The 57,671-nt window shown below is 58.8% G+C and carries 45 protein-coding genes and 1 pseudogene; 11 read left to right on the top strand and 35 right to left on the bottom strand.

Translation table 11 applies throughout. The features are described 5' to 3' along the window. Positions 1-63: 63 nt before the first annotated feature. The 21 genes from cadB to rpsB all read right to left on the bottom strand — a co-directional run bounded on the left by cadB (position 64) and on the right by rpsB (position 25,889). Entirely contained in the window at positions 64-1,407 is a 1,344-nt protein-coding gene (cadB, locus tag ACRAWE_RS23895; RefSeq protein WP_019455769.1) for a cadaverine/lysine antiporter, read from the bottom strand. Positions 1,408-1,776: 369 nt separating this feature from the next. Then, positions 1,777-3,333: a lysine decarboxylation/transport transcriptional activator CadC gene (gene cadC, locus ACRAWE_RS23890; protein WP_432525975.1), complete on the bottom strand. Its 1,557-nt coding sequence runs from the start codon at positions 3,331-3,333 to the stop codon at positions 1,777-1,779. Between the two features lie 89 nt (positions 3,334-3,422). After that, positions 3,423-3,812 (bottom strand): VOC family protein, encoded by a 390-nt coding sequence (locus tag ACRAWE_RS23885; protein WP_019455767.1) that lies wholly within the window; start codon positions 3,810-3,812, stop codon positions 3,423-3,425. Positions 3,813-3,919: 107 nt separating this feature from the next. Then, entirely contained in the window at positions 3,920-6,064 is a 2,145-nt protein-coding gene (locus tag ACRAWE_RS23880; RefSeq protein ID WP_019455766.1) for a lysine decarboxylase LdcC, read from the bottom strand. Positions 6,065-6,175: 111 nt separating this feature from the next. Continuing rightward, positions 6,176-7,135, bottom strand: coding sequence for an acetyl-CoA carboxylase carboxyl transferase subunit alpha (gene accA, locus ACRAWE_RS23875; RefSeq protein WP_019455765.1), 960 nt, complete (start codon positions 7,133-7,135; stop codon positions 6,176-6,178). A gap of 12 nt (positions 7,136-7,147) precedes the next feature. Beyond that, positions 7,148-10,636 carry a DNA polymerase III subunit alpha gene (dnaE, locus tag ACRAWE_RS23870; RefSeq protein WP_019455764.1) on the bottom strand — a complete coding sequence of 1,163 codons (3,489 nt, stop codon included), beginning with the start codon at positions 10,634-10,636 and terminating at the stop codon, positions 7,148-7,150. A 78-nt stretch (positions 10,637-10,714) separates the two neighbouring features. Next, positions 10,715-11,308, bottom strand: a complete 594-nt coding sequence (gene rnhB, locus ACRAWE_RS23865) for a ribonuclease HII (RefSeq protein WP_019455763.1) — start codon at positions 11,306-11,308, stop codon at positions 10,715-10,717. Beyond that, positions 11,305-12,453 (bottom strand): lipid-A-disaccharide synthase, encoded by a 1,149-nt coding sequence (lpxB, locus tag ACRAWE_RS23860; protein WP_432525973.1) that lies wholly within the window; start codon positions 12,451-12,453, stop codon positions 11,305-11,307. Before lpxB ends, rnhB begins: the two co-directional genes overlap by 4 nt. 3 nt (positions 12,454-12,456) lie before the next feature. Continuing rightward, positions 12,457-13,245 carry an acyl-ACP--UDP-N-acetylglucosamine O-acyltransferase gene (lpxA, locus tag ACRAWE_RS23855; RefSeq protein ID WP_063917930.1) on the bottom strand — a complete coding sequence of 263 codons (789 nt, stop codon included), beginning with the start codon at positions 13,243-13,245 and terminating at the stop codon, positions 12,457-12,459. A gap of 3 nt (positions 13,246-13,248) precedes the next feature. Beyond that, complete coding sequence (gene fabZ, locus ACRAWE_RS23850; RefSeq protein ID WP_004931962.1) at positions 13,249-13,704, bottom strand: 3-hydroxyacyl-ACP dehydratase FabZ; 456 nt, start codon at positions 13,702-13,704, stop codon at positions 13,249-13,251. 160 nt (positions 13,705-13,864) lie between these two features. Continuing rightward, entirely contained in the window at positions 13,865-14,887 is a 1,023-nt protein-coding gene (gene lpxD / locus ACRAWE_RS23845) for a UDP-3-O-(3-hydroxymyristoyl)glucosamine N-acyltransferase (protein ID WP_025160243.1), read from the bottom strand. 3 nt (positions 14,888-14,890) lie between these two features. Beyond that, positions 14,891-15,388: a molecular chaperone Skp gene (skp, locus tag ACRAWE_RS23840; RefSeq protein ID WP_004931958.1), complete on the bottom strand. Its 498-nt coding sequence runs from the start codon at positions 15,386-15,388 to the stop codon at positions 14,891-14,893. Positions 15,389-15,544: 156 nt separating this feature from the next. Further along, positions 15,545-17,971 (bottom strand): outer membrane protein assembly factor BamA, encoded by a 2,427-nt coding sequence (gene bamA / locus ACRAWE_RS23835; RefSeq protein ID WP_019455759.1) that lies wholly within the window; start codon positions 17,969-17,971, stop codon positions 15,545-15,547. 35 nt (positions 17,972-18,006) lie between these two features. Beyond that, positions 18,007-19,362, bottom strand: coding sequence for a sigma E protease regulator RseP (rseP, locus tag ACRAWE_RS23830; protein WP_025160242.1), 1,356 nt, complete (start codon positions 19,360-19,362; stop codon positions 18,007-18,009). Between the two features lie 27 nt (positions 19,363-19,389). Beyond that, entirely contained in the window at positions 19,390-20,232 is an 843-nt protein-coding gene (gene cdsA, locus ACRAWE_RS23825; protein ID WP_019455757.1) for a phosphatidate cytidylyltransferase, read from the bottom strand. A gap of 9 nt (positions 20,233-20,241) precedes the next feature. Next, positions 20,242-21,000 (bottom strand): (2E,6E)-farnesyl-diphosphate-specific ditrans,polycis-undecaprenyl-diphosphate synthase, encoded by a 759-nt coding sequence (gene ispU / locus ACRAWE_RS23820; protein WP_063917931.1) that lies wholly within the window; start codon positions 20,998-21,000, stop codon positions 20,242-20,244. Positions 21,001-21,277: 277 nt separating this feature from the next. Beyond that, positions 21,278-22,474 (bottom strand): 1-deoxy-D-xylulose-5-phosphate reductoisomerase, encoded by a 1,197-nt coding sequence (gene ispC / locus ACRAWE_RS23815; protein WP_063917932.1) that lies wholly within the window; start codon positions 22,472-22,474, stop codon positions 21,278-21,280. Between the two features lie 157 nt (positions 22,475-22,631). Then, positions 22,632-23,189, bottom strand: coding sequence for a ribosome recycling factor (frr, locus tag ACRAWE_RS23810; RefSeq protein ID WP_025160240.1), 558 nt, complete (start codon positions 23,187-23,189; stop codon positions 22,632-22,634). A 119-nt stretch (positions 23,190-23,308) separates the two neighbouring features. Beyond that, entirely contained in the window at positions 23,309-24,034 is a 726-nt protein-coding gene (gene pyrH / locus ACRAWE_RS23805) for a UMP kinase (RefSeq protein WP_004931940.1), read from the bottom strand. Between the two features lie 148 nt (positions 24,035-24,182). Continuing rightward, complete coding sequence (tsf, locus tag ACRAWE_RS23800) at positions 24,183-25,034, bottom strand: translation elongation factor Ts (RefSeq protein WP_004931939.1); 852 nt, start codon at positions 25,032-25,034, stop codon at positions 24,183-24,185. 129 nt (positions 25,035-25,163) lie between these two features. Next, positions 25,164-25,889 carry a 30S ribosomal protein S2 gene (rpsB, locus tag ACRAWE_RS23795; protein ID WP_004931937.1) on the bottom strand — a complete coding sequence of 242 codons (726 nt, stop codon included), beginning with the start codon at positions 25,887-25,889 and terminating at the stop codon, positions 25,164-25,166. A gap of 345 nt (positions 25,890-26,234) precedes the next feature. Between rpsB and map the strand changes: the two genes are divergently transcribed. The 4 genes from map (at position 26,235) to ACRAWE_RS23775 (ending at position 31,143) form a co-directional block, all read left to right on the top strand. Then, positions 26,235-27,029 carry a type I methionyl aminopeptidase gene (gene map / locus ACRAWE_RS23790; protein ID WP_004931936.1) on the top strand — a complete coding sequence of 265 codons (795 nt, stop codon included), beginning with the start codon at positions 26,235-26,237 and terminating at the stop codon, positions 27,027-27,029. Positions 27,030-27,102: 73 nt separating this feature from the next. After that, on the top strand, positions 27,103-29,757 hold the full coding sequence (glnD, locus tag ACRAWE_RS23785) for a bifunctional uridylyltransferase/uridylyl-removing protein GlnD (protein WP_063917933.1): 2,655 nt from the start codon (positions 27,103-27,105) through the stop codon (positions 29,755-29,757). A gap of 42 nt (positions 29,758-29,799) precedes the next feature. Beyond that, positions 29,800-30,624, top strand: coding sequence for a 2,3,4,5-tetrahydropyridine-2,6-dicarboxylate N-succinyltransferase (gene dapD / locus ACRAWE_RS23780; RefSeq protein WP_004931932.1), 825 nt, complete (start codon positions 29,800-29,802; stop codon positions 30,622-30,624). Positions 30,625-30,753: 129 nt separating this feature from the next. After that, entirely contained in the window at positions 30,754-31,143 is a 390-nt protein-coding gene (locus tag ACRAWE_RS23775) for a DUF3461 family protein (RefSeq protein WP_004931929.1), read from the top strand. Positions 31,144-31,200: 57 nt separating this feature from the next. Here ACRAWE_RS23775 and ACRAWE_RS23770 read toward each other — a convergent pair whose 3' ends face one another. From ACRAWE_RS23770 to ACRAWE_RS23755, 4 genes are all read right to left on the bottom strand, one after another. Then, complete coding sequence (locus ACRAWE_RS23770) at positions 31,201-31,653, bottom strand: flavodoxin (protein ID WP_004931927.1); 453 nt, start codon at positions 31,651-31,653, stop codon at positions 31,201-31,203. Positions 31,654-31,686: 33 nt separating this feature from the next. Further along, positions 31,687-32,457: a tRNA pseudouridine(65) synthase TruC gene (gene truC / locus ACRAWE_RS23765; RefSeq protein ID WP_019455750.1), complete on the bottom strand. Its 771-nt coding sequence runs from the start codon at positions 32,455-32,457 to the stop codon at positions 31,687-31,689. 297 nt (positions 32,458-32,754) lie between these two features. Continuing rightward, the gene (locus ACRAWE_RS23760; protein ID WP_248004831.1) at positions 32,755-34,290 is read right to left on the bottom strand and encodes a carboxylesterase/lipase family protein; all 1,536 of its coding nucleotides are present in this window, start codon (positions 34,288-34,290) and stop codon (positions 32,755-32,757) included. Between the two features lie 164 nt (positions 34,291-34,454). Further along, positions 34,455-35,528, bottom strand: a complete 1,074-nt coding sequence (locus ACRAWE_RS23755) for a nitrilase-related carbon-nitrogen hydrolase (RefSeq protein ID WP_154747485.1) — start codon at positions 35,526-35,528, stop codon at positions 34,455-34,457. Between the two features lie 146 nt (positions 35,529-35,674). Between ACRAWE_RS23755 and ACRAWE_RS23750 the strand changes: the two genes are divergently transcribed. Next, positions 35,675-36,124 carry a MarR family winged helix-turn-helix transcriptional regulator gene (locus ACRAWE_RS23750; protein WP_019455746.1) on the top strand — a complete coding sequence of 150 codons (450 nt, stop codon included), beginning with the start codon at positions 35,675-35,677 and terminating at the stop codon, positions 36,122-36,124. 202 nt (positions 36,125-36,326) lie between these two features. Here the strand turns inward: ACRAWE_RS23750 and pbpC are convergent, their stop codons facing one another. The 3 genes from pbpC to ACRAWE_RS23735 form a co-directional block, all read right to left on the bottom strand. Further along, complete coding sequence (pbpC, locus tag ACRAWE_RS23745; protein ID WP_063917936.1) at positions 36,327-38,675, bottom strand: penicillin-binding protein 1C; 2,349 nt, start codon at positions 38,673-38,675, stop codon at positions 36,327-36,329. Positions 38,676-38,724: 49 nt separating this feature from the next. Continuing rightward, a complete protein-coding gene (locus ACRAWE_RS23740) occupies positions 38,725-44,700 on the bottom strand; it encodes an alpha-2-macroglobulin (RefSeq protein ID WP_432525969.1) in 5,976 nt (1,991 codons plus the stop codon). A gap of 146 nt (positions 44,701-44,846) precedes the next feature. Continuing rightward, positions 44,847-45,173, bottom strand: coding sequence for a YqcC family protein (locus ACRAWE_RS23735; protein WP_025160237.1), 327 nt, complete (start codon positions 45,171-45,173; stop codon positions 44,847-44,849). Positions 45,174-45,351: 178 nt separating this feature from the next. Here ACRAWE_RS23735 and ACRAWE_RS23730 point away from each other — a divergent pair, with 178 nt between their 5' ends. After that, entirely contained in the window at positions 45,352-46,590 is a 1,239-nt protein-coding gene (locus tag ACRAWE_RS23730; RefSeq protein ID WP_025160236.1) for an MFS transporter, read from the top strand. A gap of 609 nt (positions 46,591-47,199) precedes the next feature. Here ACRAWE_RS23730 and syd read toward each other — a convergent pair. Further along, positions 47,200-47,748: a SecY-interacting protein gene (syd, locus tag ACRAWE_RS23725; protein ID WP_063917938.1), complete on the bottom strand. Its 549-nt coding sequence runs from the start codon at positions 47,746-47,748 to the stop codon at positions 47,200-47,202. A 67-nt stretch (positions 47,749-47,815) separates the two neighbouring features. Between syd and queF the strand changes: the two are divergent. From queF to xni, 3 genes and pseudogenes are all read left to right on the top strand, one after another. Then, positions 47,816-48,028, top strand: a pseudogene (gene queF, locus ACRAWE_RS23720) (NADPH-dependent 7-cyano-7-deazaguanine reductase QueF); the annotation flags it as partial. Positions 48,029-48,220: 192 nt separating this feature from the next. After that, positions 48,221-49,585, top strand: coding sequence for a nucleotide 5'-monophosphate nucleosidase PpnN (gene ppnN, locus ACRAWE_RS23715; protein ID WP_019455737.1), 1,365 nt, complete (start codon positions 48,221-48,223; stop codon positions 49,583-49,585). A 55-nt stretch (positions 49,586-49,640) separates the two neighbouring features. After that, the gene (gene xni / locus ACRAWE_RS23710) at positions 49,641-50,399 is read left to right on the top strand and encodes a flap endonuclease Xni (RefSeq protein ID WP_063917940.1); all 759 of its coding nucleotides are present in this window, start codon (positions 49,641-49,643) and stop codon (positions 50,397-50,399) included. 39 nt (positions 50,400-50,438) lie between these two features. On the opposite strand, the gene rlmM is transcribed toward xni, so the two are convergent. The 4 genes from rlmM to ACRAWE_RS23690 all read right to left on the bottom strand — a co-directional run bounded on the left by rlmM (position 50,439) and on the right by ACRAWE_RS23690 (position 53,509). Then, a complete protein-coding gene (gene rlmM / locus ACRAWE_RS23705) occupies positions 50,439-51,542 on the bottom strand; it encodes a 23S rRNA (cytidine(2498)-2'-O)-methyltransferase RlmM (RefSeq protein ID WP_019455735.1) in 1,104 nt (367 codons plus the stop codon). After that, positions 51,535-51,930 carry a DUF423 domain-containing protein gene (locus ACRAWE_RS23700; RefSeq protein ID WP_025160235.1) on the bottom strand — a complete coding sequence of 132 codons (396 nt, stop codon included), beginning with the start codon at positions 51,928-51,930 and terminating at the stop codon, positions 51,535-51,537. Before ACRAWE_RS23700 ends, rlmM begins: the two co-directional genes overlap by 8 nt. A 51-nt stretch (positions 51,931-51,981) precedes the next feature. Beyond that, positions 51,982-52,899 carry a transcriptional regulator GcvA gene (locus tag ACRAWE_RS23695; protein WP_004931894.1) on the bottom strand — a complete coding sequence of 306 codons (918 nt, stop codon included), beginning with the start codon at positions 52,897-52,899 and terminating at the stop codon, positions 51,982-51,984. Positions 52,900-53,284: 385 nt separating this feature from the next. Continuing rightward, entirely contained in the window at positions 53,285-53,509 is a 225-nt protein-coding gene (locus ACRAWE_RS23690) for a YgdI/YgdR family lipoprotein (RefSeq protein WP_004931891.1), read from the bottom strand. 196 nt (positions 53,510-53,705) lie between these two features. On the opposite strand from ACRAWE_RS23690, the gene csdA reads away from it, so the two are divergent. Then, the gene (csdA, locus tag ACRAWE_RS23685) at positions 53,706-54,911 is read left to right on the top strand and encodes a cysteine desulfurase CsdA (RefSeq protein WP_063917941.1); all 1,206 of its coding nucleotides are present in this window, start codon (positions 53,706-53,708) and stop codon (positions 54,909-54,911) included. Positions 54,912-54,930: 19 nt separating this feature from the next. Beyond that, the gene (gene csdE / locus ACRAWE_RS23680) at positions 54,931-55,365 is read left to right on the top strand and encodes a cysteine desulfurase sulfur acceptor subunit CsdE (protein WP_432525966.1); all 435 of its coding nucleotides are present in this window, start codon (positions 54,931-54,933) and stop codon (positions 55,363-55,365) included. On the opposite strand, the gene tcdA is transcribed toward csdE, so the two are convergent. Further along, entirely contained in the window at positions 55,356-56,162 is an 807-nt protein-coding gene (gene tcdA, locus ACRAWE_RS23675; RefSeq protein ID WP_019455731.1) for a tRNA cyclic N6-threonylcarbamoyladenosine(37) synthase TcdA, read from the bottom strand. The genes csdE and tcdA overlap by 10 nt on opposite strands. An 84-nt stretch (positions 56,163-56,246) precedes the next feature. After that, on the bottom strand, positions 56,247-57,383 hold the full coding sequence (gene mltA / locus ACRAWE_RS23670) for a murein transglycosylase A (protein ID WP_019455730.1): 1,137 nt from the start codon (positions 57,381-57,383) through the stop codon (positions 56,247-56,249). Between the last annotated feature and the right edge of the window lie 288 nt (positions 57,384-57,671).

The following is a 57,671-nucleotide window of genomic DNA, read 5'->3' as shown; positions in this document are numbered from 1 at the left end:
CGTCGCGGCTGACAGGTCGGAAAGAAAGGGGCTGGGTAAATTCAGTCGGTCAGCGGACGCGAATCAGTGCGCTTTGGCCGTGGTGTTTTCATCGACCGCCGCTGCGCTGGCAGCCTGGCGGGTATTCATTTTCCGGGCGTAGAACATCAGGATAATCAGGCTGATGATAAAGGTGCCGGACAGTTCGAAAGAGTTGGCGCCCATCAGCGCGATGAAGCAGAAGCCGCAGCCGCACACTGAAGCGATCAGGCTCAGCAGGTTGCGTACGTTGACCCCTTCAAAGCGGATCAGGTCTACGCAGGAGTAGAAGTAAGGCAGCATGGTCAGCAGCACCGCGATACCGGTCAGCTCGCCGAACAGGTCGGACGCTTTGCCGCCGGCGGAGCTCATCAGGGTGATCAGCACCATCAGCGCGGTCATTTTGCAACCGGCCAGCAGCAGGCCTTTCTTCGGAATGCCGTTTTTATCCAGCTCGCCGTACACTTTCGGGAAATTGCCGTCGTTGGCGGCGCGTACCCCGGCCTGGCCGACCAGCATCATCCACGAACCGAGCGAGGTCAGGCAGGCGAAGGCGGTGAAGGCAGAAACCATCGGCGCCGCCCAGTTACCCATAATCGCCGAGGCGCTGATGGCGAACGGCGCGCCGCTGGCGGCCATTTCAGACGCCGGGAACATGCCGCTGATCACCTGGGTGGCGGCGATATAGATGATGCCCGCCAGACCGGTGCCGAGCATGGTCGCCAGCGGTACGGTGCGTTTCGGGTTTTTCACCATGCCGGTGCTGACCGCCGCGGATTCCACGCCGATGAACGCCCACAGGCACAGCAGGATACTTTTGATGACCGCATGGCTGTCGGTGGTGCCGGAGGTGTTCCAGTTAGCCTGGTAGGTAGCGGCGTCAAACCAGTGCCAGCCGATGGTGGCGGTCACGATCACCGGGATCAGCACCAACACCAGGCCCAGGGTGGTCAAACGGCTGACCCAGGTCCCGCCCAGCATGTTCACGAAGGTGAAGATCCACACGATGGCGATACAGGCAATACCGGCGGGCACCGGGTTGTTCAGCGCCGGGAAGAAGGTGGAGAGATAAGAAACGGCGGTAATGCCGATGGCCAGGTTACCGATCCAGTTGGCATGGTAATAAAGCACGCCGGTCTGGAAACCGAAGGCCGGAGAAATTTCACCGGCATAGGCGATAGGGCCGCCCTGCTGCGGGTTTTTGGTGGCGAGGCGGGCATACACATAGGCCAACGACATCGCCCCGATAATCGAGATCACCCATCCCCAGATGGCGATGGATCCGAGACTCGCCAGGTTGGCGGGCAATAAGGCAATCCCGCTCCCCATCATATTACCGGCGACGACGCCGGTGCAGGCAATAAGCCCTATTTTCTTGGGTGAAGCCATGGTCAGTTTCTCCTGATTTACGTTTCTTATAAGCCACACCCATAAATAAAATATTTTAATGAGCCGGCTTGATAGTCAGGATGCTAACCATCGACGGGAATAAAGTCCTAAAGATAAAGTGAGATTACGCTCATGATCATACAAATGATAATTTGAGGTTTTTCATTAACACATCAAGATAAAAAGGTAAGCTAAAGAAAAGATAAACATCATTTCAAAACAATAAGATGCAAAGGTTAAAAGCGAATAACAAACGGCAAAAAAGAGATAATATCGCGCAGCAAAATAATACATTCATGCAACATGCCTTCACCAATAAATAACGCCACCATGATCCCCAAAGAATAATGGCGGCGTGATATCGGTTAATTATTGGCGCTGATAGTTATTTAAATAAGGCACGACGTTGGTCAATGACGTCTGGAATACGCCGTTGGTGATCCAATGCAATGTATCTTCGCCGGGACGCAGGTTGAAGGCAGTGATATAAGAGTCCGCCGCCAAATGGTTCTGCCCCTGCATTTCATACACCTTGCCCAACAGCACATAGTTCAGCCACGACATTTGCAGCTCAATCCCCAGATCGATAGCCCGGTGCGCTTCGTCAATGCGCCCCTGCGTCAAGGCATCTACCGCCAGAACCTGCTGCATAATCGGCGTGTTCTTCAATTCGGGGAGCGTCGCCAGATGGCTGATATCGGCCCGCAATTGCGCCAATGCCTGGCTGTCGAACGGTTGATAAGAATTGCGCAGCACATCCACCAGCGCTTTTTCCGCCAGCAGGTAGTGGAAATTCGGCGCGCTTTTAATCAGATCGCTCAACTGAACGCTGGCGCGGGTCAACGAATCGGCGTCACCGTGGATCAACAATTGATGTGCCTGGTAGAAACGCTGCAGCAGCGGTCCGTTGTCGGGCAACAGCTGCGCCAGACGCTGCTCCAGCTGCGGCGGCCAGGGCTGTTTCAGCGCCGCGGACAGGCTGGAGAGGAAGTCGCTTTGGATCTTCAGCTGGTTATCGGCGGTGATGAAGTAACGCTTGTCCAACATGATCGAACTGTCGGCGTTATCCACCAGCCGCACGGACAGGAAACACTGCTGGGCGCGGTAGTGGCGCTGATTAACGAACTCGATATACAGCGACTTGCCCGAATTGCTGGGGCCGGAATAGTTGTAGTTGGTCTGGTCGTGCACCAGGAAGGTCGAGTAAGTGTTCAACGAATCGGTAATCAGCTCGCTGACGCCCACCACATAAGAGAGCTGCGGCATCCAGTTGCTGCAGCTCTCGCCGCCCTGAATGCGGATATCGATATCGCGCGGGTTGAGCAGCACCGGCATGCTGGAGACCGGCACGCGCTGCGACAGCGTGGCGATGCCGACAAACGCCACGCAGACGCTTAGCGCACTCAGAAACGCCAGCCACACCCAGAACGTCGAGCGGCGATAAAAACGCGGCTTCTTCTCGCCGGGCGCAGCAGCCGGCGCGCTCATCCGGCGCGGCGGCACATACGGCGTATCCTCTTCATCATCGCTGCCGTCTTCCGGCTCATGCATGATCACCGCGATCTGCGGCGCCTGAGCCAAAGCGGGCTGCGGCTCCTCTTCTTCACACCAGATCACCGAAGCCGCCAACTTATAACCGCGTTTGGGCACGGTAATAATGTATTCCTGACTGTCGCTGTCGCCGTCTTTCAGGTATTTGCGCAGTTCTGAAATGCATTGGGTCACCACGTGGTTGGTGACGATATTGCGCGTCCAGACATTGTCGATCAGCTCGTCGCGGCTCAGCACCACGTCAGGATGCCGGGCGAAATAGCACAGCATGTCGATCAGGCGCGGTTCCAGCGTTTTTTGGCGGCCGTCGCGGCTGATAGTGTTGTCGGCAGGGGTAACCAGCCACTCCCCGACGCGAAAAGCAGGCTCTTGCATGGCGGAAATAACTCTGTAGGCATGTAGGGCAAGGGCGCGATCATAGCATAACCGCCCCCGGCTGTGGCCGCCGGGAGGCGATTAAGCCGTTAACTCTCGTATAATTCTAACGGTAAACCATCGGGATCGCTGAAAAAGGTAAAGCGAGATTGGGTGTAAGGATCGACGCGCAGCGGTTCACAAGCGACGCCAGCCGCCTGCAGATGGGCGATAGCCTGCTCGATATCGTCAACGCTGAACGCCAGATGGCGCAGGCCGCAAGCCTCCGGGCGGCTGACCCGGGCCGGCGGCGAAGGGAAAGAAAACAGCTCGATGGTGTATTGCCCGTTGAGCGCCAGATCCGCTTTCCAGGAGTCGCGCTCCGCACGGTAGACTTCGCTCAGCAGGGTAAACCCGAGAATGTCGCAGTAAAAACGCTTGCTGGCAGCGTAGTCCGCGCCAATGATCGCGATGTGATGCACCTGACGTAACGCCAGCATAGAAACCCTCTTCTGTTCGTTTTGGTGGGGCACGGTATCCGGCGGCGGCAATGCCGTCAATGAGAAAGCCCGGCGCATCTTGCCAAACCGCCGGGCGCTTTATGCCATTATGGCTGCGGCGCTTTCAGCACCTTCACCAGATAACGCCCGTCTTCCGTCAGTTTGGCACCGTGGATGTCGGTTTCAAAGCCGGGGTAACGCTCGCCGATCGAACACAGCATCAGCAGGAAATCGAGTACCGCCCGGCTCTCTTCGGTGATCATTTCCCCCGGCATCACCAGCGGCACGCCCGGCGGATAAGGCAGGATCATATTGGCCGCCACCTTGCCCACCAACTGATCCAGCTCGCAAGTTTCCACATTGCCGCGCACCTGCTCCTGGAACATCTGGTGCGGCGTCAGCTTCATTTCCGGCAGCACGTCGAACGCCCGCTGCATCAGGCGCGGCAGATCGTGTTGGCAGATCAGGCGATGGATGCCGGCGGCCAGATCCTGAATGCGCATATGGCGATAAAAATCCGGATCTTCGGCATACAGATCCGGCAGCATGTTCTTCACCCGCAGGTTGAGATCGTAGGCGCGCTTGAAATCGGTCAGCCCGCGCAGCAGGCTCATCGCCTTGGTTTTATCGATGCCGATGCTGAACAGGAACAGCAGGTTGTAAGGCCCGGTCTTCTCCACCACGATGCCGCGCTCGTCGAGGTACTTCGCCACCAGCGCCGCCGGGATCCCCTCCTCCTCCAGCGCGCCCAGCTCGTTCATGCCCGGCGTGAGGATCGTCACCTTGATCGGATCAAGATACATATGATCGCGATCGGTCTGGCCGAAACCGTGCCAGTTGTCGTCGGGATCCAGCGGCCAGCACTGCGCCTCATCGATCTCTTCCGGCTGCCATATATCGAAGAACCAGCTGTCGCTCTCCTCGCGCAGCCGCTGTACTTCACGGCGGAAATGCAACGCGCGCTCCACCGAACGGTTGATCAAACGCCGCCCCGGGTTGCCGCGCAGCATGGCGGCAGCGGTCTCCATCGACGCCACGATGCCGTAGTGCGGCGAAGTGGTGGTGTGCATCATGTAGGCTTCGTTGAAGGTGCTTTCGTCGTAGTCGCCCTTGATATGAATCATCGAAGCCTGCGAGAAGGCCGCCAGCAGCTTGTGCGTCGACTGGGTTTCGTAAATCACCTTACCGGGCACCCGCTCGCCGCTCATGCCGCTTTTGCCGTCGTAAATCGGGTGGAAGTTGGTGTAAGGCACCCAGGCGGAATCGAAGTGGATCGACGGCACCTCCAGCGTCTGCTTGATGTAGTCGGTGTTGTACAGCAGGCCGTCATAGGTGGAATTGGTGATCACCGCGTGTACCGGCCAGGTGGCGTTCTGGGTCTCCTGCACCCGGGCGGCGATGCTGGCGCGGGTGAACTCGCGCTGCGGAATACCGCCGAGGATGCCGTAGGCGTTGCGCAGCGGGCGCAGGTAGATCGGCACGATATCGCTCATCATCAGCAGGTGGCACAGCGATTTGTGGCAGTTACGGTCGATCAGCACCGTGCTGCCCGCCGGCGCCGAATACATGCCGACGATCTTGTTGGCGGTGGAGGTGCCGTTGGTGACCAGATAGCTCTGCTCGGCGTTGAAGGTGCGCGCGATATACTCTTCGGCCTCGAGGTGCGGGCCGGTGTGATCCAGCAGCGAGCCGAGCTCGGTGACCGAAATCGAAATGTCGGCCTTCAGGGTATTGGCGCCGAAGAAGTCATAGAACAGGCAGCCCACCGGGCTTTTCTGGAACGCGGTGCCAGCCATGTGGCCCGGCGTGCAGAACGTGTACTTGCCTTCGCGCACGTAGTTGAACAGCGCCTTGGTCAGCGGCGGCGTAATGGTGTCGATGTATTCCGCCGTGTACTGCTGGATGCGCTGCGCGATATCGTCCGCCGCATTCAGACCGTACTCGAAGAAATAGAGCACCATGCGCATTTCATGCAGGCTGACGTCGAAGGTGGAGTGGGTATTGATAAAGGCGTACAGCGGCAGGTATTCGTTCAGCTCGTTGATCTCGCTGCACAGCTCCAGGCTGTAGTCGTCCCAGTCGAAGATCACCCCGCAGATGCGGGCGTTGGCTTCGATCAGCTTCAGCAGGTCACCGCTGTTTTTAGGATACACCAGCTGGAATCCCATGGCGGCCAGCGCAGCGTGGAGCTCGCGAATCGGCTCATCTTTGTAGTAGACGCCCGTCGGGCCCATGATGGCGATGATATTCATCGGCAGCTCCTGTCAGTTAACGGCCAAGTCTCTATAACACCACGAAAATCCGGCGGTGTGTAGCCAAAAAAAAACCGCCCGAAGGCGGTTTCTTGCAGCGAACAACAGAACTCAGCAATAGCCGTAGTTCATCAGACGCTGATAGCGACGGTTGAGCAACTCTTCGTCGTTCAGACCGTCCAGATCTTTCAGGTCGGCCAACAGCTGCGCTTTCAGCGCGGCCGCCATCGCCGGCACGTCGCGGTGCGCGGAACCCAGCGGCTCCGGGATCACCGAGTCGATCAACTTCAGTTCTTTCAGACGCGGCGCAGTGATGCCCATCGCTTCTGCGGCCAGCGGCGCCTTGTCGGCGCTCTTCCACAGGATGGAGGCGCAGCCTTCCGGCGAAATCACCGAATAGGTGCTGTACTGCAGCATGTTCACCTTGTCGCCCACGCCGATCGCCAGCGCGCCGCCGGAGCCGCCTTCGCCGATGACGGTGCAGATGACCGGGATGTTCAGGCGCGACATCTCGCGCAGGTTGCGCGCGATGGCTTCCGACTGGCCACGTTCTTCCGCACCCACGCCCGGATAAGCGCCCGGGGTATCGATAAAGGTAATGAGCGGCATCTTGAAGCGTGCGGCCATTTCCATCAGGCGCAGCGCCTTACGGTAGCCTTCCGGCGCCGGCATGCCGAAGTTGCGGCGGATCTTCTCTTTGGTTTCGCGGCCTTTCTGGTGCCCGATGATCATCACCGGACGACCATCCAGGCGCGCAATGCCGCCGACGATCGCTTTGTCGTCGGCGTAAGCGCGATCGCCCGCCAACTCTTCGAAGTCGGTAAAGATGTGTTTGATATAATCCAGGGTATAAGGACGGCGCGGGTGGCGTGCCAATTGGGCAATCTGCCAAGCCCCAAGATCGGCAAAAATCTTGCGCGTCAGCTCAACGCTCTTTTCACGCAGGCGCTGAACCTCTTCGTCCAGATTAATATCTAATTTTTCGTCTTGACGGCTGACTGCAGTCAGCGAGTCAATTTTCGCTTCCAGCTCTGCAATCGGCTGTTCAAAATCAAGAAAATTCAGACTCATAGCATTCCTATTTTAGTCAAATTCCAAGTCCACCTGCTCATTGCCTACCAACGTCCGCAAGTCTATCAACAAGCGGTCGGTGGGCGTCACGCGCCAGGTTGCGCCAAAACGCAGCTTGGCTCGCGCATCTTCCCGTTGATAGTAGAGATGCACTGGAATCGTCCCCGAGCGATGGGGTTCCAACGACTGACGGAGACGGTTCAAAAGCTGGTCATCAATTTGCCTGTCAGTCAGCGAGATAGCAAGCCCGCGAGCATATTTTTCCCGGGCTTCACTGATGTCCATTACCTCGCGGGCCATCATTTTAAGCCCGCCGCTAAAGTCATCAAAGCTGACCTGTCCACTGGCGATAAGGATACGGTCTTTTTCCAACAAATGCTGGTATTTTTCTAACGCTTCGGTGAATAGCATCACTTCCAGACGGCCCGAACGGTCATCCAGCGTGCAGATGCCGATACGGTTGCCGCGCTTGGTCACCATCACCCGCGCGGCGACCACCAGCCCGACGGCGGTAGTCATTTTGCCCCGGTCCGTCGGGTGCATGTCTTTCAAACGCTGGCCACCGGCGTAACGTTCGATCTCCTTCAGGTACTGGGTGATCGGGTGGCCGGTGAGGTACAGCCCCAGCGTCTCCCGTTCACCGTCCAGCACCACCTGCTCCGGCCAGGGCGCGATATTGGCGTAGGATTGCTCCACCTGCTCCGGCGCTTCCGCCAGCACGCCAAACATATCCACCTGGCCGATAGCTTCGGCTTTCGCATGCTGATCCGCCGCTTTCAACGCATCGCCAAGCGAATTCATCAGCGCGGCGCGGTGCGGCCCAAGGCGATCGAACGCCCCGGACATGATCAGTTTCTCCAGAATGCGGCGGTTCAGTTTCTTGATGTCGGAGCGCGCGCACAGGTCGAACAGGTCTTTGAAGTAACCTTGCTCGCCGCTGTTGCGCGCCTCGATAATCGCCTCGATCGGCCCTTCCCCCACGCCCTTGATGGCGCCGATGCCGTAAACGATCTCGCCGTCGTCGTTAACGTGGAAGTGATAAAGGCCGCTGTTGATGTCCGGCGGCAGGATCTTCAGCCCCATACGCCAACATTCGTCCACCAGCCCCACCACTTTGTCGGTGTTGTCCATATCGGCGGTCATTACCGCCGCCATAAACTCGGCCGGGTAGTGCGCCTTCAGCCACAGCGTCTGGTAAGAGACCAGCGCATAGGCGGCGGAGTGCGATTTGTTAAAGCCGTAACCGGCGAATTTTTCCACCAGATCGAAGATCTTCACCGACAGTTCGCCGTCGATGCCGCGCGATTTCGCGCCGTCTTCAAAGCCGCCACGCTGCTTGGCCATTTCGACTGGGTTCTTTTTACCCATCGCACGACGCAGCATGTCTGCGCCGCCCAGGGTATAGCCCGCCAGCACCTGGGCAATCTGCATCACCTGTTCCTGATACAGGATGATGCCGTAGGTCGGTTCCAGTACCGGCTTGAGCGACTCGTGCTGCCACTGGATATCCGGGTAGGAGATCTCTTCGCGGCCGTGCTTGCGGTCGATGAAGTTATCTACCATGCCCGACTGCAGCGGCCCCGGGCGGAACAGCGCTACCAGTGCGATCATGTCTTCGAAGCAGTCGGGCTTCAGACGTTTGATCAGGTCTTTCATGCCGCGCGATTCAAGCTGGAACACCGCCGTGGTTTCCGAGCGCTGCAGCATGTCGAAGCTTTTCTTGTCGTCGAGCGGAATGGCGGCGATGTCGATCGGTTCCAGCCCGGTCTTGGCGCGCCGGGCGTTGATCATCTCCAGCGCCCAGTCGATGATGGTCAGGGTACGCAGACCGAGGAAGTCGAACTTCACCAGCCCGGCGTATTCCACGTCGTTCTTGTCGAACTGGGTCACCGGGTGGTGCCCTTCGGCGTCGCAGTACAGCGGCGCGAAGTCGGTGATCTTGGTCGGCGCGATCACCACGCCACCGGCGTGTTTACCAGCGTTGCGCGTTACCCCTTCCAGCTTGCGCGCCATGTCGATCAGCGCCTTGACCTCTTCGTCGGCCTCGTAAATTTCAGGCAGCTGCGGTTCGGCGGCGAAGGCTTTTTCCAGCGTCATGCCCGGATCCGGCGGCACCAGCTTGGAGATGCGATCGACGAAACCGTACGGGTGCCCCAGCACCCGGCCCACGTCGCGGATAACCGCTTTCGCCGCCATGGTACCGAAGGTGATGATCTGCGATACCGCTTCGCGGCCGTACATCTCCGCCACGTGCTCTATCACCTGATCGCGCTTCTCCATGCAGAAGTCGACGTCGAAGTCGGGCATCGAAACACGTTCCGGGTTCAGAAAGCGTTCAAACAGCAGGTCGAACTCCAGCGGATCGAGGTCGGTGATTTTCAACGCATAGGCCACCAGCGAACCGGCGCCGGAGCCGCGCCCCGGGCCAACCGGCACATTGTTGTCCTTCGACCACTGGATAAACTCCATAACGATCAGGAAGTAGCCGGGGAACCCCATCTGGTTGATCACCTTCAGCTCGACGTCCAGACGCTCGTCGTATTCCGGGCGGCGCTGCGCGCGCACTTCAGGATCGGGGAACAGGAACTCCAGACGCTCTTCCAGCCCCTCTTTCGATTTGAGCACCAGGAAGTCCTCGGTGCTCATATCGCCGGTCGGGAACTGCGGCAGGAAGTATTCGCCAAGGCGAATGGTGACGTTGCAGCGCTTGGCGATTTCGACGCTGTTCAGCAGCGCTTCCGGGATGTCGGCGAACAGTTCGCACATCTCGTCTTCGCTGCGCATGTATTGCTGCGGGCTGTAGTTGCGCGGCCGCTTGGGATCGTCCAGCGTGAAGCCGTCGTGGATGGCGACGCGAATCTCATGGGCGTCGAAGTCATCTTCCACCAGGAAGCGCACGTCGTTGGTGGCCACCACCGGCAAACCGCGCTCGGTGGCCAGCGCCACTGCCGCATGCAGGTAGTTCTCTTCGTCCGGGCGGCCGGTACGGATCAGTTCCAGGTAGTAACAGTCAGGGAAGTGCTGCTGGTAGAAGTCCAGGCACTGATCCACCTGCGCCTGGTTGCCGCGCAGCAGAAACTTGCCGACGTCGCCCTGGCGCGCACCGGAGAGCAGGATCAGCCCTTCGCGGTGTTCGATCAGCCAGTCGCGATCGATGGTCGGGCCGGCGGCGCCATAGCCACGTTGATAGGCGCGGGAAATCAGCAGCGTCAGGTTCTGGTAGCCTTCATTGTTGCTGGCCAGCACCGTCAACTGAGCCAGTTCATCGCCCAGCTCTTCGCTTTGCACATGGAAATCCGCGCCGATGATCGGTTTGATCCCGGCGCCGTGCGCGCTGCCGTAAAATTTCACCAGCCCGCACAGGTTGGTGAAATCGGTGATTGCCAGAGCAGGCATGGCTAACGCGGCGGCTCTTTTCACCAGCGGCGCCGTCTTGGCCAATCCATCAATCATGGAGTAGTCGCTGTGGACGCGCAGGTGAATAAAACGAGGTTCGGCCATCTCCAGATACCTGATTGAAGGGGTTCAGCAGGCTGAACCCGGGTTAATGCTATCGTCGAGCCCAGTCAGGCCCGCAGACTACAGCGCCAGCGCCCTTTTCACCGGCGCGAAGCTGCGGCGGTGATGCTCGGTGGCGCCCAGCGCGGCCAGCCGCTCCAGGTGGAAGGCGGTCGGGTAGCCTTTATGTTGCGCGAAACCGTAATCCGGGAACTCGCTGTCCAGCTCGGCCATTTCGCGATCGCGCGTGACCTTCGCCAGAATGGACGCCGCGCTGATCTCCGCCACCCGGCTGTCGCCCTTCACCACCGCCTGCGAACGCATCGGCAGACTCGGGCAACGGTTACCGTCGATTAAAACCATGTCCGGCGCGATATGCAACCCTGCCACCGCGCGCTGCATCGCCAGCATCGTCGCATGCAAAATATTCAACTGGTCGATTTCCGCCGGCTCGGCGCGGCCCAGGCTCCAGGAGAGCGCTTTGGCGACGATTTCGTCATACAGCGCCAAACGGCGTTTTTCACTGAGTTTCTTGGAGTCCGCCAGACCGACGATCGGCTGCGCCGGATCGAGGATCACGGCGGCGGTGACCACCGCGCCGACCAACGGGCCGCGGCCCACTTCGTCCACACCGGCAATCAGCGTGGCAGCGGGATAGATAAAGGGTTCAATCATGCTTTCGCCAGCTCCAACACAGCCTGAGCGGCCTGTTCGTCCGCACCGCAACGGATGCTTTGGTGCAAGGTAAGGAAAGTCTGTTTCAGCGCTTCGGTTTGCGGGCTCTCTTCCAGCAGCGGCATCACGGCGGCGGCCAGTTTGTCCGGCACGCACTCATGCTGCAGCAGCTCGGTGACGATCTCGCGCCCCGCCAACAGATTCGGCAGCGAAACGTAAGGCGTTTTCACCAGCTTCTGCGCCAGCCAGAAAGTGAACGGTTTCATGCGATACCCCACCACCATCGGACACTTGGCCAGCATGCACTCCAGCGCCGCGGTGCCGGACGCCAGCAGCGCCGCGTCGCTGGCGATCATCGCTTCACGTCCCTGGCCGTTCAGCAGGTGTACGGTCAGATCCGGCGCCACTTCGGCCTTAATGCGCTCAAACTGCTCGCGCCGTTTGGCATTGACCAGCGGCACCACCACTTCCAGCTCGGGATAACGCGTGCGCAGCAGCTGCGCGGTTTTGAGGAAGTCGGCGCTCAGCATCTCGACTTCGGCGCCGCGGCTGCCCGGCAACAAGGCCAGACAGCGCGCCTGCGGAGCGATGCCAAGCTGGGCGCGCGCCGCCAGCCGATCCGGCTGCAACGGCATGGCGTCCGCCATGGTGTGGCCGATAAAGCGGCAAGGCACGTTGAAACGATCGTAAAACGCTTTTTCGAAAGGGAGAAAGGCCAGCACCAGATCGGTGGCTTTGCCAATTTTGAAAACGCGCTTTTGCCGCCAGGCCCATACGGATGGGCTGACGTAATGGATGGTGCGAATGCCGCGCTGCTTGAGGCGGGCTTCCAGCGTGATGTTGAAGTCCGGCGCGTCGATGCCGACAAACACGTCCGGCCGCAGCTCGCTGAAGCGGCGAGTGAGATCTTTGCGGATCTTCAACAGGCGTGGCAAGCGCTCGAGCACTTCCACCACGCCCATAACCGCCAGCTCTTCCATTTCGTACCAGGCTTCACACCCTTCGGCCTGCATCAGCGGGCCGGCGACGCCAACGAAACGCGCGTCGGGGATCTGCGCCTTGAGCGCGCGGATCAAGCCGGCGCCGAGAATGTCACCGGAGGTTTCTCCGGCGACCAATCCGATAGTCAATGGACGATTCGACATAACTCAGCGAATGATGCCACGGGTGGAACGGGTGAAGAAATCGAGGTACTGCTGCACCACCGGCTGCTCTTTAGCCAGGGCTTCAATTTCCGCTTTCGCTTCATCCAGCGTTTTCTCGCTGCGGTAAAGGATTTTGTAGGCGTTGCGAATCGCCTGCATTTCATCCTTGTCAAAACCGCGACGCTTCAGGCCGACCGCGTTGACGCCAAATGGTGTTGCGTGGTTGCCCTGAGCGATGACGAACGGAGGCACATCCTGAGCGACGCCGGAACAACCGCCTACCATCACATGCGCACCGATAATGCAGAACTGGTGGATCGCGGTCATGCCGCCGATGATGGCGTGATCGTCGATTTCCACATGCCCTGCCAGCGTGGCGTTGTTGGCCAGCACGCAAGAATTGCCGACCACGCAGTCGTGGGCGACGTGCACGTTGACCATCAGCAGGTTGTCATTACCCACTTTGGTCAGGCCGGTGCCCTGCGCGGTGCCGCGGTGAATGGTGACGCTTTCGCGGATGCGGTTGCGATCGCCCACTTCCACACGCGTCGGCTCGCCCGCGTATTTCAGATCCTGATTCACTTCGCCGATGGAGGCGAACTGATAAATCTGATTATCGCGGCCAATCTTGGTAATGCCGTTTACCACCACGTGGGATTTCAGCACCGTGCCGGCGCCGATTTCCACCTGGGAGCCGACGTAGCAGAAAGGGCCGATATGCACGTTGGCGCCGATCACGGCGCCTTCTTCGACTATCGCGCTTGGATGGATAAAGGCGGTTTGGTCAATCACGGATTAAGCCTCCCGGCTGCGGGCACACATCATGGTTGCTTCGCAGACAATTTTACCGTCAACGGTCGCCACGCCTTTGAAGCGAGTCAGACCGCGGCGCGTTTTCTCGAAGGTGACTTCCATGACCATCTGATCGCCTGGCACCACAGGGCGCTTGAAGCGCGCTTCGTCGATACCGGCGAAGTAATACAGCTCGCCCGGCTCCAGTTTGCCGACGCTTTTAAACGCCAGGATACCGGTGGCCTGCGCCATGGCTTCCAGGATCAATACGCCTGGGAAAATCGGTTTGCCAGGGAAGTGGCCCTGGAAAAACGGTTCATTCACCGATACGTTCTTCACCGCACGCAGATATTTGTGCTCTTCAAACTCGAGGACGCGGTCGACCAGCAAGAACGGGTAACGGTGAGGAAGCAGATCCAAAATTTCTGCAATATCCAGAGTATGAGTGTCAGTAGTCAAAATACTCTTCCTGTCTCTAAAAACTGATGGCATCAACAACACGGCCTGCGCTGACCCCAAAAGGAGATCATCATGCAGGCCGCAAATTAACATCTCTTTGCGCTTTTGGTCTCACGACCAACGCGTTTCGTTTTGTACCCGCCGGGGCGGGCGGCAATGACTAGTCTTTTCCGACTTTACGTTCGACAGCTTTCAAGCGCTTGCTGATCTCATCGATATTCATTACCAACGCAGCGGTTTTACGCCAAACCTTGTTAGGCTGCAACGGAATGCCCGAAGAGTATACCCCAGGTTCGGTGATTGGTCGCATAACCATTCCCATTCCGGTAACAACAACCTTGTCGGCAATCTCCATGTGACCGTTGATCACGCTGGCGCCGCCGATCTGGCAGTAGCGGCCGATTTTCAGACTGCCGGCCATGATCACACCGCCGGCGACGGCGGTATTGTCGCCAATCACGACGTTATGTGCAATCTGGCATTGGTTGTCGATGATAACACCATTCCCGATTTGGGTGTTATCCAAAGCGCCGCGGTCAATGGTGGTGCAAGCGCCGATTTCGACGCGATCGCCGATAATCACCGTGCCCAACTGAGGAATTTTGATCCACTCGCCGCGCTCGTTCGCATAGCCGAAACCGTCTGCGCCGATCACCGTTCCGGACTGGATCAGGCAGCGCTGGCCGATTTCGACCGCATGATAAATCGTGACGTTCGCCCACAGACGCGTTCCCGCACCGATGCGTGCGTGTTTGCCGATGAAGCAGCCCGGGCCGATAACCACGTTATCGCCAAGCACTGCACCCGACTCGATCACCGCGTTCGCCCCAATGGCGACGTTCTGCCCCAGCTGCGCTTCAGGCGAGATAACCGCGCTTGGCGCGATATCCTGGGCCGGCGACGGCGTGGTGTCCATCAGCTGCGCCATGCGCGCATAGGTCAGGTAAGGGTTCTTAACCACCAGCGCCGCACTGCGGCAGTGTGGTAAATCCGCTTCGGTAAGCACCACGGCGCTTGCCTGGCAGGAAGACAGCTGCTCTTGGTAGCGGCTGTTTGACAAAAACGTGATTTGGCCAGGCTGTGCCGAATGCATAGAAGCAATGCCGGTGATGACGAGATCGCCATCACCGTGCAATTGTGCATCCAACTGCTGCGCTAAATCAGCCAGTCGAATTGAAAGCATGTGTTATTTAACCTGTTTCAGCACGTCAGCAGTGATGTCTTTGGAAGAGTCTGCATAGGCAACGGCGTTGGCGTCGATCACCACGTCATAACCGCCTTTGCTCGCGACAGACTTCACCGCGTCCTGGATGCGGCTCAGGATCTTGTTACGCTCTTCCATCTGGCGACGACGGTTGTCCTGCTCGAAAGCCTGAGCTTTCTGAGAGAACTGCTCGCGCTGCGCCATCACGTCTTTTTCCAACTTGCTGCGGTCGCTGGCTTTCATGGTAGCGCCGTCACGCTGCAGACGTTGCATTTTGGTCTGCAGGCTACGTTCCATGTTCTGGAGTTCGCTTGCACGGCCTTTAAACTCGTTTTCCAGCTGTTTAGCGACCGCTTCGCGGGCCGGCAGCTGTTGGAAAATGCTGGAGACGTTAACGACAGCGATCTTATCTGCTGCCTGAACGCCAGCTGAAGCAGCCATTGCTAAACCGAGGCCTGCGGCACACAACCACTTTTTCACTATAAACTCCTTACCATCACCCATTTGTGTCATATGACACTGAAGTACACAATTTGCCAGACTTGTCCCACCAAACAATGAGAATCATCTCCCTCTGCCGGCGGGCGCCTGGCCATTGCGATTCTTAATAACTGTTATGCCCAGAGGCGAGACCCGTTACCAGGTCTTACCGATGTTAAACTGGAACTGTTCGGACTTGTCGCCTTCGTATTTCTTGATCGGGTTGGCGTAAGAGAACACCAACGGCCCCAGCGGCGACATCCACTGCAGCGCGATACCGGCTGAGGAACGAATATTGCTGGCCTTGCTGTAGTCCGGCACGCCATACATCAGCGTTTCGTTGGTATTCTTCCACTTGGTATCCCACACGGTACCCGCATCGATGAACAGCGACGTGCGCACCGAGTTGGCGTACTTCTCGCTGATGAACGGCGTCGGGGTGATCAGCTCCAGGCTGGCGACCGCCATGGCGTTACCGCCCACCGCGTCATCCGAGCTACAGATGCTCTGACGATCGGTCGTGCTGCCGGCGTTGAACTGGCACTGGTACGAGTTGGAGTTGTAATACACCGCCTTCGGACCGATGGTATTGGACTGGAAGCCGCGCACGGTGCTTGAACCACCGGCGTAGAAGTTCTCATAGAACGGCATTTCCTTGCCGCCCAGCCCATCCGCGTAACCCAGACGTCCGCGACCCAACAGCACCCAGGTGCGGTCGTCGTTGATCGGCACGTACTGTACGCTGTCCAGCGTCACCTTGTAGTATTCGTTGTCCGAACCCGGAATGGTGACCTTGCCGTTCAACGTGGTGCGGTTGCCCGAGGTCGGGAAGTAGCCGCGGTCCAGGTTGTTGTAGGTCCAACCCAGGTTCAGGGTGAAGTCGTCCGTCGAGTAGCTGGCGCGGTCGGTTTTGTTCGCATCCACGCCCATCGAGTCGAGATAACGCCACATGGCGATCTGCGGCTGCATGTTCGACAGGCCGTTGTGGACATAGCCCAGACCGGTGCGCAACGAGTTGTTTTCGTTGATCGGGAAGCCCAGCGTGCCGTCAACACCATAACTCTTGTTGGTGTAGTCGGACAGGTCCGCGTTATCCGCTTTAAAGTCGTTGTAGAATACGCGGCCACCCAGGCTCACACCGTCAACGGTGAAGTACGGGTTGGTGACCGAGAATTCGGTATAGGTCTGGTAGTCGTTCTTGGTGCCGCTGATGCCGACCGAGTAGCCGGTACCCAACCAGTTGTCCTGCTGCACGCCGGCCTGGAAGCTGACGCCGCTCTCGGTGCCGTAACCGACGCCGAAGTTAAAGGTACCGGTGTTGCGCTCTTTCACCTTGTAGGTCACGTCAACCTGATCGGCGGTGCCCGGCACGCGCTGGGTTTCCACGTCAACCGTTTCGAAGTAACCCAAGCGGTTCAGACGCTCTTTACCCTGCTCGACCTGCTCGTTGCCGAGCCAGGCACCTTCCATCTGGCGCATTTCGCGGCGCAGTACGGAATCCTTGCTGGTGTCGTTGCCTTCGAACTTGATGCGGCGCACGTAGAAGCGGTTGCCCGCGTCGACGTTGACGTGCAGCTTGACAGTTTTATCCGCGTCGTTGATCTCCGGCTGAGTGCCGACGCGCGGGTAGGCGTAACCATAACGGCCCAACATCGTTTTGATGTTGTCTTCCATTTTGGTCACCTTGCTGCCGTTGTACAGCTCGCCCGGTTCGATTTTGGTGATCTGCGCGACTTCCGCCGAGTGACCGGCCAGGTTGCCGTTTACGACGACATCGGAAAGCTTGTACTGATCGCCTTCGGTGATGTTGATGGTGATGTAGATGCCTTTTTTATCCGGCGTCAGGCTCACCTGGGTAGAATCGATGTTGAAACGGGCATAGCCGCGATCCAGATAGAAGCTGCGCAGGGTTTCGAGATCGCCCGCCAGTTTCTGCTTCTGGTATTTGCGATCGCCGACCAGGTTCCACCACGGCACTTCGTCACGCAGCTGGAAGCGCGAGATCAGTTCGTCATTGGTGAAGGCATGGTTGCCGACGATATTGATTTGTTGAATCTTGGCGGAGACCCCTTCCGTGAACACCAGTTTCAGGTCGACACGGTTACGCGGCAACGGCGTGACCACGGCTTTCACCGAGGCGCTGTATTTACCGACGCTGTAGTAGAAGTCTTCCAGCCCTTTTTCAATGCTGGAGATCGTGGTGCGGTCGAGCGCCTCGCCCACCCGGACGCCGGAGGCTTCCAGGTTCTGCTTGAGCATGTCATCCTTCACCGACTTGTTGCCGGAGAAAGTGATGCTGGCGATGGTAGGACGTTCCTTCACCTGAACGATCAGGGTATTACCATCGCGCAGTACGCGCACGTCCTCGAAGTTGCCGGTGGCAAACAAGGCACGGATGGTATTACTGATGTCATCGTCAGTGACGGTATCGCCGACGCGAACCGGCATGTTGAGTAACGCCGCACCGACGGCGACTCGCTGCAGGCCTTCGAAATGAATGTCTTTCACTACGAACCCGTCTGCACCGTATACGGTGGCGCTGCCAAACAGCAGCGACGCTATGAGCAACTTTTTCATCGCCATCGTTGTTATGCGTTCTTCCTAACCTATCCCCGCCCCTAGAGGCGAGAAAAATCATTGAAAAGTGCAAGACCCATCAACAACACCAGCACGATCGAACCTATGCGGTAGCTGTAGTCCTGTACTCGCTCGGAAACCGGCCCACCCTTCAGCTTTTCTATCGCCAGGAAGAGGAGATGCCCACCATCTAACACCGGTAATGGGAACAGGTTGATGATACCCAGGTTGACGCTAATCAACGCCAGGAACATCAGATAATACACGAACCCGACTCCGGCTGACGCCCCTGCTCCCTGTGCAATCGAGATCGGGCCACTCAGGTTGTTCAGCTTTACATCACCGGTTATTAATTTGCCCAGCATGTTGACCGTCAGCCGCATCAGCTGCCAGGTCTTGTCGCCGGCCTGATACAGCGCCGAGAACGGTCCATACTGACGAATCGTCTTATACTCGTCCGGCAGCGGCAGCACTTTTGGAATGATGCCTGCAAACCCCACCGATTTGTCTTTTCCCACCGGCTTTGTATCCGGTATCAGCGTCAAAGACAAGGGGGCGCCGTTTCTTTCAATCTCCAAAGCCAACGGTTGGCCCGGGCCATCGTGAATACGCTTCACCAGCGTCTGCCAACGACCCAGCGGCTGACCATCGACTTTAACGATCCTGTCCCCCGCTTGTAAACCCGCCTTTTGCGCCGCCGAGTTCGGCTGCACTTCCGCCAGCACGGATTCAATCTGCGGGCCGCGCGGCATAATGCCCAGCGCGACAACGGGATCCTGCTTGTCCGGTTCAAAGTTCCACTGGCGCAGATCCAGAGTTTTGGTCACCACCTGCGACGAGCCGAACGGCGCGACGCCGACTTCGGTTTGCGCATCGCCAATCTTCGCCACCAGCGCCAGGCGAACTGACTCCCAATCAGGCGTTTCGATGCCGTCAACCGACTTTAGTTCCATGCCAGACGAAATTTCGGCCCTGGCGGCGATCGACTGCGGCGCGATTTCGCCTATCACCGGACGGAAACTCGGCACGCCGATGATGAACACCAGCCAGTAGGCAAGGATAGCAAACAGGAAGTTGGCGATGGGGCCGGCGCTGATGATAGCCGCGCGCTGCCAGACGGTTTTGTTGTTGAAGGCCTGGTGGCGCATTTCCGGCGCCACCGACTCCACGCGCTCGTCCAGCATCTTCACGTAGCCGCCGAGCGGAATCAGCGCGATAACGTACTCGGTGCCCTGACGATCGGTGCGGCGCCACAGCGCCCGGCCGAAACCGATGGAGAAGCGTTCAACGCGCACGCCGCAACGACGGGCAACCCAAAAGTGTCCGAACTCGTGCACGGTAATCAAGATACCGAGCGCAATCAGAAACGCCACCAGGTTCCAAAGCACGCTGACCATCATCCCTCACTTTCCGTCATCGACGGATTAAAACACCAACAGCATCAGGCAGGCAAACACCGGCACCGCCGCAGTCAGGCTATCGATACGATCCAGTATGCCGCCATGACCGGGGATCAAATGACCGCTGTCCTTGATGCCCGCTTCGCGTTTGAACATGCTTTCGGTCAAATCGCCCAGCACCGAAGCCAACGCGGCAAGCACCGAGCAGGCAAGCAAGGTGGTCGGCACCACGTTCAGCGGCGCATAGCGGCCGAACAGCCAGGAAATGACCGCCGACGTCAACAGCCCGCCGATCAGCCCCTCCCAGGTTTTGCCCGGCGAGACCTTAGGCGCCAGCTTGTGCTTGCCGAACAGTTTGCCGAACATGTAGGCACCGGAATCCGCGCCCCACACCAGCAGCATCACGTACAGCAGCCACCAGGCGCCGGTAAACGGGTTTTGCTCGTAGCCGAACTGGCGCAGCGCCAGCATGCCCCAGAAGAAAGGCACGATGGTCAGCAGGCCAAACAACAGGCGCAGCGGGCGCGAATTGCGCCAGATAGCGGCCGAGCCGGGATAGAACAGCACCAGCAGCAGCGCCGCCAGCCACCAGGCCAGCGACAACCACAGCGAGCCGCTTATCTGCGGCACGGATTGGTGGTAAGCGGGGACGCTGATCATCATCAGCGCCAGCAGAAAACCGCACAGCATCGCCAACCAGATACGCTGCGAACGGGAGGTAAAACCGGCCAGTTGGCCCCACTCCCAGGCTGCTAACATGCACACGACGAGCGTTACCAGCGCAAAGGCCAGCGGCGGCAGCAGGAACAGCGCCGCGATAACGATCGGGATTAAAATCAGAGCAGTTATGAGGCGATACTTCAGCAAAAGTTCTCCCTAGGACGCATCGGCGCCGATAGGTGTGGTTCCCCCGAAGCGGCGCTCACGTTGTGCAAATGCATTCAGCGCACCTTCAAAGACAAGTTCATCGAAATCAGGCCAGAGTACATCAGTAAAGTAAAGTTCAGCATAGGCGATTTGCCACAGCAGGAAGTTACTGATGCGATGTTCACCGCCGGTGCGGATAACCAGATCCACCGGCGCCAGGTCGCTCATGCAAACCCGATCGCTCAATAATTCCTCGCTGATCTGATCCGGGCGCAACTCCCCTACCCGCACCTGTTCGGCCAGCTCTCTTACTCCCTGAATGATATCCCAACGGCCACCGTAGTTGGCAGCGATATTGAGCGTCAGGCCATCGTTATTTTCCGTCAGTGCTTCAGAGCGGCGGATCCGCTCTTGCAAACGCGCGCTGAACCGGCTGATATCGCCGATCACCCGCAGCCTGACGTTATGTTTATGCAGGCTTTTTACTTCACTATCCAAGGCGCGGACAAAAAGCTCCATCAGTGCGGAGACTTCCTGCACCGGACGGTTCCAGTTTTCGCTGCTGAAGGCATAAAGCGTGAGTGCATCTAAATGGTTGCTGGCGGCAAAGCTGACCGCGCGGCGAACCGATTTCACCCCTGCTTTATGACCGAAGACACGTAACTTGCCCTGACGTTTAGCCCAGCGTCCGTTACCGTCCATGATAATGGCGACATGGCGCGGCCCCGGGGAAGATGGATTAGCCTCTTGTTGGTTTGCGGACGACATAACTCGTACTTATTTCCTCAATAGAAATATAACTGCCTTTCCGGAACATCAGGCCCTTGCGCGCAAAAAAAGCCGTGTGCCCGACACGGCTTTCAGCCTGCCCTCGCGATGCCCGGCGCGGCCGGGCCGCTCTTGACGCACAGGGCGCCAATCGGGCCATAATTCAACGGTATAACCGCTGACAGGTGGCGCAGACTATACCACCTCAGCGGGGCATGAACAAACGGCCCCGCTGCGGCACACGTGAATTACGAGCAAAATCGGATAATCGCCGTGCTCAGTTGCACAACGCGCGAACACGTTCCTCGGCGGCGGCGCGCGCCTGACGGTCAATGTCTAAGACCGCTTCGATGCACGTCGGTTCCTGCAACGCCAGACGCTCGACCACCTGGCGGTTGACCGCCGCGATGTCGGTAAAGCGAATCTGCTGCTGCAAAAATGCCGCCACGGCGATTTCGTTGGCCGCGTTCAGCGCGGTGGTCGCCGCCTGGCCGGCGTCGAACGCTTCGACAGCCAGGTACAGACAAGGATAACGTTCACGCTCCGGTTCGGAGAAGGTCAGCGAACCGATACGGCAGAAATCCAGCGCTTCCACGCCGGAGTTCACGCGCTGCGGATACGCCATCGCATGGGCGATCGGCGTGCGCATATCCGGCGTACCCAACTGCGCCAGCACGCTGCCGTCGGCATAACGCACCATCGAGTGAATCACCGACTGCGGGTGCAGGATCACTTCCATTTGCTCGGCCGAGGCGTTAAACAGCCAGCGGGCCTCAATGTATTCCAGACCTTTGTTCATCATGGTGGCGGAATCCACCGAGATCTTGCGGCCCATCGACCAGTTCGGGTGGGCGCAGGCTTGATCCGGGGTCATCGCGGCGAACTGCTCCAGCGGCGTGGTGCGGAACGGGCCGCCGGAGCCGGTAAGCACGATGCGCGACACACCATGACTGTCCAGTGAAGAGTATCCCAACTGACGCTGAATGCTCTCAGGTAAACTCTGAAAAATCGCGTTGTGCTCGCTGTCGAGCGGCAGCAGTTGCGCCTGGCTTTGCCGCACCGCGTCCATAAACAGACGGCCGCAGGTGACCAGCGACTCCTTGTTGGCCAGCAGTACCTGCTTGCCCGCGCGGATCGCCGCCAGCGTCGGCAGCAGCCCCGCGGCGCCAACGATCGCCGCCGTCACTTGATCGACGTCATCCAACGCGGCCAGTTCGCAGGCCGCTTGTTCTCCGGCCAAGACTTCGGTAGCGACGCCGTTTTCCGCCAGGATGACGCGCAGCTCGCGCGCAGCGCTTTCATCCGCCATCGCGGCAAAGGCGGGCCGGAATTCCATGCATTGCTGCGCCATGACCGCAACGTTGCGGCCGGCCACCAGTGCTTTGATCGCAAAACGGTCGGGATTCGCCCTGACCACGGCCAGGGTGCTGGTCCCTACCGAGCCGGTCGAGCCAAGAATGGTCAGTTGCTTCATGAGTTCACTCTGAATAACTGTCTGATGAGATCGGAGGTGCTCCAGTGTGGAACCTTGGACAGCGCTTGTCCATGATCTTTCAGTACGATGAAACGGGATCTGCGCCACAAAAAACAAAGCGCCGCCCAGGCGACGCTTTTTTTCTGCGCGATGCTGATTAGAATTCCATCAGCTCTTTTTCTTTCTCCGCCAGCGCGGCGTCGACCAGCTTGATGTAAGCGTCGGTCATTTTCTGAATCTCGTCTTGCGAACGACGCTCTTCGTCTTCGCTGATCTCTTTGTCTTTCAGCAGCGCCTTGACCTTGTCGTTGGCGTCGCGGCGCACGTTGCGCACCGCCACACGGCCCTGCTCGGCTTCGCCGCGCACGATCTTGATCAGATCCTTACGACGCTCTTCGGTCAGCGGAGGCAGCGGAACGCGAATGTCGGAACCGGCGGAAGACGGGTTGAGGCCCAGATCGGAACTCATGATCGCTTTCTCAACCGCCTGGCTCAGGCTGCGATCGAACACGTTGATTTTCAGCGTGCGGGAGTCTTCCACGGTCACGTTGGCCAGCTGACGCAGCGGGGTAGCGGCGCCGTAGTATTCCACCATGATGCCGTCCAGAATGCTTGGAGAAGCGCGGCCGGTGCGGATCTTGCTGATTTGGTTTTTGAATGCTTCTACGCTTTTTTCCATGCGTGAATCAGCATCTTTTCTGATTTCATTAGTCACGTTGCAAACCCTTGGAAGCTGGTTACTTGGCAGGCGATACTCAAGTATAGCCCGTAATCGTACTCGGAGAGCGCGCGGCGCCTGGCGTCACGCGCTCCGAAAAAGGGGTGTGAACAGCCTTATTTGCTGATCAGCGTACCTTCGTTCTCACCCATCACCACGCGGCGCAGCGCGCCAGGCTTGTTCATGTTGAACACGCGGATCGGCAGACCGTGATCGCGGGCCAGCGTAAACGCCGCCAGATCCATCACTTTCAGCTCGCGCTCCAGCACGTCCTGATAGGTTAATTGTTCATACAGCGTCGCATCCGGGTTCTTCACCGGATCGGCGGAATATACGCCATCCACTTTGGTGGCTTTCAGCACCACGTCCGCTTCGATCTCGATGCCGCGCAGGCAAGCGGCGGAGTCGGTGGTGAAGAACGGGTTGCCGGTACCGGCGGAGAAGATCACCACGCGGTTGTTGCGCAGCAGGCTGATAGCCTCTGCCCAGCTGTAATTATCACATACGCCGTTCAGCGGGATCGCTGACATCAGGCGGGCGTTCACATAGGCACGGTGCAGTGCATCACGCATAGCCAGGCCGTTCATCACGGTAGCCAGCATTCCCATGTGGTCGCCCACTACGCGGTTCATGCCGGCCTGCGCCAGGCCCGCGCCGCGGAACAAGTTCCCGCCGCCAATAACTACACCTACCTGAATTCCCAGTTCGACCAGCTCTTTCACTTCCTGAGCCATGCGATCCAAAACGCTGGCGTCGATACCAAAACCTTCTGCACCTTGCAGGGCTTCGCCACTCAGTTTAAGCAGAATACGCTGATATACGGGTTTTGCATTGGTTGCCATGGTGTTCTGTCCTAAGAAGCAGTATTAGTATTGGGGATTTCAGCCGATGAAACGCGCCTGGGGTGAATATCACGCCGCAGGGCCTGCCACCGGTGTAATTCTGGCTGGATAGTATGGAACCGCCAGACGGCGGTTCCATCGACAGTCATTAAGACTGTTTGCTCATCGCGGCAACTTCAGCAGCGAAGTCGGTTTCGACTTTCTCGATGCCTTCGCCCACTTCGAAGCGAATGAAGTTGGTCACGTCAGCGTTGTGCTCTTTCAGCACCTGAGCAACAGACTTGCTCGGATCCATAACGAAAGGCTGACCGGTCAGAGAAACTTCGCCGGTGAATTTCTTCATGCGGCCTTCAACCATTTTCTCTGCGATTTCTTTCGGCTTGCCGGACTGCATGGCGATGTCCAGCTGAACCTGGTACTCTTTTTCTACCACTTCAGCAGACACGTCTTCTGGCTTCACGAACTCTGGCTTGCTCGCCGCAACGTGCATTGCGATTTGCTTAACCAGCTCTTCGTCAGCGCCTTTAGCCGCAACCAGAACGCCGATACGCGCGCCGTGCAGGTAGCTGCCCAGCACTTCGCCTTCCAGGGAAGCAACGCGACGAATGTTGATGTTTTCGCCGATTTTTGCCACCAGCGCTACGCGCTCTTCTTCGAACTGTGCTTTCAGCACGTCAACGTCAGTGATTTTGCCAGCCATAGCGGCATCCAGCACTTTGTCGGCGAACGCCTGGAAACCGGCGTCTTTTGCTACGAAGTCAGTCTGGCAGTTAACTTCCAGAATGATGCCGTAGTTGCCTTCGATCTTGGTTTTGATCACGCCGTCAGCAGCCACGTTGCCTGCTTTTTTAGCGGCTTTGATCGCACCGGACTTACGCATGTTTTCGATTGCCAGCTCGATGTCGCCGTTGGATTCAACCAGCGCCTTCTTGCAATCCATCATGCCAGCGCCGGTACGCTCGCGCAGTTCTTTTACCAGGGCAGCGGTAATATCAGCCATTTATTTTTCCTCGGTTATCTCGCGTGGAGACAGTTCTCATTCAGATAAGCAAAGGGGGCCTTTACAGGCCCCCCTAACCAACATATGTCAATACCTGGTTAATAAGGGCTCAGTGACGAGCTTGCCTTATTATTCAGCTTCTACGAAGCCTTCTTCCGCCTGAACGGCCAGATCTTGAGAACGACCTTCACGCACAGCGGCAGCAACGGCAGTCAGGTACAGGTTTACTGCACGGATTGCATCGTCGTTACCAGGGATGATGAAGTCAACGCCGTCTGGGTTAGAGTTGGTATCAACGATAGAGAATACCGGGATACCCAGGTTGTTGGCTTCTTTGATCGCGATGTGTTCGTGATCGGCATCGATAACGAACAGTGCGTCTGGCAGGCCGCCCATGTCTTTGATACCGCCCAGGGAGTTTTCCAGCTTGGCCAGTTCACGAGTGCGCATCAGCGCTTCTTTCTTGGTCAGCTTGTCCAGGGTGCCGTCTTGAGACTGGATTTCCAGATCTTTCAAACGTTTGATGGACTGACGAACGGTTTTCCAGTTAGTCAGCATGCCGCCCAACCAGCGGTGGTTCACGAAGAACTGGTCACAGCTGTTAGCAGCGTCTTTTACCGCTTCGCTTGCTGCGCGCTTGGTACCAACGAACAGGATCTTGCCTTTACGGGAAGAGATCTTGGTCAGTTCAGCCAGAGCGGCGTTGAACATTGGTACGGTCTGCTCCAGGTTGATGATGTGAACCTTGTTACGAGCGCCGAAGATGAAAGGCTTCATTTTCGGGTTCCAGTAACGGGTCTGGTGACCGAAGTGAACACCAGCCTTGAGCATGTCGCGCATGGAAACAGTTGCCATGATTAAACCTCTATAGATTAATTGGGGTTATGCCTCCACGTATCCCATAACGCCGACCCTGGCGGCGACAAGTCACCTCAGGGCACCCCGGCGGATGTGCCGATACGTGTGTGTTATTTACACAAAATGAGTGCAGTTAAAGTATTTTCGGCCAATTCCTGCCTGGTCACAAGAACCAAGACACGGATCGCCGGCGCGCTTTATACCATAAACCCGCTGCCGACACCAACTTTTGTTGCTTTGCGCCGCGCGCAGGGAAATGAAATTTGGCAGCCCCCGGCCGGGCTGATACCATAAGTCACTGCTTCTTATTGTCGACGATAACGACACCTGCGGACGAATTTCATGGCAATCTCAATTAAAACACCTGATGACATCCAAAAAATGCGCGTGGCAGGCCGCCTGGCTGCCGAAGTGCTGGAGATCATCGAGCCGCACGTCAAACCTGGCGTGACCACCGGCGAACTGGACCGTATCTGTCACGAGTACATCACCAACGAACAGCAGGCCATTTCCGCCTGCCTCGGCTACCACGGTTTCCCGAAATCCGTGTGCATCTCGGTGAACGAAGTGGTGTGCCACGGCATCCCGAGCGACGACAAAACGCTGAAAGACGGCGACATCGTCAACATCGACGTGACCGTAATTAAAGACGGTTTCCACGGCGACACCTCGAAGATGTTCATCGTCGGCAAACCGACCATTCTGGGCGAGCGTCTGTGCCGCGTCACGCAAGAGAGCCTGTACCTGGCGCTGAAGATGGTCAAGCCGGGCATCCGCCTGCGCACCCTGGGCAAGGCTATCCAGCAATTCGTCGAAGCCGAGAAATTCTCGGTGGTGCGCGAGTACTGCGGCCACGGCATCGGTGAAGTGTTCCATGAAGAGCCGCAGGTGCTGCACTATGACGCCGACGACGGCGGTGTGGTGCTGCAGGCGGGCATGGCCTTCACCATCGAACCGATGGTCAACGCCGGCGATTACCGCATCCGCACCATGAAAGACGGTTGGACGGTAAAAACCAAAGATCGCAGCTTGTCGGCGCAGTATGAGCATACTATTGTGGTCACTGATAACGGCTGCGAGATAATGACGTTGCGCAAGGATGACACCATCCCCAACATCATTACGCACGAGATGTAAGCACCGCGGCGCACGCCGCGTGCAGAATGTCACCAGGCCGGCTTATGCCGGCCTTTTTTATGGGCTGCGCACTATGTCTGACAATCTCCTTCAAACGGCCGCGCCGATGCCGCCCGCCTCTCCCAGCGTCTACGGCGACGACGATCTCACCTGCCTGGTGCTGAAACAGCGGCTGGAGCAGTTCCAGCTGTGGCTGGCGGCGGCGTTCGACGCCGGCTCCAGCGCCGAAAGCCTGGTGGCGGCGCGCAGCGACTTCATCGATCGCCTGCTGCGCCGGCTGTGGACGTTTTACGGCTTCGAAGATATCCCGGAAACCGCGCTGGTGGCGGTCGGCGGCTATGGCCGCGGCGAGTTGCATCCGCTGTCGGATATCGACGTGCTGGTGCTCAGCCAGCGCCGACTGACGGAGCAACAGTCGCAACGGGTCGGCGAGTTCATCACCCTGCTGTGGGATCTCAAGCTGGAAGTGGGCCACAGCGTGCGCACCCTGGAAGAGTGCCTGTTGGAAGGGCTGGCGGATCTGACCGTGGCCACCAACCTGATCGAATCGCGCATGATCTGCGGCGACGTCGCGCTGTTCCTGCAGATGCAAAAGCATATCTTCAGCGACGGCTTCTGGCCTTCGCCGCAGTTTTTCCACGCCAAGATCAACGAACAGCAAGAGCGCCACCAGCGCTACCACGGCACCAGCTATAACCTGGAGCCGGATATCAAAAGCAGCCCCGGCGGCCTGCGCGATATCCACACGCTGCTGTGGGTGGCGCGTCGTCACTTCGGCGCCACCTCGCTGGACGAAATGGTCGGCTTCGGTTTCCTCACCCAGGCCGAGCGCAACGAGCTGAACGAGTGCCAAAGCTTCCTGTGGCGCATCCGTTTCGCGCTGCACCTGGTGCTGCCGCGTTACGACAACCGTCTGCTGTTCGATCGTCAGCTCAGCGTAGCGCAGCTGCTGCGCTACGAAGGTGAAGGCAACGAGCCGGTCGAGCGCATGATGAAAGACTTCTACCGCATGACGCGCCGCGTCAGCGAGTTGAACCACATGCTGCTGCAGCTGTTCGACGAAGCCATCCTGGCGCTGGACGCCACCGAAAAGCCGCGCCCGCTGAACGACGATTTCCAGCTGCGCGGCGATCTGATCGACCTGCGCGACGAAACGCTGTTTATCCGTGAGCCGCAAGCCATCATGCGCATGTTCTACCTGATGGTACGCAACCGCGAGATCAAGGGCATTTATTCCACCACCGTGCGCCAGTTGCGCCACGCGCGCCGCCACCTGAAACAGCCGCTGTGCACCATCCCGGAAGCGCGCGATCTGTTTATGGCCATCCTGCGCCATCCCGGCGCGGTGTCGCGCGCGCTGGTGCCGATGCACCGTCACAGCGTGCTGTGGGCCTACATGCCGCAATGGGGCAAGATTGTCGGGCAGATGCAGTTCGACCTGTTCCATGCCTATACCGTCGACGAACACACCATCCGCGTGCTGCAGAAGCTGGAGAGCTTCGCCGAGCCTGAAACCCGGCCGCGCCATCCGCTGTGCGTGGAGCTGTACCCGCGCCTGCCGCACCCGGAACTGCTGCTGCTGGCGGCCTTGTTCCACGATATCGCCAAAGGGCGCGGCGGCGATCACTCGATCCTCGGCGCGGAAGACGTGGTGGAGTTCGCCGAACTGCACGGCCTCAACTCGCGCGAAACTCAGCTGGTGGCCTGGCTGGTGCGCTGCCACCTGCTGATGTCGGTCACCGCGCAGCGCCGCGATATTCAGGATCCGACGGTGATCCAGCAGTTCAGCAGCGAAGTGCAGAGCGAGACCCGCCTGCGCTATCTGGTGTGTCTGACGGTGGCGGATATCTGCGCCACCAACGAAACCCTGTGGAACAGCTGGAAACAGAGCCTGTTGCGCGAGCTGTATTTCGCCACCGAGAAGCAGCTGCGCCGCGGCATGCAAAACAGCCCGGATCTACGCGAACGCGTGCGCCACCACCGCCTGCAGGCGCTGGCGCTGCTGCGCATGGACAACATCGACGAAGAGGCGCTGCACCGTATCTGGAGCCGCTGCCGCGCCGACTATTTCCTGCGTCACTCGCCGAATCAGCTGGCCTGGCACGCCCGCCATCTTCTGGCCCACGACTCCACCCAGCCGCTGGTGCTGGTCAGCCGCCAGGCGACGCGCGGCGGCACCGAGATCTTCATCTGGAGCCCGGATCGCCCTTACCTGTTCGCCGCCGTCGCCGGAGAGATGGATCGCCGTAACCTGAGCGTGCACGACGCGCAGATCTTCACCAACCGCGACGGCATGGCGATGGACACCTTTATCGTGCTGGAGCCGGACGGCAGCCCGCTGGCGCAGGATCGCCACGCGGCGATCCGCCAGGCGCTGCTGCAGGCCATCACCCAGCGGGAGTACCAGCCGCCGCGCGTGCGCCGGCCATCTTCCAAGCTGCGCCACTTCAGCGTGCCGACCGAAGTCACCTTCCTGCCGACCCACACCGATCGCCGCAGCTACCTGGAGCTGACCGCGCTCGACCAACCCGGCCTGTTGGCGCGGGTGGGCGAAGTGTTCGCCGATCTGGGGCTGTCGCTGCACGGCGCGCGCATTTCCACCATCGGCGAGCGGGTCGAGGATTTGTTTATCCTGGCCGACGGCGAGCGGCGCGCACTCGACCAAGAAACGCGCAGAAAGTTGGAGCAACGGTTGACAGAGGCCCTCACCCCAAACGATAAAATGTGATACAAGTAACTTTTTACCGACAACATCAGGAAAGAGAACAGCATGCAGCAATTACAGAACGTTATTGAAAGCGCCTTCGAACGCCGTGCGGACATCACCCCGGCGAACGTAGACACCGTAACGCGCGAAGCGGTAAACCAGGTGATCGGCCTGCTGGACAGCGGCGCCCTGCGCGTCGCCGAGAAGATTGACGGTCAATGGGTCACCCATCAGTGGCTGAAGAAAGCCGTGCTGCTCTCTTTCCGCATCAACGACAACAAGGTGATGGACGGCGCGGAAACCCGTTACTACGACAAGGTGCCGATGAAGTTCGCCGACTACGACGAAGCGCGCTTCCAGAAGGAAGGTTTCCGCGTCGTTCCGCCGGCCACCGTGCGCCAGGGCGCGTTCATCGCACGCAACACCGTGCTGATGCCGTCTTACGTTAACATCGGCGCCTACGTCGACGAAGGCACCATGGTCGACACCTGGGCGACCGTCGGTTCTTGCGCGCAGATCGGCAAAAACGTCCACCTGTCCGGCGGCGTCGGCATCGGTGGCGTGCTGGAGCCGCTGCAGGCCAACCCGACCATCATCGAAGACAACTGCTTCATCGGCGCGCGCTCCGAAGTGGTGGAAGGCGTGATCGTGGAAGAAGGCTCGGTGATCTCGATGGGCGTGTATCTCGGCCAGAGCACCCGCATCTATGACCGCGAGACCGGCGAAATCCATTACGGCCGCGTGCCGGCGGGTTCGGTGGTGGTTTCCGGCAACCTGCCGTCGAAAGACGGTTCTTACAGCCTGTACTGCGCGGTGATCGTCAAGAAAGTCGACGCCAAAACGCGCGGTAAAGTCGGCATTAATGAGTTATTGCGCACTATCGACTAAATTGAAATAGCGGGTGATTCACCCGCTATTTTTTTGTCTGCGTTTCGCTGGCAGTCACAGTCGCAGATCTCGCTTTCCGCCATAATCGAAGTCGTGGAATATAACGATCACATCTAAAGAGGGCGCAGTATGTACGATAACTTGAAGAGTTTGGGCATCAATCAACCGGAAGACGTCGATCGCTATAGCCTGCGTCAAGAGGCCAACAACGACATCCTCAAGATCTATTTCCGCAAGGATAAGGGCGAGTTCTTCGCCAAGAGCGTGAAATTCAAGTACCCGCGCCAGCGTAAAACCGTGGTGGCGGACAACGCCGGTCAGGGCTACAAGGAAATTCACGAGATCAACCCGAACCTGCGTTATGTGATCGACGAGCTGGATCAGCTGTGCCAACGCGATCAGGTGGAAGTGGATCTGAAGCGTAAAATCCTCGACGACCTGCGCCATCTCGAAGGCGTGGTGTCGCACAAGATTGCCGAGATCGAAGCCGATCTGGAAAAACTCACCCGCGGCAAATAATGCGGATCGGTTGACCCGCATCATCGCCAAGGCGCCCTTTCGCGGCGCCTTTTTACTTTACGATTGCAGCAGCGTGCCCCACTGCTCGACCCACGGGCAGGCGGCCACTTCCGGCTCCGGCTGTTCCATCGCATCGATCTCCAGCACTTCGCCAACGCGGGTGGCACCCTGCTCCTGCAGCAGCGCATCGAACGCGCGCCCGGCGCCGCAGAAGTTGTCATAGCTGCTGTCGCCCAGGGCAATCAGCCCATAGCGCAGCTCCGGCTGGTAGCCAACCTGATCGCGAATGGCGTGGAACAGCGGTGCGATGCTGTCCGGCAGATCGCCCTGCCCGGTAGTGGAGGTGATCACCAGCGCGTAGTGCTGACGGTAAAACTGCCAGGCCTCCAGCGTGCCCTCTTCGAACAGTTTGACCTCATGGCCCTGCTCGCTGAGGATGTTTTGCGCTTCTTCCGCCACCAGCAGCGAATTGCCGTAGACCGTTCCCACGAAGATACCAACCTGAGCCATGGCTCCTACTCCCTTCATTACCTTTAAAAATTGTCAGCTATCCTGACCGTTAGCCGCGCTAAACTCAACCCCGCCGAGTTCAGGGAATAGCCCCGCCCAGCCGAACTGCGTCATCACCCCCTGCCAGTCTTCGTCCCAGCGCGCCGTCACCTGCAGCGGTTCGCCGGTCACCGGGTGCGTCAACTGCAGGTGGCTGGCGTGCAGCATCAGGCGCGGGCAGCCGAAATGTTGCGCCATACCGCGGTTCTGCCGCAGATCGCCATGCTTGCTGTCGCCGATGATCGGATGGCGCAGGTGCGCCATATGGCGCCGCAGTTGGTGCTTGCGGCCGGTTTCCGGCTGCAGCTCCACCAGGCTGTAACGCGCGCTGTCGTAGCGGCCGACGGCCACCGGCATCTCCACCTGCGCCAACGGCCGGTAGTGCGTCACCGCCGGCTGCGGCCCCTTATCGGCATCGGCATGTTTATCGGCGATTTTGTCCAGTTCCGCCGTCAGCGGATAATCGAGGGTCGCCCCCTCCTGCACGTAACCCCGCACCACCGCATGGTAGGTTTTTTGCACCTGATGTTGCTCGAACTGCTGCGACAGCAGGCGTGCCACCTCGCTGGACAGCGCCATCAGCAGCACCCCGGAGGTCGGGCGATCGAGACGGTGCACGGTAAAAACGTGCTGCCCGAGCTGATCGCGCACCGTCTGCATCATAAAGCGGGTTTCATGACGATCCAGCCAACTGCGGTGCACCAACCAACCCGACGGCTTGTTCACCGCCACCAGATGCTCATCCTGATATAAAACCTCAATCACATCGCTTTCCTCGCGTTAAAATTAATGGCTGCAGTAAAGTCAATGTGGCCTGAAGCTAGTGAAACCGCAGTGAAATCAACCTGATAGTGGTGCCATGCATTTACTACCGAGGTATCATAATTGACCTCATGCCGGATAACCACTCTATTCCACCCAGCCATTTGGCGGGTTTGCGCATTGAACATCGGTGCCGGAGGCATGAATAAAACAATGTCGAAAAGGGAAGTTCCCGACAGTGGGAACCTCCCGTTATAACGCCAACGCTCGGCGAGGCGCTGCATCTAATGCCGCATGAAATTACTGAGGGCAGACGTATTTTTTCGATAAATTGTTTATATCAAAAATCCCTTTATCGGAAAACTCAATGGCCATCATATGTTCGGTATTAAACTCGGTCCATTTTTCTCTCACCGGTGCTCCCTGATTAGGATCGCCGTTCTTAATAAAGTTACTTAAATAAGAAACAATATTATCTGATAGGCGTTGCTGTTCTTTGGTTAAGGCCTGCTTCACGCCGGTGGCGCCATGAAATCCGTCAAAGAAATAGATTAGCTCACTGGTGTGCGCCGCCAGATAAGGCCTCGACATCTTTGGTATGTATTGAGGCGCGGTCTTATCGTTAAACACGTAGGCATATAGCCTGTTTTTCTTGGCCATCTCGGCGTTGAACTGAAGGGATGGACAAATAAATTTATACTTTGTCAGATCGTCGCTCAGTTTTGCCGTAAAATCGGTGTTATCATCCGTTTCCTCTACGGAGGAGAATGATTTTCCGTATAAGGTCATCATCGACGCTGTATAGATTTGCTTGTCGATTTTCTTGCCGGCATCGTTTTCTATCACGCCAGCAAAGAAAGTCCCTTCATTATTCTGAAAACCATTGATAATATCAACCTTATTGACTTTTCCTTTCGCGATCGCCTCATTAAACGTATACGGAATGATATCGCCATCAATAGTAAATTGATCGTTATACAAATTGGATATTGCCGTTGTCGCTAGTTTGGCGACGGGCGTTTTCTTTAAGCAAGCCAGCTGCCCGTCCGGCGTGCCATCATCGCAGCCCACCGCTTTTGCCACCTCCAGACCGACCGCGTTGGCCTGCGCGATATTTTTTTGGTCCAGGTTATAAGAACCGCTTGAGATTATCGCTTTCTTAAATAACCCTGAGGACAGAGGGGAAACGATGTTTGCAAGCACGCTATGCCCTCCCGCTGATTCACCGAACAACGTGACATTGTCAGGATCCCCGCCAAAGCTGGCTATGTTGCGTTGAACCCATGACAAGGCTTTTTGTTGATCCAAAAGGCCATAGTTGATTTTCTTACTCTCATGGTTAAGCGCTGGGTGCGAGAAAAAACCAAAAACGCCCAATCTATAGTTTATTGTTACGACTACGATATCTTTCTTGATAAAATTAGACACGTCGTACTCATCACCCGACCCGGTTCTTAAGCCACCGCCGGGTATCCAAACCAAAACCGGCCGCTTTTTACCCTCATTGTCTTTTGGCGCGTAAACATTCAGGTAGAGGCAATCTTCCGACTGGCTTATTTTACTGAATCCGGCCAGGCTAACCGTCGTCGCACAGCTGTTGCCAAACTTACCGGCAAAATACACGCCCTCCATGACGCTTTTATTTTCCGGCGCTTGCCAGCGTTTTTCACCCACCGGCGGCTCCGCATAGGGAATGCCTTTGAATTGTAAATAACCCTCTTGCTCCAGGCCTTGGTACTTCCCGCTCGGGCTATTGACTATTTCGGTAAGCTTATACTCTATATCGGCATAGGAGGATACGGATAAAAACAACAATGACAAAGGAATGAGTTTCATATAATAACCTTGACACATAGACATTGGGTTATTCCCAGAGGAATTATGGCGCAGCATGTTCAACGCGGAGCATTCACCCCTCGCGCTACGATTTTTAAAATTCAATTGAAAATTTTGCTATTACGCGTCATCTACCCGAGAGATAAATGTCGCTGGATATAAAACTATTTATCATAGACACTAAGACGATAGATATCGCGCTCAATCATCATCTCTATTTGTTTGCTCAGAACGTTTTCCTTGTATTCCTTATGATTTCCTTGCGCATGGTTAAGGTAAATATTTTTGGGATACACTGGCTTTTCATAAATCAATTGCGCGCATTCGGTTCTGATATCTTTTAACCAATTGGTTACTGATGAATGCGTTCGATGATAACGCTGCGCCTCGATATCAATGACGGCATGCACGTAGCTTGAACCGTTGGTATCTTTTTGTTTACCAATAATTTTGCCTTTGTAATCAACGATCAATGAACTCCCACCACCGCAATCTATTGGGGCCAAAGAGTGGGGAAAGGTGTACACAGGGGCGATGTTCGGCGCGACGATATACAGGTTGTTTTCCAGTGCGCGAGCCCTGTTGGAGATTTCGAACATATCATTTTCGGTAAATGGCGTGGGCAGTGAAGCGCGATACACGACCTCTGCCCCATTCATCGCCAAACCGCGCCCATTTTCCGGGAAGTTCCCCTCCATCGCCATCATCACGCCCAGACGGCCAATTTCGGTATCGACAACAGGCCAGAAAGATTGCAGCGTGCGGCCATATTTCTCGACCCATTTGTCAAATAAGTCATGCGGTGATGCGGAACGCTCGCTCGGCAGCAACGCTGACATTTTATGGTGTCTGAGTATAATGTCGCCCTGAGGATTGATAACAAAGCCGACGTTGAACATGATGTCCGGCCAATCAGGCTCCCTGACTTTGGCCTGCGCCATAATGAAGAGATTATGACGTTGCGCCAATTGGCCGAGTCTTTCGGTCTCAGGCCCTGGAATATCAATAGCCCCATCTTTTAAAAACTCAACCATCGGCATATCCAATACTTCATCGGTGAATCCCTGAAGTGCGCCCTCAGGTAAAACCAGCAGGCGAACCGGGATATCCAATGCGCAAAGTGACAAGGCGCCGTTGGTCAATTCTTCGATATGGTCCAGATTCTTCGAAATATCCGCTCTTTTCTGAATGCCCCATGCGGTAGGGCTTAGTCCAATGACGCCATAAGGTTCTATCATAATCAACCACCTATGCATTATTGAGAAACTGCGAATGTTGCAGAACAAAGCCTATCCAGTATTGAAAAGCAGAGCGATTCACATAATCATACGAGATAGCTCACTTGCCATGTTATCAGCACACTGATAACTCACAAGGATTGAAAATGAAAAAGAACGTAAAAAACAGTAATGATATGTTTGATTGCGAAGCGGGAATTCTCGGCTACCTGCTGCGTAAAGCATCCGGCGCTTATAAACAAAAAATGGAAAAGGAATTAAGCCAATATCAAATAACCGCACCTCAATTCGTTATCATGAGCATTATTTCTAATTTTGAAGGGTGCTCTAATGCCGATTTAGCCCGATTGGCACTACTGACCCCTCAGACCGTCAGCTTAATACTCGTCAGATTGGAAAAACTCGAGCTCATCGAGCGTCTGCCGCACCCTCGTTATAAACGCGTTCAAATCATTAAGCTTTCCACACATGGCGAAACGCTTTTTGCATCCTGTGACAAGGTAATCAACAAGTTAGAGTCAACGCTGGAAGATGAATTTTCTGCAGACGAGATAAAAGTCATTCGCCGCTGGTTAGGGAAAATAATCAGTGAATAATGCCTAAGCGTTCCCTGTTAAACATTGCCGGATTAGGTCGCAGCACGCTGGGTTGTTTTTATTTCCAGTGAAAGGGCGGGAAATATTCTTTCTCGAATCCCGGCATCAAAAAGGTAAAAATACCCACGGCGTGCTTATTCTTATCGATGATCCCCGCTGCCGTTCTCCCCGGTTATACAGGCATAACCGAGGCGCCCCAACCTCAGTTAACCCACTCGATGGTCACCAGCCGCGTATCGGCGCGGCCGCGATCGTCCACCGCCCGGATGCGGTAGCGCCCGTTGTTGATCGGCCGCCAGTCGATCGGCTTTTTGCTGGCGCTGCTGCCGAGATAGATATCGTCGACGAACCAGTACACCGTTTTGCTGTCGGCGTCCGTCACCGCGCTGAAGGCGATTTTATCCCGACCCTGCTGCGACTGACGCAGGGTATAGGTGGTGTTTTTCAGCGGTGAGGTGATGCGCGGCGCGTTGCCGCCGACGGCGATGCCGTTATCCTTGCAGCGATTAACCGGCGGCGTGCGTTTCGGTAGACCGGCCTGGGCGAACACGTTGGCCAGATCGGATGGCCAGAACTCAAAGACTTCGGTGCGGGTCTGCGCCGCATCATACGGCGGGCAAACGACCTCGCCGCTGTGAATATCCAGCACCACCGGCCGGTAAACGCTGTCGACTTTGATCGGCGACTTGCCGGGAATGAACCAGGTCTTGCCTTTTTGCTGGCACCACGGCGTCGGCAGATCGCCGCTGGCGAGGCAGATCTCCACCCGCCGCAGCCGTTTAGGGAACGGATGTTTCGGTTCTCGCAGGCCGGGGTAGCTGGCATTAACGCTGTCGATGATGTTGAAAAACAGCGGCGCGGCCGCTTCGGCGCCGACTAACGCATTGTTGCCACGCCCGTCGAAGTTGCCCTCCCACACCACCAACACGTAAGGGCCGAAAATCCCGACGCTCCAGGCGTCGCGGAACCCCCAGGAGGTGCCGGTCTTCCAATACACCGGCAACGCCGAAGAGCGCTGCGCCAGCGTGTCGCCCGGCCGCCGGTGCTGGCGCAGCATATCCAGCGTGATGAAACTGGCCTCCTCGCTCAACAGCCGCACCGGCGCCGATTCAGCCGCGTTAACCTGCATACGCAGCGGCCGCAGCTCACCGCGGTTCGCCAGCAATGCATACAGCTTCGCCAATTCCTGCGCCGTCACCTCGCCGCCGCCCAGCACCAACGACAGCCCGTAGTGGCTTTCGTTGGCCATATTGGCGACGCCGGTCAGGCGCAAAAACTGATAAAAGGTCGGCTGACGCAGCTGTGAAGCGACATACACCGCCGGAATATTGCGGCTGAAATTCAGCGCGTCGGTGGCGGTCACCGGGCCGAGAAAGCGCCGGTCGAAATTCTCCGGCGCATAGGCCCCGAACGACGAAGGCACGTCTTTCAGAATAGTCATCGGATGCAGCACGCCCTGCTCCATGCCCAGCGCATAGATGAACGGCTTCAGCGTCGATCCCGGCGAGCGTTTGGCGTTGGTGCCGTTCACCTGCCCCTGAATAGGGCGATTGTAGTAGTCCGCCGATCCCACCAACGCACGCACCCCCATATCGCGGCTGTCCACCAGCAGCACTGCGGCGTTCTGAATGCCGCGGCTGCGGTTGCGGGCGATAAAGGCATTGACCTGCCGCTCGACCAGCCGCTGCAACCCGGCGTCCAACGTGGTATCGACGCGGGTATCGCGCTGCACCAGTTGCTGCGTTTGCAGGCGCAGCTGTTCGATAAAGTGCGGCGCGATATAGGGTACTTGCTCAGGCTGGCGCAGCGCCAATGGCAGGCGGAACAGCGTTTGCTGGCTGGCGTCGGTCGGGTAAACCTGCTGCCAGCGCTGGAACAGACGATTGCGCGCCTGAGTCAATGCGGCGCCGAGCACGCCGGTTTTCGGCTCCAGACGGTAGCTGGGCGACTGCGGCAACACCGCCAGCGTCAGCGCCTCCGGCAGGGTCAAATCCTTCGGCGACTTGGCGAAATAGATCAGGCTGGCGGCGCCGATGCTTTCGATGTTGCGGCCGTAGGGAGCGTAATTCAGATAGGCTTCCAGGATATCGCGCTTGGAATAGCTGAGCTCCAGCTGCACCGCACGCAGCACCTGCAGCAGCTTGCCACCCGGCGTGCGGGTATTGAGATGCCAGCGCATACGCGCCAGCTGCATGCTGATGGTCGAACCGCCCTGCATCTTGCCGCCGGCGACATAGCTGCGCCAGAAGCCGCGCATCAGGCTGACGGGGTTAAAACCGGGGTTGTAGTAGAACCAGCGATCTTCGTGCAACAGCAGCCCGCGCACCGCCAACGGCGACACCTGCTCCAGCGGGGTCCACAGCCGGTAGCGATCGTCGTTGGCCAGCGTAATGCGCAGCAGCGCGCCGTGCCTGTCGTAATAGACGGAAGACTGCGGCAGCCCCTGCCACAAAGGCGGATGCGGCCACAGCCGAATCGCGCCCAACAGCAGCGTCAGTAAAAACACCGCCATCAAGCCGTTTTGCAGCACGCGCCCGGTCAGGATCTTCATACGCTCTCAGCATCCCGGCACCAGGCGTTGGCCTGGCGCCGGATACGGCCTAATCGTTGCTCGCCGGCACGACCACCAGCTTGCCGCCGCCTGCCGACATGGCCTGCACTTCACGGTCGTACATGGCTTCACCGTAGGCCGGTGGAACAATAAAGCTGCCGGTATTGGTGGCCTTGATTTGATAAACGAACTCCTGCACTTCGGTGCCGGCGCTACCGTAGATAATCACCCGATCTTCGCGGATATCGCTGTAGTCCGGCGCCCAGGTGGAGCCGGACGCGGCCAGCGGCGACTGCCAGCCGCCGCGATCGTCGCTCTCTTCACCGGCATCGGCCGGCTCGGGCGGCGTCTGCTGCACCACTTCGAACCCGCCCGGCAGCAGATCGACGATCGCCAGGTTGCTCTGCCCCTCTTTCGAGTTGGCGCGCACCTTCAGATGGACGTTGATCTTCTGCCCCAGCGTCACCTGCGTTACCGGCTTGCCCTGTTCGTCGGTGTAATCGCGAACGATCTCAATCCCGCGCGACAGCGCTTTTTGCGGCGCATTCAGGTCGTAACCGGCCTGCGTCACCACATACCAGGCCGGCGCGCTGCCGCCGTTGGTGAAGCGCACCGCGGTGGCATCGGCGTTGAATTGCCCCTGAACGAACAGCCCCTGCAGCTCGCTGATGCGCTGCGGCTCGCCGCCGGCTTTGCCTACCTGCACGATGCCTAATGCATCCGCATTGGCGGACTGCGCCGCCACCTGGGCCGAATAGCTTTCCAGCGCCAGAATGCTCATCGCGGAGGAGTAGGTGGTGTAACGCTCTTCTTTCAGCGCCTTGACCATATTCTCCAGCACCTGCGGTGGGATCGACGCCACCTTCTCCGGGAAGTGGCGGGTAATCAGATACAGCCGCGTCGCATCCTGCACCAGCGGATCGAAATAGTTCTGCGTCCACCAGGCGCTGTCATACGCCTTGCTCAGCTGCTGCCAGCTCGGTTGCAGCAGCGCGGCGGCTTCGTCGTCCATCTTCAACAGGCGATAGGAAGAAGCCAGATACAGCGCGCTCAGATCGGTTTTCCACCCCTCGCCATAGCGTTTTTGCAGCGTATCCTGCACCGCCGCCAGCGAGTTGGTGGTCACTTCGCCCTGCAGCGTCAGCAGGTAAACCGCCCAGCTGCGCAGACGCAGCAGATACAGATCGTCGAATCCGCTGGCCGCCAGCTCGCGCAACGCACCGTTGGCCTCGTCCAGCATGCCGTCCGGCAGGGCATAGCCCGCCGCTTTGGCTTCGAGCAGATACTGCACCACATAAGGCGTGACGAAAGGATCGGCATCCGGCGACGAACGCCAGGCGCCGATCGCCCCGCTGTCGTTCTGGCGGGCGCGCAGCACGCCCAGCAGGTTGCGCAGCTGCTTGCTGACTTCCGTCTGGCTCAGGCTGCTTTTCATCTCCGGATGACGGCTCTGCAGCATCAGCGGAATAGAGCGGCTGACGATCTGCTCGGAACAGTAATACGGATAATCCGCCAGGTATTGCGCCAGCCCGCTGGTCAGCACCAGCGGTGAATGAGATACCGTCGCCCGACGCTGGGCGAAAGCGTCGAACATCTGGCGCAGGCCGTCGACGTTCTGGCTGCCGCCGCTCATGCGCCCCATCACCGACTGGGTGCGGTACGGCGCCGCCGGCCGCACCGAGGTGCTGACGGTGCGGCGGCTGGCCTGGTCACCGTAACGGGCATCGAACACCAGTGGCGCATCGCCCAGCACAGCTTTGGCGCGCAGGCGGAAGGTGATCACGCCTTCGCGTTTTTCCGCCAGCGTCAGGCTTTGCGTCGCGTTGCCCACCACTTCCAGCTGCGGCGGCGGCGTCAACAGAACATTGACGGCCACCGACTGGCCGTTCAGCCCTTCAAGATTGTTGCTGACGCCCACGCTGACGTCGAACTCGTCGCCCGGCGCCACCATCGCCGGCACGTTTGGCGTCATGATGAAGTTGTCGCGCACCGTGGCGGCGGTTTGCGCCTTGCCGATTTTTTCCGGCGTCACCGAAATCGCCATGACGCGGATCTTGCCGTTGAAGTAATCAGGCACCGGATAGACGAACTGCTTCTCGCCGCTGACTTCGGTAATGCCGGACCAATAGGCCACCGGCTTGTCGCGCTTGCGCTTGAACGGGTTGAGATTGAGATCCAGCCCTTCGCCCGCATCGCCGCCCGGCGCCGCGGTCAGCGCCATCAGCTTGCTGAATTCCGGCAGGATCAGATCGAGGATCTGCGAGCTGCTCACGTTCAGTTCGCGTTTGCTGAAGAAGAACTCCAGCGGATCCTTCAGACGGTAACGCGCCACCTGCAGAATGCCCTCATCGACGGCGAACAGCGCCACCTGCTGCGGCGCATCGGTCTTGACCGTCATCGTCAGGTTTTCACCCGGCTTGATGACCTCCGGCGCCGTCACCTCGAGGCCGTTCTGGCGCGCCTTGGTGCTGATCTTGAACGGCATCACGCCATAGCTCAGCGGGCTCATGAAGATCTCGCTGGAGTTGATGTCGCGCACGAACTGCACGTTGATGTAGCCGTTGCCCTCCATGCCGGCCGGCACGCGGATCTTCTGCACCGAACTGGTGGTGTCGGTGTGGAACCACTGCCAGGCGTAAACCTTGTCCTTTTCGATGGTGATAAGCCCGCTGCCGGTATAAGGCGCGTTGATCGCCACCTCAATCTCCTCGCCGGGCTGGTACTCCGCCTGGTTCAGTTTCAGCTTCAGTTCGGCGTTGCGATCCAACGAACGGCTCAGGTTGGCGTTGCCGGCTACGCTGTAGGCGACGCGGTTAAGCGTCTTGCCCTGCGCATCCTCGATCACCAACACGAAGTCGCCCGGCTTATCGGTCGCCAGCCGCAGATCCGCGCCCTGCTCGCTCAGCGCCAGCGGCTGTTCCGACAGCTGCACTTCCTTCATCTTCGACTGGTATTTGTAAACGCCCGAATCCTGCTTGGTCAGTACCGAAATGTATTTTTGCTCTATCAGCACCTGTTTCAGGTTCGGCATGGCGATCTGTTTCAGGGCCGGATCGATGGCGATCACATTCAGATGCCGCTCCGCGTCGCGGTTGATATAGCCCAGATCGCCATCCGCCTTCACGCCGACCAGGTAATCGTAAGGCGAAACCAACGTGCGGGCGGTGGCCGCCACGGAACGCCCGCCGCCGGCGACGAACGCTTCCGACAACAGCTGTAGCTGATAAGTGGCGTCGGCGTAGGATTTCAGATCGAGCGGAATATCGGCCGCGCCGTGTTCATCGGTGGTGCGATCTTCCAGCTCGGTTTCGAACCCGTCGCTGTTTTGCCGGTTTTCGTAAAACGCATAATCCGGGAAGCGATCGAAGCTCGGATACATCGGCCGCAGCGTCAGCCTGGTCGTCACGCGGCGATCTTGCGCCGGGGTGCCGAACAGGTTCTGCACATCGATGCTGGCCTTCAGCTCAGACGGCTTGACCCAGCCTTGCTGGCGATTCGGCGTCAACGCCAGCTTCACCTTCAGCTGATCCGGTTCGAACTCCTTCACATTGACCGCAGTGTGGCCGAGCAGCGTGGAGGTGTCGTTGTTTTTGCCGATCAGATACAGATAGACGTTCCACTCGCCGGTAGGCGAATTTTCATCGGTGGTATAGCTCAGCTCGTTAAAACCGCTGGCGCCCAGCGTCAGCGGCACAGTAGACATCAGCTTGTCGCGCGGATCGCGAATTTCGGCGCGCACCGGCACGCCGGCCAGCCCAATGCGCCAGTCGGCGGCGCGGGTGATCAAGCCGATGTTGAAGGTATCTCCCGGCCGATAGACGCCGCGATCGGAGAACAGGTAACTGCTGAGCGTGCGCGGATCGGTCGGCGTTTGTTCACCGGCAACGTCGAAGCGCGAGAAGTCCAGCCCGCGATCGTTATAGCTGCCGGTCGGCAGGAAGGAGACATCCCCCTCTTTCTCCACCAGGAACATCACCGGTTGGCGCTCATTGGTGTACACGTCGAGCGCCGGGAAGCGCACGTGGCCGTCGGCGCCGGTGGTTTGGCTGAGCAGCGTCACGCCGTTTTTAGCCACCACCGACACGGTGGCGCCGCTGACCGGCGCGCCGCTTTGAATCGACTGCACGAAGACGTCGCGCGTCTTATCCTGCGAACTCTTGGCGACGATGCCCAAATCGGTCACCACCACAAAGCGCGAATCGCCGACGTCGGGCTGATCTTCTCCGGTGCTCTCCTCCGGTTCCTGCTCCTGCTCGTCGCCCGCCTCTGTCGCCGCCGGTTTCCGGTTCGGTTGCCATTCGGACAGCGTCAACAGGAACACTCCGCGATGGGAGCTGGCGTTGGTGGAGAGATAACGGGAGAGATCGATGCCCTGATAGTTCACTTCCCCCGGCCGCTCGTTGTTAAGCGCGGTCTGGTATTTGAAGTGTTCGGTAAAATATTCGTCGTTGAGCCGGTTGAATTCCGTTGACGAGTACTCCCGGCTTTTGAAGGAGACAATGTGCTGCAGCTGGCTCGGGATCACCCGCTTGATGTCCAGCCGCAGGCCCGCCACGTTGCGCGCCGCCACGCTGATCTGCTTGTCGCCATTGACCGACAGCAGCGAGCCTTGCGACATGAACTGCAGCGATTTCGGGAACTCCGGCACTTCGACCACCCGGTAAACCTTCTTCGGCATCTTGTAACCGCCGACGGAGACCAGCTTGTTGTCGATTTCGAGCAGCACAAAGCGATGCGCCGGGGCTTCAAAACGGAAGCTGAACTGCGGTTGGTAGGCCTCCTCCGCCTCATTAAGCGTCAGCGGCAATGCTGTCGCCTGCGCCAGCACGTTTTTGCCGACGCTGTCGACCGTCCATTGATAGAAGTCTTCGGCATCATTGGCCGTCTCGGCATCGCTCGGATCGTGCTGCGGCAGCAGCCACGCCTTGGTGGCCTTCGCCAGCTCGGCATCCTTCACCGCATCGCTGAAACCGACCACCAGTGCACGCTGGCCTTTACCGCTGTCGGTATCCACCACCTGAGCGCTGGCGTCGTTCAGCGCCAGACTGTACAGCGTCGGTACCTGGACCCAGTTGCTTTTCGCCTCTTCGACCGCGTTGCCGGCCACCGTCGATTTAATGCCCTTGCCGACCGTCAGATGCACCGCACCGCCCTGATCCAGCGCCTGCAACGGCTCGGAATGCACCCAGGCGTTCAGTTTTTTCTCGTCATAGACCAGAGAGAAATTCAGCTTCTTCTCGGAGGTGGTGCTGCCTTCCTTCAGTCCCAGTGAAATCTGTTTTTCAAAGCTGGCGACATCGACCGGCGCATTGAACTGCAAATTGAAAATCGCGCTGCGTTTCTGCGCATCCTGCGGATCGCGGTAGTATTCGGCCTGCCCCAGACGGTAGTCGAACGCAGGCACGGTGAAGGCATAGCGGGTTTTAGCGAGCTTGGTCTGCGGCGCCAGCAAGGTGGCGGGCTCGAGCGTCACGTCATATTTTGCGCCCATCGGCAGCGGTTTCTTCGGCGTGAACACCAGCGTCGACTCATTGTTCCACGCCCACTGCCCTTCCGCCGCCGGCTTGAGGGTGATGCCGGCGCTCACGGCTTTACCCACTGCGGTTATCGGCGCGACCGAGCCGCTGAAGCTCAGGCTCACCGTTTGCGGCGCCTGCCGGGCGGCGGCGTAATCTATCGGCGCGGGATTAGCCAGCTCGGCGCTGACCTCTTGAACCACCATTGGCGCCGGTTCGATGGGCTGGGGGCGGTTTTGCCACCAGTGCCAACCGTAAAACGCGCCGCCCGCGGCACCTGCCAGCAGCAGCAGGCCCAGACCGATCGCCTTCGGGTGTTTATCCACGCCGCTTTCGAGCCGCAGAAAACCGCGCGGCAACGCAGCCCACCAGGCCGGAGCGCGCCAGCTGAGGTTGCCGACCAGCGGTCTCAGCAGCCGCCCCAACAACGACAACACGCCCCCCAGCAGGCGGCACACGCCCTTAACCAGGGTAAAAGGTAAACGCAGGATAAACCTTAATAAATCCATTATTGCAGCACCTCATCATCCTAATGCAGCCCCCGGTCAACCGCCGCGGTTCAACCGAGCCGAAAGACGCCGTCGGCTCTCCTGCCCGGCATCCGCGCGAGTACTCTACACTGCCGGGCGGCAAAAATCTGCGCGCCGCCGGCGAATTACGGCTCTTTATTCAACATCAAATCCAGCTGCTGCAGCAGCACCAACAGCGGCAGGCTGCTAGGCTCACGCTCCTTCAACGCCTCTTCAAAATAAGGCGTGATGGCGAAGCGCGTCGGCAATGGCGCTGCGGCGTCCAGCAGCGCATACATGCGCGGCAGAAACACCCACTGCAACCAGGCTTCGGCCGACATGCTGTCAATGCAGAACGGCTCGGTGCTGGAGAAAGCCTCAGGCTCGGGCGGAGCGGCCTGCCACAAAGCCAGATCGCGCATGGATTGTTCAATCGCCTGCAAACTGCGGCGAACCTGATTATGTATACTCATCTGCATTCCCGATCTCTTTTCATCATGGTATCCAGCACGCTGGCTGAAAGGCGGCAAAGCATAGCATTTTTATAGCCCAAATTCGGCGCGCCTGAGGCCGGCCGCCGTTTTTATCTGGTGGCGCTCGCCGCCGCGCGGCACAATAGGCCCACCGAACTCACCACACAGATAAAGATTCATGTCCGTAATAACAGAGAAAAAAAACCACGCGACGCCCGGTAAGGCCATGCTGGCCTCGGTCACCGGTTATGCCATGGACGGGTTTGACCTGCTGATCCTCGGCTTTATGCTGCCGGCCATCAGCATCGAATTAGGATTAACCTCATCGGCCGCCGGTTCGCTGGTCACCTGGACGCTGATCGGCGCGGTGCTGGGCGGCGTGATCTTCGGCCACCTTAGCGATCGCTTTGGCCGCATCCGGGTGCTCACCCTCACCATCCTGATGTTTTCGCTGTTCACTGGCCTGTGCGCCGTGGCGCAGGGATATTGGGATCTGCTGGCCTACCGCACCCTGGCGGGCATCGGACTGGGCGGCGAGTTCGGCATCGGCATGGCGCTGATCGCCGAAGCCTGGCCGGCGGAAAAACGTAACCGCGCCTCGGCTTACGTCGGCATGGGCTGGCAATTGGGCGTGCTGGCGGCCGCCTTCCTGACGCCGCTGCTGCTGGAACATATCGGCTGGCGCGGCATGTTTTTGGTCGGCCTGCTGCCGGCGCTGGCGTCATTCCTGATCCGCCGTACGCTGGGCGAGCCGGAAGAGTTCGTGCGGCAGAAAGACGCCGGTCAGCCGCTCTCTTTTCTGCAGCGTTTGCGTCTGTTGTTTAAGGATCGCGCCACCAGCAAGGCCAGCATCGGCATCTTCATTCTCTGTTCGGTGCAGAACTTCGGCTACTACGGACTGATGATCTGGATGCCGACTTACCTGGCGAAAAACTTCGGCTTTTCGCTCACCAAGTCCGGTCTGTGGACGGCGGTGACGGTCGTCGGCATGACCTTCGGCATCTGGCTGTTTGGCGTCCTGGCCGACCGCTTCGCCCGCTGGAAGATCTTCGTGCTTTATCAGGTAGGTGCCGTGGTGATGGTGATAGGTTACGCCCAGTTGAGCGATCCGATGCTGATGCTGTTCGCCGGCGCGCTGATGGGCCTGTTCGTCAACGGCATGATCGGCGGCTACGGCGCACTGATTTCCGATACCTATCCGGTACAGGCGCGCGCCACCGCGCAAAACATCCTGTTCAATCTGGGGCGCGGCGTCGGCGGGCTGGGGCCATTGGTGATCGGTGCGCTGGTGACGCAGGTGTCGTTTACCGCCGCCATCAGCCTGCTGGCGGCGATTTACCTGCTGGATATCTACGCCACGCTGTTCCTGCTGCCGAAAAAGCAGAGTGCAGGCGATACGCTGGGTGCAATTGGTTAGCGCTGGCGATAGATTAAGGCGGGGCGCACGCGCGGCGGGATAGAACAAAAAGTTGGGGGCACTGCGTTAACAGTGCCCCCGGTTCGTTTTATAGCTATCCCGCTACACAGCGTGCTCCCTGCTCAATCCTTGAAAACTTTTCCTGCGGCCATCCTGACCAAGTGGTCCTTGCATCATCCTGCAGCATCGTCCTGACGCGGTTCCTCAGCCTTCCTGACCCACCGACAGTCCTGTGCCGGCTCTCAATCTCCGTCCTGGAGGTGTCCCTGGTTTCTATCCTGAAACATCCTGGGCATCTCCTGACGCCATCCTTCGCTCTTGCCTGAGCGCATCCCTTTCTTCTTCCTGAAGCTGCATCATCCTGATGCTTTCCTGCTCCGCCGGTTCCATGCCGGTAACGATAAGATCGCTTAAATTCCCCGGAATCACAAGGGTTTGGGAGACATCTCACACTAAATTAACACTAAGAGTTATCCTAAAGAAATTCTAACCAATTGATCTGGATAACAATAATCTCATTGTTCGAAGCGAGGTGAAAAAAATTAAGAGCGATCTCTCACAGCCCGTGTGAGAGATCTCTTACACGATCGGCGGTGAATCCGACGCGCTTCAGTCCAGCACGGGGCGCAGCGCATCGAGGAAATTCCCCAGCGTCGCCGCCAACAGGGTGCGCTTATCGCTACCGAATTGTTCCAGCACGACGTTGCCGCTGACGTTGCACAGCGACACCATCGTCATCTCGGATTCGGTGGTCGCCAGGAAAAGGGTCGGCGACAGCTTGAGGCGCTTTTGCGTCACCAGATGACCGATCAGGTTCTCCTGCAGGCGGATGAAATCATCCTCGCTCCAGACCTGCAGCAGGCTCAGGCGATGCTCGCCAAACTGGGCGCTCATGTCGCCCGCGTATTGTTGCGTGTAGAAACGGTGCGCGTCCGGCTGCAAACGCAGCTCCAGCGCGGCCTCGACCTTCTCCAGCGTCGCCGCCGGCTCGAAAGGCTGCGGCAACCACAGCACTTCGTCCTCGCGGTTCTCCACGATGCAGGGCGACGGCACGCCGTACAGCGCCTGGCTGGCCGGCGCGTGGCCGCGCGCTTGCTGCCACAACTCGACATAACGTTGAGTGAATTCACGCAGAGCGTGCGATACATCATGGTCCATATTCTTTCTCGCATACGTTAAACTGGCGGCCATTGTACCTATCTCTGACCAAGGTGACAGCAGATGCGAAGCGCTGTTGCGCCACCTGGTCTCCTTTCGCCACCACAACGAGTTCCACGAGCAGTGCGTCGAGCGCATCTTCAACGATCTGATGCGCTATTGTCGGCCGCAAAGCCTGACGGTGTACGCCCGCTATACTCGCCGCGGCGGGCTGGATATCAACCCGTGGCGCAGCAATGTCGAGTTCACTCCCGGGCATGGCCGCCTGGCGCGCCAATAAGTGCGAAACATTGCTCAACAACTGAGCTAACGAGCGGTTTGTGTTGGTAAAAGCGCGGGGACGGCGGTAAGGTTAAAACGAGGCTGCGGCCGGGCACAGCGCCCGCTGCGCCGCAGCACGCCAACCATAACGAGATGCTGTTTTGCTGCGTATGGATTACTACCGCCCCGCACCGGGTGCAAAGGAGTTACCTTGATTACACACATCAGCCCGCTTGGCTCTATGGATTTATTGTCGCAGCTGGAAGTAGACATGCTGAAGCGCACCGCCAGCAGCGACCTGTACCGCCTGTTCCGCAACTGTTCGCTGGCCGTGTTGAACTCCGGCAGCCAGACCGACAACAGCAAACAGCTGCTGTCGCGCTATGAAACCTTCGACATCAACGTGCTGCGCCGCGAACGCGGGGTGAAGCTGGAGCTGGTCAACCCGCCGGAAGAGGCGTTCGTCGACGGCCGTATCATCCGCTCGCTGCAGGCCAACCTGTTCGCCGTACTGCGCGACATCCTGTTCGTGCACGGCCAAATCGCCAGCGCCGGCCGTTTCCAGCACCTGAACCTGGAAAACTCGGCCCACATCACCAACCTGGTGTTCTCGATCCTGCGCAATGCACGCACGCTGCACCTGGATGAAGATCCCAATATGGTGGTGTGCTGGGGCGGCCACTCGATCAACGAGAACGAATACCTCTACGCGCGCAAGGTCGGCAGCCAGCTGGGCCTGCGCGAGTTGAACATCTGCACCGGCTGCGGGCCGGGCGCCATGGAAGCGCCGATGAAAGGCGCTGCGGTCGGCCACGCGCAGCAGCGTTACCGCAACAGCCGCTTCATCGGCATGACCGAACCGTCGATCATCGCCGCCGAGCCGCCTAACCCGCTGGTCAACGAGCTGGTGATCATGCCGGACATCGAAAAACGCCTGGAAGCCTTCGTGCGCATCGCGCACGGCATCATCATCTTCCCGGGCGGCGTCGGCACCGCCGAAGAGCTGCTGTACCTGCTGGGTATCCTGATGAACCCGGAGAACAGCGAACAGGTGCTGCCGCTGATCCTGACCGGGCCGAAAGAGAGCGCCGACTACTTCCGCGTGCTGGACGAGTTCATCATGAACACGCTGGGCGACGCTGCGCGCCGCCACTACACCATCATCATCGACGATCCGGCGGAAGTGGCGCGGCAAATGAAGAAAGCCATGCCGCTGGTGAAGGAAAACCGCCGCAACACTGGCGACGCCTACAGCTTTAACTGGTCGATCCGCATCGCGCCGGATCTGCAGCTGCCGTTCGAGCCGACTCACGAGAACATGGCAAACCTCAACCTGTATCCGAACCAGCCGCCGGAGCAATTGGCCGCCGCGCTGCGCCGTGCGTTCTCCGGCATCGTCGCCGGCAACGTGAAGGAAAACGGTATCCACGCCATCGAGCAGTTCGGCCCGTACAAGCTGCACGGCGAACCGCAAATGATGAAGCAAATGGACAGCCTGCTGCAGGGCTTTGTCGCCCAGCACCGCATGAAGCTGCCGGGCAGCGCCTATGTGCCCTGCTACGAAATCGTAGCCTGACCCTCAATCCCGGGCGGCGTAACAGCCGCCCTGTTTTTTTCCGACCTGACAGCCCATGATGATACACCTACTGATTGTCGACGCCCTGAACCTCATCCGCCGCATTCACGCCGTGCAGGGCTCCCCTTGCGTCAGCGCCTGCCGCCATGCGCTGCAGCAGCTGATCCAGCACAGCCGCCCGACCCACGCGGTGGCGGTATTCGACGAGGACGACCGCAGCGACAGCTGGCGTCACCAAATTCTGCCGGACTACAAGGCCGGGCGTTCACCGATGCCGGAAAACCTGCAGCAGGAGATGCCGCAGCTGCGCGAGGCCTTCGCCGAGTTGGGCGTCGCCAGCTGGCATTCCCCCGGCAATGAAGCGGACGATCTGGCGGCTACGCTGGCGGCGAAGGTCGCCGGCGGCGGCCATCAGGTGACCATCGTCTCCACCGACAAAGGCTACTGCCAGCTGCTGGCGCCGAACGTGCAAATTCGCGATTATTTCCAGAAACGCTGGCTGGATATGCCCTTCGTGCAGCAGGAATTCGGCGTGCAGCCGCAGCAGCTGCCGGACTATTGGGGGCTGGCGGGAATTGGCAGCAGCAAGATCCCCGGCGTGGCCGGCATCGGGCCGAAAACCGCCGTGCTGCTGTTGCAACAATCGGGCAGCCTGGACGGGCTGTATCAGCACCTGGAGCAGGTGCCGGAGAAATGGCGCGGCAAGCTGGAACAGCACCGCGAGCTGGCCTACGTCAGCAAACGAGTCGCCACGCTGCGCACCGATCTGTCGCTGGACGGCAACCTGCAGCAACTGCGCCTGCCGATACAATAAGGGCGCTGCAAGCAGCGCCCTTCATCAAGCTTAACGCGATTAATCGCGCTCGTCGCGCCGGCCCGGCACCGCCGACCACATGCGGCGCACGTGCACGGTGATCTCTTCGCGGTCGTGATACAGCTGCTTGGCATGCACTTCGACGCTGATGCCGGCGGCGCCCAGCGCTTCGCGGATGCTCATCAGGTTTTGCGACACTTCCTCATAGCGCTTTTTCATCGGCAGCTTAAGGTTAAAGATCGCTTCGCGGCACCAACCTTTCACCAGCCACTGAATCATCAGGCTGGTCACCTTCGCCGGTTTCTCCACCATGTCGCACACCAGCCAGTAGATCTTGCTGCTGTTCGGCTCGAACTTAAAGCCGTCGGCGCGGTGATGCGTCACCTGGCCGGTTTCCATCAGGCTCGGCGCCATCGGGCCGTTATCCACCGAGTGTACCATCATGCTGCGTTTCACCAGCTGATAGGTCCAGCCGCCCGGGCAGGCGCCCAGATCGACCGCGTGCATGCCGCTGGCCAGGCGTTCGTCCCACTCGTCGGCGGGGATGAACACATGGAACGCTTCTTCCAGCTTCAGCGTCGAACGGCTCGGCGCATCGGCCGGGAAGCGCAGACGCGGAATGCCCATATAGAACGGCGAGTTGTTATTGCTGTAGGAGTAACCGACGTAGCAGCAGCCCGGCGCGATGAAGAACACGTGCACCACCGGGCGGGTCGGGTTCTCGCGCGCCATCAGCACCTTCTGCTCGCGCATCGCGGCGCGCAGCGGCACCGTCAGCTTGCGGCAGAATTTCATCAGCTCTTTGCTTTCGTTGGTGTCCGGCACTTCCACCCGCAGCTCGCCGCCGCGATCAACCACGCCGATCAGCATGCCGACGATCGGCGATACCCGATCTTCCGGCGGCAGATCGCGCAGCAGCTCGCCCACCACGATCATCTGACGGGCGAAAATCAGTTCGCGGAACGGAATTTCCCGCGCCAGCCGGTCGGCGTCATCCGGCTGGTAGCATTCGAACAGCACGTAGCCGCTGTGCTCTTTTACCCGCGCAAAGCCGTAAATCTCCAGTTGGGCGGCCTTGTCGGTGATCTCCGCCGCACACTCTTTCTCAAAACCGGGACGGCAGTACAACGCAATCTTATTCATGGCGCTCGGCCTTTTTCCTCAGACGCAAAGCGCCAATCAACATCAATATCCAGCCGATCAGGAAGCACACGCCGCCAACCGGCGTGATGTATACCCAAACCTTCAGGTGCGACAGCGCCAGACAATAGAGGCTGCCGCTAAACAACACGGTGCCGAGCGCCAGCAGCGCCCCGCTCCAGTAAAACCACAGGCTCACGCGGCGCTGCATCGCGACCGCCAGCGCCAGGATGGCCAGAGTGTGGAACCCCTGATACTCCAACCCGGTGCGGATCCAGGCCATTTCGTTGGCACCGAGCGTACCGCTCAGCACATGCGCGCCGAATGCGCCCAACGCGACAAACACAAAGCCGCTGATAGCGGCGAAAACCAGCATGGAACGGCTGCTCATCGTGATCTATCCCATTAAAAATCACCGGCCGCGGCAAGGCGGCGGCCGGCCTTATTGTTCGTAGCGGAAGCGGAACTTTTCTTGTTCGCTGGCGGCGCGCGCCAGGATCCACTGCCGGAAGGCGGCTATTTTACCCAGTTCTGCCTGGCTGTCATGACATACCAGATAAAAAGCGTTTTTGCTGACCAACACATCGTTGAACGGGCACACCAGGCGACCGGCTTCGATCTCGGTTTGCGCCATCACGTTGTTCACCAGCGCCACACCCTGGCCGTGCACCGCCGCCTGCACCACCATGGCGCTGTGGCTGAAGATCGGCCCCTGCTGCACGTTGATGTGCTGCAACCCCAGTTGGCGCGTATACGCCAGCCAGTCGCGGCGTGAAACGTCATGCAGCAAGGTATGATAAGCCAGATCGTCCGCGGTTTTCAGCGGATGATCGCCGGTCAGCAGGCTCGGCGAACAAACCGGCAGCAAATATTCCGCATACAGACGCTCGGCGCGCAGCCCCGGCCAGTTGCCGCGGCCGTAGAAAATCGCCACGTCGACATCGTCCGCCAGCTTGTCCTCTTCGCGGTCCACCGCCTGGATACGCACGTCGATGCCCGGATAAGCTGAGTTAAAGCCGGACAGGCGCGGCACCAGCCACTGAATGGCGAAGCTCGGCGGCAGACTGACGGTCAATGCCCCCTTGGCGCTGCGCGCCTGCAGCTTGCGTGTCGCCTCGTTGATCGAAGAGAAGATCTCCTTGATATCGAGGTAGTAACTTTGCCCCTCTTCGGTCAGCAACAGCGAGCGGTTGCGCCGGCGAAACAGCTTCAGCCCGAGGAAGTCCTCCAGCGACTTGATCTGGTGGCTCACCGCGGCCTGAGTCACGAACAGCTCTTCCGCCGCCTTGGTGAAACTCAGGTGGCGAGCGGCCGCATCGAACACGCGCAGCGCATTGAGGGGAGGTAAGCGTTTAGACATTAAATTAGCTACTTTTGTGTAACATTAATCCGAATGATTCGGTGCCGAAAATCGGGCGGCTTTGTGTGGCAAGCCATCGGTAAACGCTAACGGCGTATTGCCATTAGTTTTTTTAATCCGAGCCATTATAATTTGTCCGTTGAGGATGCGCCAGCAAATACCTATAGTGGCGGCACTTCCCGGGCCGGAACGAAAAGGGAGTGGGTGTCGAGGACGCCGATGAACTTTTGGCTTGTGGTTGTGATGTTGTGTTTGCAAATTGTCCGGCGATTCCGGACATGGTAGCTAGGCTACTGTTTTTTCACTTCCTGTACATTTACCCTGTCTGTCCATAGTGATTTTATGCAGCACCGCAAAACTTGCGGTGCTTTTTTTTGCCTGACGATTACTGGTTGCTTTCAACCATCTCTTTTACATCGGCGCGGTTGATCTGCTGCTCGACGCCGTTAGCGTCTTTATAGCTGATCATGCCGGTGTCGTTGTCCACTTTAGGCTTACCGTCAGCGACAATGGTGCGTCCGTCATTGGTATGCATCACGTAGTTGCTGGAACAGGCGGCCAGGGTGAACGTAAGCATCAGGGCAGAGATAACTGCGGCTGTTTTCTTCATTGAGGACTCCTTTGTAGTTTTAAATGCTGATAAATACCTTTTATCTGTATAGATGCGATTAATTAGCGCACATTTAATAGCATAACAAACTTTCCCAATTTTGCCAGGCGATAACTCCTAATGGACGGGATCGCTTGTCTCAGACGGCAAAATAGGACAGGATCACCCATCGACTCAAGCCAGTGACAATCAGGGTATGACGCCTTTTAACCCCAGCCTTTTTCGCCAACAGTTTCCCGCGCTCGCGCAGGACGGCATCTATCTGGACAGCGCCGCCACCGCGTTGAAACCCCAGGCGGTGATCGACGCCACGCAGCAGTTTTATCGCGATGACGCCGCCACCGTGCACCGCAGCCAACATCGGGCGGCGCAGGATCTGACCGCCCGCTTCGAGCTGGCGCGCGGCCAGGTCGCACGGTTGCTCAATGCGCCGTCGGCCGATGACATCATCTGGGCGCGCGGCACCACCGAGGCGATCAACCTGGTGGCGCAGAGCTACCTGCGCCCGCGCCTGCAGCCGGGCGATGAAATCCTGGTGAGCGAGGCGGAACATCACGCCAACCTGATCCCCTGGCTGATGGTGGCGGAACAAACCGGCGCGCACGTGGTGAAACTGCCGATCGGCGCCGACCGGCTGCCGGACCTGACGCAGCTGCCCGCCCTGCTCAACGAGAAAACCCGCCTGTTGGCGCTGGGGCAAATGTCCAACGTCACCGGCGGTTGCCCGGATCTGGCGCCGGCTATCGCGCTGGCGCATGCCGCCGGCGCGCGCGTGATGATCGACGGCGCACAGGGCGTGGTGCACGGCCCGGCCGACGTACAGCGGCTCGACATCGATTTCTACGCCTTCTCAGGCCACAAATTGTATGGCCCGACCGGCATCGGCGCACTGTACGGCAAAGCCGAGCTGTTGGCGCAAATGGCGCCCTGGCAGGGCGGCGGCAAGATGCTGACCCAGGCGTCGTTCGACGGTTTTACCCCGCAAAAACCGCCGCACTGCTTCGAGGCCGGCACGCCAAACATCGCCGGCGTGCTGGGATTGGCCGCGGCGCTCACCTGGCTCAGCGAACAGGACATGGCGGCGGCGGAGCGCTACAGCCGCGAACTGGCGGATCGAGCGGAACAGCGCCTGGCGCAGCTGCCGGGTTTTCGCAGCTTCCGCAGTTCCGGCTCCAGCCTGCTGGCGTTCGACATCGCCGGCGTACACCACAGCGACATCGTCACGCTGCTGGCGGAACAAGGCATTGCGCTGCGCGCGGGCCAACACTGCGCGCAGCCGCTGATGGCGGCGTTAGGCGTCAGCGGCACGCTGCGCGCGTCGTTCGCCCCCTACAATACGCAGCAGGACGTCGATACGCTGGTCAGCGCGTTGACTCACGCCCTCGATCTGCTGGCCGACTGACTTGACTCCCGGAGACGCTATGCTCGCCCCCCATCCTTTTGGCCGAGAGGTCACCGCCAACGCGTTGATCGCCACCTTCAGCGCGCTGAAACAGTGGGAGGACCGCTACCGCCAGCTGATCATGCTCGCGAAACGGCTGCCGCCGCTGCCGGAAACCTTACGCAGTGAAGAAATGGAATTGAGCGGTTGTGAAAACCGCGTCTGGCTGGGACACCAGTTGCTGGAAGACGGCACGCTGCATTTCTATGGCGACAGCGAAGGGCGCATCGTGCGCGGCCTGCTGGCGGTGCTGCTGACCGAAGTGGAAGGGAAAACGCCGCAGCAGATCGCCGCATTGGATCCGCTGGCGCTGTTCGACCGGTTGGCGTTGCGCGCTCAGCTTAGCGCCACGCGCGCCAGCGGCCTGGCGGCGTTGGCCGCCGCCGTGCAGGCGATCGCCGCCCGTTACGCCTGACGCGCCGCCTTCGCCAGCATCTTTTTCAGCGCGTGCGATACGGCGACGAAGCCGAAGGTGGCGGTGACCATGGTCGCCGCGCCGAAACCCGCGCTGCAATCCATCCTTTTTGGCCCTTCCGCCGTGCTGCGCGAAGCGCACACCGAGCCGTCCGGCTGCGGATAAACCAGCGGCTCGCTGGAGAAGACGCAGTCGATGCCCAGCTTGCCCTTGCCGTTCTTCACCACGTTGAAATCGTGTTTCAGCCGCTCGCGCAGTTTGGCGGCCAGCGGATCCTGAATGGTCTTCGCCAGATCGGCCACGTCGATTTTAGTCGGGTCTATTTGCCCGCCGGCGCCGCCGGTGGTCACCACCGGGATCTTGAAACGGCGGCAGTAGGACAGCAGCGCCGCCTTCGGCCGCACGCTGTCGATCGCGTCGATGACATAGCTGAAGTTATGGTCCAACAGCTCGGCGACGTTGTCCGGAGTAATGAAATCATCGATGCAGGTCACCCGGCATTCCGGGTTAATCGCCAGGATGCGCTCCGCCATCACCTCGGTTTTGGATTGCCCGACATGCTGACGCAATGCGTGGATTTGACGATTGGTATTGGTGACGCAGACATCATCCATGTCGATCAGGGTGATGGCGCCGATGCCGGTGCGCGCCAGCGCCTCAGCCGCCCAGGAACCCACGCCGCCGATGCCGATCACGCAGACATGCGCCTGCGCGAACACCGCCAGCGCCTGCTGGCCGTACAACCGCGCCGTGCCGCCGAAACGCTGCAGATAGGCTTCCGAATAAGCTGTACTCATAACGCTTTAATTACCTTCGTAATGCAAATGATAAGGGCCGGAAAATCCGGCCCTTGCGGGTCAATCTTTTCACGCCGCGTGCGTTTACCGGGTGGCCAACAACGAACCGCCGCCGTTTGACTGATTGGCGCTGAACAGCTGACCGCCGCCATTGTTCTTCAGCACCCAAACGCGGCCGTAGTGGTTGTAGTATCCCGCCGAGTGGCCGGCTTCCGGCCCGATGCCCTGATACATGTCAAAATGCTGGCCCTTGATGGCGCCGCCCACATCGAGCGCGACCATCAGGCGCATCTCGTATTTTCCCGTGAATTTACCCTTGTTGTCCAGCAGCGGCACTTCGGCCAGCAGCGTGGTGCCCGCCGGGATCAGCGAACGATCGGACGCTACCGAGGCTTTGGCAACCAACGGCACCGCGCTGGCGCCCTTCACTGGCGCAAAAGCTTCTGGACGGAAGAACACGAACGACGGGTTTTGTTCCAGCAGCTCACGCACCTCTGCGGCGCTGTGGGTATCCGCCCACTGACGGATCGCCTGCATCGACATGTCCGCCTTGGCCACTTCGCCGCGATCGATCAGCACCTTGCCGATGCTGCGATAGGCGTGGCCGTTTTTGCCGCCGTAGCCGAAGAACACCAGCGGCTGACCATTGCCGTAGTCGACGTAGCCGCTGCCCTGGACTTCCATCATGAAGTTGTCCATCAGCGAGTTGGTGTAAGCGATGATATAGCGATCGTCGAGCGCGCCGGAATAGATGCCCGCGCGATCCGGCAGGCGCCCCCTGCCCTTCGGCGGCATGCGGTACAGCGGATAGCGGAACTCGCCCTGCTGGGTATAGCGCGCCTGCACCACCGGCGTGTAGTAGCCGGTAAACTGCACGTTGCCGTAATTGTCGACGCCTTCCATCTGGTAAGCGCTGAGGCCATACTGGCTCAGCATGCGCGTGTCGGCGCCGGACGCCATCCAGCTTTGCACCGCCTGATAAGTGCTGTTGTTGCGATTAAACAGCGAAGGCGACGCGTACTTGATCTCCATCAGCTGATCAGAATAATCCTTGGCGTTGACCGGCGAACCTTTGGCGTTGGGCTGATTGACCAGCTCCAGCGATTGATCCAGACGGCCGTCTTTATATTGCTGACCCCGATCGGTCGGCTTGGACGAACAGCCCGCCAACACCGCCACCATCAACCCGCCAAGCAGGTATTTGCCCCAACGTCCTTTCATCGCGCACACTCTCAAACTGATATGATCTACCGGCTGAACGATAACAAACGCTCATTGATAAAGGAATCGCTGCAAATAAAAAAACCCGCACGGAGGATGGTGATGAAAAAGAAGGCAAATTGCGGGCAAATTCAGCAGAAAAACGGGTTTAGGGCAATAAAATGCAAAAAGGGTTTGCAACAAAACGCATGGAGAGTATAGTGCGCATCCATCGGACGCGGGGTGGAGCAGCCTGGTAGCTCGTCGGGCTCATAACCCGAAGGTCGTCGGTTCAAATCCGGCCCCCGC

The organism is Serratia sp. BFP-2025 (genome assembly GCF_050880365.1).
Lineage (GTDB): Bacteria > Pseudomonadota > Gammaproteobacteria > Enterobacterales > Enterobacteriaceae > Serratia > Serratia surfactantfaciens.
The sequence above is the reverse complement of the archived record's forward strand: the minus strand, read 5'-3'. Positions and strand labels throughout refer to the sequence as shown.

Excerpts from the sequence above, each read along its gene's own strand:
- ispU (WP_063917931.1), bottom strand. The coding sequence starts at position 21,000 with ATGTCGTCCGCAAACCAACAAGAGGCTAATCCATCTTCCCCGGGGCCG.
- ACRAWE_RS23740 (WP_432525969.1), bottom strand. The coding sequence starts at position 44,700 with ATGGATTTATTAAGGTTTATCCTGCGTTTACCTTTTACCCTGGTTAAG.
- ACRAWE_RS23695 (WP_004931894.1), bottom strand. The coding sequence starts at position 52,899 with ATGTCTAAACGCTTACCTCCCCTCAATGCGCTGCGCGTGTTCGATGCG.
- rseP (WP_025160242.1), bottom strand. The coding sequence starts at position 19,362 with ATGGTCAGCGTGCTTTGGAACCTGGTGGCGTTTCTGATTGCGCTCGGT.
- ACRAWE_RS23760 (WP_248004831.1), bottom strand. The coding sequence starts at position 34,290 with ATGAAACTCATTCCTTTGTCATTGTTGTTTTTATCCGTATCCTCCTAT.
- cadC (WP_432525975.1), bottom strand. The coding sequence starts at position 3,333 with ATGCAAGAGCCTGCTTTTCGCGTCGGGGAGTGGCTGGTTACCCCTGCC.
- ACRAWE_RS23750 (WP_019455746.1), top strand. The coding sequence starts at position 35,675 with ATGAAAAAGAACGTAAAAAACAGTAATGATATGTTTGATTGCGAAGCG.
- syd (WP_063917938.1), bottom strand. The coding sequence starts at position 47,748 with ATGGACCATGATGTATCGCACGCTCTGCGTGAATTCACTCAACGTTAT.
- rlmM (WP_019455735.1), bottom strand. The coding sequence starts at position 51,542 with ATGAATAAGATTGCGTTGTACTGCCGTCCCGGTTTTGAGAAAGAGTGT.
- cadB (WP_019455769.1), bottom strand. The coding sequence starts at position 1,407 with ATGGCTTCACCCAAGAAAATAGGGCTTATTGCCTGCACCGGCGTCGTC.
- lpxB (WP_432525973.1), bottom strand. The coding sequence starts at position 12,453 with ATGTCGAATCGTCCATTGACTATCGGATTGGTCGCCGGAGAAACCTCC.
- ACRAWE_RS23730 (WP_025160236.1), top strand. The coding sequence starts at position 45,352 with ATGTCCGTAATAACAGAGAAAAAAAACCACGCGACGCCCGGTAAGGCC.
- ACRAWE_RS23775 (WP_004931929.1), top strand. The coding sequence starts at position 30,754 with ATGTACGATAACTTGAAGAGTTTGGGCATCAATCAACCGGAAGACGTC.
- csdA (WP_063917941.1), top strand. The coding sequence starts at position 53,706 with ATGACGCCTTTTAACCCCAGCCTTTTTCGCCAACAGTTTCCCGCGCTC.
- ACRAWE_RS23885 (WP_019455767.1), bottom strand. The coding sequence starts at position 3,812 with ATGCTGGCGTTACGTCAGGTGCATCACATCGCGATCATTGGCGCGGAC.
- rnhB (WP_019455763.1), bottom strand. The coding sequence starts at position 11,308 with ATGATTGAACCCTTTATCTATCCCGCTGCCACGCTGATTGCCGGTGTG.
- dnaE (WP_019455764.1), bottom strand. The coding sequence starts at position 10,636 with ATGGCCGAACCTCGTTTTATTCACCTGCGCGTCCACAGCGACTACTCC.
- ACRAWE_RS23770 (WP_004931927.1), bottom strand. The coding sequence starts at position 31,653 with ATGGCTCAGGTTGGTATCTTCGTGGGAACGGTCTACGGCAATTCGCTG.
- dapD (WP_004931932.1), top strand. The coding sequence starts at position 29,800 with ATGCAGCAATTACAGAACGTTATTGAAAGCGCCTTCGAACGCCGTGCG.
- map (WP_004931936.1), top strand. The coding sequence starts at position 26,235 with ATGGCAATCTCAATTAAAACACCTGATGACATCCAAAAAATGCGCGTG.
- rpsB (WP_004931937.1), bottom strand. The coding sequence starts at position 25,889 with ATGGCAACTGTTTCCATGCGCGACATGCTCAAGGCTGGTGTTCACTTC.
- pbpC (WP_063917936.1), bottom strand. The coding sequence starts at position 38,675 with ATGAAGATCCTGACCGGGCGCGTGCTGCAAAACGGCTTGATGGCGGTG.
- mltA (WP_019455730.1), bottom strand. The coding sequence starts at position 57,383 with ATGAAAGGACGTTGGGGCAAATACCTGCTTGGCGGGTTGATGGTGGCG.
- bamA (WP_019455759.1), bottom strand. The coding sequence starts at position 17,971 with ATGGCGATGAAAAAGTTGCTCATAGCGTCGCTGCTGTTTGGCAGCGCC.
- ACRAWE_RS23690 (WP_004931891.1), bottom strand. The coding sequence starts at position 53,509 with ATGAAGAAAACAGCCGCAGTTATCTCTGCCCTGATGCTTACGTTCACC.
- tsf (WP_004931939.1), bottom strand. The coding sequence starts at position 25,034 with ATGGCTGATATTACCGCTGCCCTGGTAAAAGAACTGCGCGAGCGTACC.
- csdE (WP_432525966.1), top strand. The coding sequence starts at position 54,931 with ATGCTCGCCCCCCATCCTTTTGGCCGAGAGGTCACCGCCAACGCGTTG.
- ACRAWE_RS23700 (WP_025160235.1), bottom strand. The coding sequence starts at position 51,930 with ATGAGCAGCCGTTCCATGCTGGTTTTCGCCGCTATCAGCGGCTTTGTG.
- ispC (WP_063917932.1), bottom strand. The coding sequence starts at position 22,474 with ATGAAGCAACTGACCATTCTTGGCTCGACCGGCTCGGTAGGGACCAGC.
- pyrH (WP_004931940.1), bottom strand. The coding sequence starts at position 24,034 with ATGGCAACCAATGCAAAACCCGTATATCAGCGTATTCTGCTTAAACTG.
- ACRAWE_RS23755 (WP_154747485.1), bottom strand. The coding sequence starts at position 35,528 with ATGATAGAACCTTATGGCGTCATTGGACTAAGCCCTACCGCATGGGGC.
- tcdA (WP_019455731.1), bottom strand. The coding sequence starts at position 56,162 with ATGAGTACAGCTTATTCGGAAGCCTATCTGCAGCGTTTCGGCGGCACG.
- xni (WP_063917940.1), top strand. The coding sequence starts at position 49,641 with ATGATGATACACCTACTGATTGTCGACGCCCTGAACCTCATCCGCCGC.
- ACRAWE_RS23880 (WP_019455766.1), bottom strand. The coding sequence starts at position 6,064 with ATGAATATCATCGCCATCATGGGCCCGACGGGCGTCTACTACAAAGAT.
- ACRAWE_RS23735 (WP_025160237.1), bottom strand. The coding sequence starts at position 45,173 with ATGAGTATACATAATCAGGTTCGCCGCAGTTTGCAGGCGATTGAACAA.
- accA (WP_019455765.1), bottom strand. The coding sequence starts at position 7,135 with ATGAGTCTGAATTTTCTTGATTTTGAACAGCCGATTGCAGAGCTGGAA.
- lpxD (WP_025160243.1), bottom strand. The coding sequence starts at position 14,887 with ATGCTTTCAATTCGACTGGCTGATTTAGCGCAGCAGTTGGATGCACAA.
- glnD (WP_063917933.1), top strand. The coding sequence starts at position 27,103 with ATGTCTGACAATCTCCTTCAAACGGCCGCGCCGATGCCGCCCGCCTCT.